Genomic DNA, 57,671 nt, shown 5'->3' on the forward strand with positions numbered 1-57,671 from the left:
GCAGGTCATACAGCGCGTCATACAACGGCCGCAGATAAGGATCGACCTTTTCCTGCAACGAGCCGGGAAGAAATCCCAGCCGCTCTCCGGCCTCCACCGCAGGACGAACAAGAACGATGCGGCTGACTTTTTTCGACATTAGCACAGAGACGGCCATCGCGACCGCAAGGTACGTCTTACCCGTACCGGCGGGCCCCAGGCCAAAGGTCATGTCGCACTGCTCGATGGCCTCGACATACTTCCGCTGATTCGGAGAGCGCGGCTGCACCATCCGTTTCACGCCGGCAGACCGCTGCTTGCTGGAGTCGACCAGCGAACGCAATGTAACCGCCGGATCGGCAATGACCAGCTTCAACATGCCATTCAGTTCGCCGTTCGAAGGGTTAATGCCCGATTTGCGGAGAGAATCAAAATCCAAGAAAATCCGTTCGACCCGATCGATACTGACAGCGTCCCCGGTTATCTGGATGGCGTCAGAGCGAAGGTCAATCGTGACATGAAGACCATCTTCGAGCAGCCTGAGGTTTTCGTCGCGGGTCCCATAAAGGGGCTCAATGCCGGGAGTGATTTCCAGGGATTTTTTCATCAAGAGGAGCGCTGACCTCCGTCAGGGATTGCTTGGTTATTTGATGCTTGAGGGTGGAAGAAGTTGTGACGCTGGGAGAGGCACACAACCCGGTAGGCTGCGCTGGGTGCTAAGACCGGGATGGCTGAAGTTGCCAATCGTGTGTCGAAGATGGGCACAGACTAGAACTGCGACGGGGGTACAGTCAAGTGGCAAATGATGAATTCCCTAAGACCAGGGAAACCGCTAGGTTTCGACGGTAGTGACGAGCTCGGTAAAGAATTCTCTATCGTACTGCGAAGCTTTGCCAGCTCTTTCATATCGGCCAATGCGTAAGTAACAGCTGTTCAGGGTTTAGCGCCCTACAGCTTAAACCCGCTCGGGCCCGATCTTCTGGGCTGGGCTAAGGTCATACGCCATGTCGAGATCCAGGTTGATAGCCACCAGCAGGCGGGCCAGAGAATTCTTGACCATCCTGCCCAAGTTCCGTAGACTTAGAGATTGCAGGGGATGGGTCGGGCTGTGTCTATAGCCAGCCTCCGGCCTGCATCCTAAAATTCCCCGACAGACATCGGGTTAGAGAAAAGAGTTCAGTAATGGCAAATCATGTTTCCTCGTTGAAGCGCGCACGTCAGACCGAAACCAAGACCACGATCAACCGCGCCAACAAGAGCAAGTTGCGTGGCACCCTGCGCACCCTGCGCGAGGCCATCGCCAAGGGCGACGCCAAGACAATCGGCGATGTCTACCGCTCGACCGTTTCTGTGCTCGACAAGAGCGTCCAGAAGGGTGTCCTGCATAAGAATACCGCCAGCCGCTACAAGAGCCGCCTCAACGCTCGCGTCAAGGCAGTTGCGACCGCCAAGGCTGCCTAAACTTCACCGTACGACAAGGGATCTGCACAAAGGCTGGCTTACGGCATTGACCGGAGCCAGCCCTTCTATTTTGTCTCCCTTTCAGCGGTATTCCCCTGATCATTCCCTTTGTCTCCGGGCAACGTGTAGAGCGTAGGCGGCTTACGCGGCTGCTCGGGCGCGGCATCCCCTGAAACTGCGGCATTGGGCGCTGGCTGAGAAGCTACAGGCGCGGGTGCAGCCGAAGAGATGCTGGTGGTCTTCGGAACATTCGCAGAGGTTGCTGGAGCAGCCTTCGACCCGGCGGGTTCATCCGCAGATGAACTCGCAGTCGTGGCCGACGGCGACGTTGGCTCTGCAAAATCAATCGGCTGAATGTTCTCCTCCGGCACCAGCGCCCGCGCCTCTTTCAGTTCAATCTGGTCTTTTTTGCTGAGGGGCGGCAGGTTATAGATAGCGATGGCGCCGTCGCGGATGACCGCCAGACTCATTCCATCCGGTGCCAAAGCGAAGTTCTGCCCTGCGCGTGCAATGGGCGAGCAGTCAACGTGCAGCAGCTGCTTTCCGCTCTCTGTCTGATAGACGACCACGTTCTGCGCCGTGTACGCCTGCTCCGGAATAATCGCCAGATCGACAGTCGCGGCCTCACCCAGAACGCGCCCCAGCGCGAACCGTCCACTCTCAGGAGCGAACGTCATCGACGTTCCCACGTAATCGCCAAACAGGTTCTGCTCCCACATCTGTTCACCGCGCATGTTGAACCCGCCGAGAACCATCGGCGTCTGGCCGCCATGGCAGCCAAACGCGACGAACTCGCTGCTGCTGACAAACCGCGGTGTCGGGTCACAGGTGGAACCAAAAGGCGCAAGTTCTTTCGCTTTGCCGTGAAATGGCCGAAAGTCGAAGGCCCACTCCTGCCGCCCCTCATCGACCACTCCGATGTGGCCTGCCCCGATTGCCGCGACATCGCCAAAGTGGGAGGAATGGGCCACTCCGGCCAAGGTCGCCTGCACCACATCTCCGCGGCCCGGCATCGCCAATCGATAGAAACTGAGCGCCACCGGATCAGGATCGCCCGGCCTCCCGACCGGGTCCGGCGCGGGCTTCGGGGCCGGTCCGAAGAGCGGCGGCCGCGGGGCAGGCACCGGAGGCATACGCTCCGCCGTCTCGACAATCATCAGGTCCGACTCCGGAGACAGCAGCACTGCGCCAATCCTTCGGTCCGTCGTCAGGAAGCCCCGCTGTGCAAACGGCTGTCCCGAAGCCAGGTTCGCCATCGGCGCAAACGTGGTCAGCGTATCGTGGACGCGCAGCAGAAACCGTCCATGCCCGAGCCCCCAAAGATACTGGCCACTATCGTGAAGTCGCCAGTCGGTCCGCGCCAGCACCCGGCCCGAGGGCAGTTCGATCAGTACCGCCTCCACCATTCGGTCCTCGTCGTCCGGAGGATCGTTGGCGATGCGCTGCATCAGCCGGTGCACCCCAAATGTAAAGAGCAGATGCTGATTGTCAACGTAGTTCACCGTCAGCATCGAGCTGCCCGCCAGCAGAAACTGCGTCGACTGCGGCTGAAATCCCAACGAATCCAAAGGAATACGAAGCGATGGTCCAGTCGCCCACGCAGGCATCTGAACTGAAGCCAGCAAAACCAGCAGCATCAGCCGGAGAAGCTGACGGGTTCGTGAGATCGCGTAAGTCCTGACGGGAACCGGCATGGCAGAGTCCGCGTATCTATCCTGTACAGCGCCGCGTAGGTCTACTCTTTCACAGACGCATCCCAGCCGCCAACGTCAGCGCGTTCATGCTGAATTTAGAGGAATGGCTGCTCCCACTGGTGGTACAAAGACTGAAGCGCTCTAAGCATTGAAAGCCCGGAGGAAATTGCATGTTGCATGGATCGAAGACGAACCTCAGCCGTAAGCCGAACCTTAAGGCAGCCTTTGCTGTCATCGCGGCAATCACATGCACCGCCGGATTCGCCCAGCAACCCGCGCCCGCGCCGGCAGCCAGTCCAGCTGCCAAGATCTACGTTCCCATTCCCGGCTTCGATACCACCTCCATCGATGCCAGCGTCAATCCCTGCGATGACTTCTACAAGTTTGCCTGTGGAAAGTTCGCAGCCAACCATCCCATTCCACCAGATCAGGATGGCGTCGATGGCTTCTACGCCCTCTACAACGTCAACACCCAGCGCCTGAGCAACATCCTCACCAAGGCCGCGACTGGCGGAGCGTCGCGCTCGCCCGAGGAGCAGAAGATCGGTGACTACTATAAGGCTTGCATGGATACCGCCGCCATCGACGCCAAGGGACTCGGCCCGGTCCAGCCTCTGCTTGACGAAATCGACGCTATCACCGCCAAGGCACAGCTTCCCGCACTCATCGGCAAACTTCAGCGCATGGGCATCGATGTCTTCTTCGGTTATGGCGAGCAGCAAGACCTCAAAGACGCCACCAAACAGATCGCCGTCATCGCGCAGGATGGCCTCGGCCTCCCTGAAAAGGACTACTACCTCCGCACCGGCGCAAAGGACGAGTCCATCCGTCAGCAGTACGTCGACCACGTCGCCAGGATGTTGACCCTCGCGGGCAGCACGCCGGAACAGGCGCAAAAAGACGCGGCCTCGATCATGGCGTTCGAGACCGCGCTGGCCAAAGGCTCCATGAGCGTAACCGAGATGCGCGACCCCGAGAAGACCTATCATCTTCAACCCATCGCAACCTTCGAGGCCAGCATTCACGGCATCAACTTCGGCGCGTTCGAAGAAGCCATCGACTCTCCGCGGGTCAGCGAGATCAACAACTCCACCCCGCAGTTCTTCCCCGTTCTGCTGCAACAGCTTCATTCCAACGATCTGGAAACGCTTAAGGCGTACATGCGCTATCACCTGCTCACCGCAGTCGCCGGACGGCTCCCCAGCCAATTCGACCAGGAGAACTTCGACTTCTATGGCCGCAAGCTGCGCGGGCAGCCCGAGCAGGCCCCGCGCTGGAAGCGCTGCTCCAGCTCCGTCGATGCCGCCCTTGGCGAGGCTCTCGGCAAGGTCTACGTCCAGCACTACTTCGCCGGCGACAGCAAAGCCCGTACGCTCCAGATGGTTGATGACATCGAGGCCGCCATGTCCAACGACATCGACCAGATCAGCTGGATGTCCCCCGAAACCAAGACTCGTGCCAAGCAGAAGCTGCACCTCGTAGCCAACAAAATCGGCTACCCGGAAAAGTGGCGCGACTACAGCAAGCTCGTGGTCAAACCCGACGACGCCCTTGGCAACTCGCTCCGTGCAAACGGATTTGAAAACGACCGCGAACTCAACAAGATCGGCAAGCCTGTCGATCCGCTGGAGTGGCAGATGACGCCTCCCACCGTCAACGCCTACTACGATCCCAGCATGAACAACATCAACTTCCCCGCCGGTATTCTTCAACCTGCCTTCTACGATTCCAAAGAAGACGACGCCGTCAACTACGGCCACATCGGCGCCGTCATCGGCCACGAGCTGACCCACGGCTTCGACGACCAGGGCCGCAAGTTCGACGGCAAGGGCAATCTCACCGACTGGTGGACACCAGAGGACGCGAAGAACTTCGAGTCCCGCACCGACTGTCTCGACAATGAGTACAGCAGCTTCACCGCCGTCGATGATGTGAAGGTAAACGGCAAGCTGACCCTCGGCGAAAACACGGCCGACAATGGCGGCCTGGTGCTCGCCTACATGGCCTATCTCGAACGCGCGAAGAAGGAGGGCGTCGATCTTCAGGCAAAGAAGGACGGCTACACCTCACCGCAACGCTTCTACATTGCGTACGCACAGAACTGGTGCGAGAACTCACGCCCGGAGAACGTCCGCGCGCAAGTCCTCAGCGACCCCCACTCGCCCGACCACTTCCGTGCTAACGGAGCCATCGTCAACCAGCCCGGCTTCGCTGAAGCCTTCGGCTGCAAAAAAGGCTCGCCCATGGTTCCGGTCAACAGCTGCCGGGTCTGGTAACCGGTCCACTCTCACACGAGTAAGAACCAATTCTCTTTGTACGCGATCCAGACCCGCATGGAGGCTGACTCATGTGTAGTACGGAATCAGCTTCACCGTCGAAGGTTCAGAGCGATTCCCAACGCCTTAACCAGCACCCGCGGCTGCCAATCCAGCGCTATTCCGCTGGATCGTAGTTCAGGTTCTGCCCGAGCCATCGCTCGACCTCTGCCACGCTCATTCCCTTGCGTTCGCTATAGTCGGCGACCTGATCGCGGTCGATCTTGCCGAGCGAGAAATAGCGTGATTCCGGGTGGGCGAAATAGAGCCCGCTCACGCTCGAACCAGGCCACATCGCAAACGACTCCGTAATCAGCATTCCCGTGTTCGCCTGCACGTCGAGCAATTTCCAGATCGTGCCCTTCTCCGTATGGTCTGGACACGCCGGATAACCCGGAGCTGGCCTGATACCGCGATACTTCTCGTGAATGAAGTCCTCATTACTCAGGCCTTCGGTAAGGCCATAGCCCCACTCGTCACGCACCCGCTTGTGCAGGCATTCGGCGAAAGCTTCAGCGAGGCGGTCGCCGACGGCCTCCGCCATGATTGCGTTGTAATCGTCGTTATCGGCCCTGAACTGGTCGCACAGCTCCTTCAGTCCAATCCCGCTGGTCACCGCAAAAGCACCGATGGTATCAGGCAGCCCCGTCTCCTTCGGCGCAACAAAGTCTCCGAGCGATCGGCACGGCTCGCTGCCTTCCCTGTTCGCCTGCTGCCGAAGAAAGTGGAATCTCTCCAGCACCTCCGAGCGTGTATCGTCCGTGTACAGTTCGATATCATCGCCCACCGCACTTGCGGGAAAGAAGCCGTATACGCCACGCGCTGTGATCAGGCTCCCTTCAATCATGTGGTCCAGCATGAGGTTGGCGTCCTTAAATATCTGGCGCGCCTGCTCACCTTGCGCCTCATGCTCAAGAATGCGGGGGTAAACGCCCTTCAACCCCCAGGTGTGGAAGAGCGGCGACCAGTCGATGAACTCGCGGAGCGTTGCCAAAGGAAAGTTGTCCAGCACGCGCACGCCGGTAAACGCAGGCACGGGCAGGTCCTCGGCACGCCACTCGATCGGAGTCCGCCGTGCGCGAGCGGTCTCAAGGGAGACGACCTTCTGCTTCGGCGCGGAGTGGGCCTTACGCAGCGCCTCGTATTCAGCTCGATGCTTCGCCACAAACTCGGGCTTCGATTCGTCGCTGAGAAGGCTAGTCGTCACAGGCACGGCACGGCTGGCATCGAGCACATGCACCACCGGCTCACTATAGTGCGGCGCAATCTTGACTGCCGTGTGTGTCCGGGTCGTGGTCGCCCCGCCGATGAGAAGCGGCAACTTGAATCCCTGACGCTCCATCTCCTTAGCCACATGCACCATCTCGTCGAGCGACGGCGTAATCAGGCCGCTGAGGCCGATCATGTCCGCCTTCTCCGCCCTGGCGCGTTCGAGGATCTTTTCGCACGGGACCATCACTCCCATGTCGATGACCTCGTAGTTATTGCAGGCGAGAACAACACCGACGATGTTCTTGCCAATGTCGTGCACATCGCCTTTTACGGTAGCGAGCACGATCTTTCCCTGCGCCTTGACCTCCTGGCCAGCCGCGACCATCGCCGCCTTCTCCGCCTCCATGAACGGCGTCAAATGGGCCACCGCCTTCTTCATCACCCGCGCGGACTTCACCACCTGAGGCAGGAACATCTTTCCGGCTCCGAACAGATCGCCGACCACGCCCATGCCGTCCATCAGCGGGCCTTCGATTACCAGCAGAGGTCGCCCCAGCTTGACGCGGGCCTCCTCCGCATCGATCTCGATGTATGTGTCTATTCCCTTGACCAATGCATGAGAGAGGCGCTCTTCGACCGTGCCGTTGCGCCACTCCTCCGCCTTCTTTTCGCTCACGGCTGCGCCAATGTGTTTCAGCGTTTCGCCGAAGTCCACCAGACGTTCGGTCGCGTCGGGACGGCGGTTCAGCAGCACGTCTTCGACCAGCACCTTCAACTCGGGCTCGATCTCCTCGTACACCTCGAGCATCCCGGCATTGACGATGCCCATGTCCATGCCCGCCGCAATCGCGTGGTACAAAAAGGCGGAGTGCATGGCCTCGCGGACCTTGTTATTGCCGCGAAAGCTGAACGAGATGTTGGAGACGCCGCCGCTTACCTTCGCGTGCGGCAGATTTGCCTTGATCCAGCGCGTGGCGTTGATGAAGTCGAGCGCGTAGTTGTTGTGCTCCTCCATGCCGGTGGCGACAGTAAGGATGTTCGGATCGAAGATGATGTCTTCGGGCGGAAAACCGACCTCATCGACCAATATCCGGTAGGCACGCTCACAGATGCGAATCTTGTCTTCGTAGGTCGCAGCCTGTCCTTGCTCGTCGAAGGCCATCACAACTGCCGCCGCGCCGTATTTCAGCACCGTGGCCGCGTTCTGACGAAACTTCTCCTCGCCTTCTTTCAGCGAGATCGAATTCACAATGCCTTTGCCCTGCAGGCACTTCAGCCCGGCTTCGATGACCTCCCACTTCGAGGAGTCCACCATGAAGGGCACCTTGGCAACCTCAGGCTCGCTCGCCAGCAATTGCAGGTAGCGTGTCATCGCCGCAACGCCGTCGATCATGCCCTCGTCCATGCAGATGTCGAGGACGTTCGCGCCATTCTCGACTTGCTGCCGGGCCACGCTTACGGCTTCCTCGTATTTGCCAGCCTTAATGAGCTTGGCGAACTTGGGCGAACCGGCCACATTGGTTCGCTCGCCGAGCATGATGTAGACACCTTGCTGCTGCGTAAATGGCTGCGATCCCGATAGACGGAGCGGCTTTATCTCTGCGACTTCGCTCACGCTGCTACCTCGATCTGGCCGAGTCTTCGCGGTGCCTTGCCCTCGAGCGCCCTGGCGATGGCCGCGATGTGCTCGGGCGTGTTGCCGCAGCAGCCGCCAGCGATATTGATCAGCCCTCCTCGCGCGAAGTCTCCCAGATAACGCGCCATGTCATCGGGACCGAGATCGAACCCGGTCTCTGAGAGCGGATTCGGCAGACCGGCGTTCGGGTAGCATGAGATCGCCACGTTCGCCTTCTCCGAAAGCTCCTCCAGAAATGGATACATCAGGTCGGGGCCGAGCGAGCAGTTGAGCCCGACTGACAGAGGCTTCACATGCTTCACCGCGTTCCAGAACGCCTCAGTAGTCTGCGCTGAGATCAGCGTCTCGCCGCCTCGTCCAACCGCTGCCGAGATCATCACCGGCAGTTCCTTCTTATCCTGATCGAAGACCTCGCGAATGGCGACAAGCGCTGCCTTGGCGTTCAGCGAGTCGAAGATGGTCTCGACCAGCAGCAGGTCCGAACCGCCCGCGATAAGCGCGCGCACCTGTTGCGTGTAAGCGGCCTTGACCTGATCGAAGGTGACGACTCGGAAGCCTGCATCGTCGGCATCGGGCGAGTTCGAGAGAGATACGGTCATTGGACCAATCGCTCCCGCGACGAATCGCTGACGTCCGGTTTCGCTTCCTACACGATCGGCCCATTCGCGACATTGCCGCGCCGATTGCTCATTAATCTCCCAGGCGAGATCATTGAGGGAAGCATCTTCGATGATCTTCTGGTAGAACTCGGGATCTTTGCGGCCGCCGTGTTCGCGCGGATCGTCCACGAAGAACTCGCTTTGGGTGATGCTGGTCGCGCCGAAGGTGTTGGTCTCGATGATGTCCGCGCCAGCTTCGAGAAAGCGGCGATGAATGTCGCAGATCATCTTCGGCTGCGTAAGCGAGAAGAGGTCGCCGTTGTTCAGCAGGTCCTTGGCCGAGTTTTCGAAACGTTCCGCGCGGATGTCGGCCTCGGTCATGCCGTAGGTGCGGATCGTCGTGCCCATCGCTCCATCGATGATGGCGATTCGGCTTGCGAGGATCTTTTCAAGAGGATGTTGAGAGGTTGTAATCATTTCTCCCTAAAGGTTTTCACCGTGGCAGTGGCCTGCATCGCTCTTAGTTTTAGCGGGGCTATATTTCATTATAGCGACCGGGGATAGACGCCGTCAGGGGAGGCCCCCTCCCCCCTTAAAGTACCCAAAGTCTTCAAAAGAGATGCTTTAGGGTTGGACTTCGATCCAAAGTATTGATTTTTTAGATACTTTGGTCCGCAAAGTCTTCACTCTTCAGTACTTAGGTCCGATTAAAGGGAATCGCTACACCAGCGGGTTGCCGTGCAGCCATCCTTCGATCTCTTGCTTAATTGTAGCAATCGAGTCAATAGGGGGTGCCTTGAGTCCGGCTGGTAGCCGGTCCTTATTTGTTCTGAAGCTGGAGGGTCATTTTGGTGAGGTCCATGAAGTTCCAGCCCTCGGTCAATTTGCCGTCGCGGCAGTTGATGAAGGAGGAGCCGGAGAAGTTGGCCTTTTTGCCGGTGGCGGGAAAGCCGAGGCCGTCGCCGTTGTGGATCATCGTGCAGGTCCATCGGATGGCGACGCGGTCTCCCTCGGAGAGGAGATCGTCGATGTCGATGTGGATATCTCCGAAGGCCTTGTGGAACTGACGGTGGATGGTTTTGAAGCCTTCCGGGCCGATGAGGACAGATTCGGGTTCGGGAAAACCGTAGGCTTTGCCCTGCGGATGGAAGAGTTCGTCGATGGTCGATTCGCTGCCTTGATTCCAGACTTCTTCAAACCAGCGTCTTGCGAGGGCCTTGTTTTGCTCTGACATAGTGACACCTCATGCGGGAAAGATTAGCACGCGACGCAGGAGGTGGTATTGACGCAGTTGGGCTTCGGCCTTGTCTTGTTTCTTGTCCTGCTTAAGGGCACGGCTTTAGCCGTGCCAGAGCTGTTTCAGGATTCATGGGGCTTTAGCCCCTGAGGTACGGTTCCGGCTTCTTCAACGGCGGAGTAGGCGTCGAGTCGCAGCGCCGAATGAGCGGAGGAAAAACGATACGCCTCGGGCTGTTCGCAGAGACGCGCAGTGACTGGGTTCTGATGAATGTAACGATGGCGGATGCTGTAGTCTTCTGCGTCGCGGATGCGGTGGTCGGTGAAGCCTCGTTGCCAGACGGGGAGTTTGGAGGCGAGGCGGTGGGAGAAGCCTCCCTTGATGAGTCCGACGGCTCGTTCGAGAGTCTCCTGCGGAGTGAGAAGCAGGTGGAGGTGGTCGGGCATAACGACGAAGGCGTGTAGTTTGTAGTGTCCTTCGGCCCGGTAGTGCTGGAGGGTTTCGACGAGAAGTTCGGCGTTGCGTTCGACCTGGAAGAGGCGGCGGCGGTTGTAGGTTCCGCTGGTGACGAAGAAGGTGCCGGGGCGTGATGCTCTGCTGGGAATCGCCATACGGCGATTGTAACGGTGCGTACTTCGGGGGCTCTACAGGCTTCAGAAGAACAAAGGGTTCTGCTTAAGGACACGGCTTCAGCCGTGTCGTAAGGGATCGCTTATAAGGGGCTTTAGCCCCTGAGGGCAATCTTCGCTGAGTCAAAGGCGTTCTTGCCGGAGCGGGATGCTCTGCTGGGAATCGCCATACGGGAATTGTAGCGGGCGTACTTCGGGGGCTTCGTTCGCATGGATACGTCTGACGTTGTCTGGTTTAGGTTTCCAGTTAGAACTGCGGACGCCAGAAGATGGGAGCTGGATGATTCTTTGGCAGGAGATGCACTCTTAGCCGCTTCGGATTCGCCAGCTTGTAGACGAAATCTTTAGGGCCACGCTTTCGGCAATCAGCGATTTCAACGCTGCCGACTATCTTGCCTTTTGGCAGTTCGTCCGCAGATTTATTCATTCCACGCCAATGTTTATTTTCCAAACGAGGCTTGAGAGACGCATACAGGTAGACACGTTCGCGGATGTTTGTTGGGACAGAACGGTACTCGTAACGTTTGGTGCCGCGGAGAATTTGTTCGACAAACGGCTGCTTGATGCTAATTGCTCGGGTTATAGTTGCCATCGAAAAAGCGTACCTCAGGGGCTAAAGCCCCTTGACTGGGGGAGGGTGGTGGCACGGCTGAAGCCGTGCCCTTAAGCAAGGCGGTTTCTGAAGCGGCATGGATAGAGAGTTAGCACTCTGATCGATCAAACTATACAGTGAATGAATATTTACATCCCCCACCCTTCGCAAAAGCGCGAAGGCTGGGGACCCGATGTATGGGCCACCCGCCCAATGTCAGAATTCAAAGAACCTCTCGTTAAGGTCAAAGGCCGCGCCTTTGAAAACATCTCGATGAAATTTGTAAATACCTCCGTAAGTTTGCACTTTTTCGTCAATCCACTGAGAGTGATTCCGACCATAAATACGGCTAGACATAGTTACGATCTGCGCCGCATTAAGTTCTCGAACTAGGTTTTCATCGGCAAATTCGCCGTTTGCCGCATTGTGGGAGATCCTAACAACACGATGATGAGAGATTGGCAGAAACCACTGCGCCATTGGCTTGTTAATACCTTCTCCATAGCTCACTTTTCCAAAGCGATCTTTAGCAATCGACACTATCGGAGTATCCGAGATAACAAAACTCTCAGAGACGTTGGAGCGAATGGTTGACCACTTCAGATCAATCAGTTTTAACGCCAGCGAGCAGGTCGCCCGGTCAATGTCGTTTACATATTGGGATCGAAAGGCACTTTCGGTCGATAATTGTTCAGCGCTTCGCAGGAGAGCAGCTTGTACCTCGGCCAATGCTACCGGTCTACGGGCAATCGCACTGATTTTTGCTGTATATCCGCGAAGCTTCCCAGGATCTGTGGCAATTGAAACGTATTCAGAGAGCATTTCGCCCATCAAATCCTCACCGCCATTGCGTCGTGCGAGTGTTCGATGGAAAATGTGCGACACATAACGAGCAGCAATCTCTCGGATTTCTTTGCTGTCGAAGATGTGAAGATTGGCGTCTATTGCAGGCAAGATTCTATTGAAAGGTACTTCATATTCAATATTGAATCTTTCGTCAATTTCTTGTTCAGTCTCGCCACTGCTTGCTCCAGCGAAGTAGCCACGCTTAACACATTCACCGTCCAAATTCTTTGATGCTCTGGGAGCACGGCCTTTCTCGTACACCCAGAGGGCGCGCCCTATCCTTGAGCTTCTGTCCTTGAAAGTGAAGCGCTCAAGGAGGTGTCGTGTAGGTGCATGATGTGATCGAATACTAGCCCCTCTAGCTAGCTGCAGCCGCTGGTGCTACCGCAGGACATGCAGCGGTAGCAGGAGCCGCTTCTGGTCATGATGGCTCCGCAGGTGGCGCAGGAGGGTGCGTCGCCCATGTCGTACATCGACTTCATGGCGTCGGCTGCGTGGTAGATGCCACGGTCTTCCGTGGTGGGGAAGTCAGACGCAGATCCTCCGGCTTCGCCGAAGGATGACAACGAAGAACTACCGGATGACAAAGAAGAACCGCTGGAGGACGACGAACCGTTGGCGTCGGGGGCGATTCCCTGCTGCGGCGGGGTGGTGGTGTAGAAGTCTTCGGCGGAATTAGACGCAGATCCCTCCGCTGCGCTGCGGGATGACAACAAAGGGTCGGCGCTATAGCCGGTTTGGGCGGAGGCGTTGAGACCGGGGAGGATGACGTTGCCTGGGCTGTTGACGGTGCCTTCGACCGGGATGCTGCCCTCGGTCTGTGGGGCGAGGCCGGCGAAGAGGTCGAACTGATGGCCGCTGAGGAAGCGGATCTGGATCCAGCGGAAGATGTAATCCATGATGGACTTGGCGTAGCCGATTTCGGGATTGCCGGTCCAGCCGCTGGGCTCGAAGCGGGTGTGGGCGAACTTCTCGCAGAGCACCTTGAGCGGCACGCCGTGCTGGAGAGCAAGCGAGATGGCAGTGGCGAAGCTGTCCATGAGGCCGGAGACGGTACTTCCCTCTTTGGCCATGCGGATGAAGATTTCGCCAGGCTGGCCGTTGGGGTAGAGGCCGACGGTGATGTAGCCCTCGTGTCCGGAGAGGCCGAACTTGTGCGTGACCGAGGCGCGCTCGGCGGGCAGACGGTGACGGACGGCGCGGGGTGGAGACTGCGCGTCGACCGAGTCGGAGTTCTGCAGGGCGGCGTCCGTGATGGTCTTGAGCTGGGTTTCGAGTGCCGTGATGCGGGCCTGAGCAGCGGCCTTGGCGGCGATGACGGCCTCCGCAATTTCGACCGAGCCTGCGGCAGCGGGTGATACGGCGGAGGTTTGCTTCTGCGCCTTGCCATCGCTGGCGGAGACGTTGAGCGGCTGCGAACCCTTGGAGTTGTCGCGGTAGATGGCTACGGCCTTGAGGCCCTGACGCCAGGCTTCGAGGTAGGCTTCGGCGATGTCATCGACCGACGCGTCCTGCGGGAGGTTGACGGTTTTGGAGATGGCTCCGGAGAGGAAGGGCTGCGTGGCGGCCATCATTTTGATGTGGCCCATGTAATGGATGCTGCGCGTGCCCTTGGATGGCTTGAAGGAGCAGTCGAAGCAGGCGAGGTGCTCGGGCTTGATGGCGGGAGCGCCTTCGATGGTGCCGGTGGCGTCGATGTAGCTGACGATGGCGTTGACCTCAGCCTCGTTGTAGCCGAGCTTGATGAGCGCCGAGGGGACGGTGTTGTTGACGATCTTGATCATGCCGCCGCCGACGAGCTTCTTGTACTTGACGAGGGCGAGGTCCGGCTCGATGCCGGTGGTGTCGCAGTCCATCATGAAGCCGATGGTGCCGGTGGGGGCGAGGACGGTGACCTGCGAGTTGCGGTAGCCGTGCTTTTCGCCGTGGGCGAGCGCGCCGTCCCAGGCGTGGCGGCTGGCTTCGATGAGCTGGTCGAGCTGGGGGACGAAGAATGGCTCGGCGGACTGCCTGGACTTGCCGATGTTGTTGACTTCGGCGCGGTGCATGCGGATGACGTCGAGGAAGGGCTCGCGGTTGACGTAGAAGCCGGGGCAGGCTCCGCCAGCGATCTCGGCCTGCTGGGTGAGCGGGGTGGCGGCACCGAGGGCGGGGCAGGTTTCGGCGATGCGCGAGGACTGCCAGTAAGCGTCGCCGCAGAGGATGGCGGTGAGGACGGCGGCGAAATCGCGGCCAGCGTCAGAGTCGTAGGGCAGGCCGAAGGCCATCAGGAGCGCGCCGAGGTTCGCATAGCCGAGACCGAGGGGGCGGTAATCGTGCGAGTTCTTCGAGATCTGCTCGGTGGGGTAGCCGGCGGCGTCGACGATGATCTCCATCGCGGTGGTGAGGATGCCGATGGCGTGGCGGTAAGCGGGAATGTCGAACTGGCCGCCGGGGGTGAGGAACTTCAGCAGATTGAAGCTGGCCAGGTTGCAGGCGGAGTCGTCGAGGAACATGTACTCGCTGCAAGGATTGCTCGCGTTGATGCGGGCGGTGTTCTTGCTGGTGTGCCAGCGATTGATCGTGGTGTCGTACTGCATGCCGGGATCGCCGCACTGCCAGGTGGCTTCGGCGATGTTGTGCATGATGTCGCGGGCACGGTATTCCTTGACCGGCTTGTGGTCCTTGACGGTCTTGGTGGTGAAGGTGCCATCGGCTTCGACGGCCTGCATGAACTCGTCATTGACGCGGACGGAGTTGTTGGCGTTCTGGAAGAAGATGCTGCTGTAGGCCTCGGAGTCGGGGCCGCTGCCGTCGTAGCCAGCCTGCACGAGGGTCCAGGCTTTCTTCTCTTCGCTCACTTTGCACTGGATGAAGTCGTTGATGTCAGGATGGTCGACGTTGAGGATGACCATCTTGGCGGCGCGGCGGGTCTTGCCACCGGATTTGATGACACCGGCGAAGGCATCGAAGCCACGCATGAAGCTGAGCGGGCCGCTGGCGGTTCCGCCGCCTGAGAGCGTCTCCATGCTGCCACGAATGCTGCTCAGGTTCGAGCCTGCGCCCGAGCCCCACTTGAAGAGCATGCCCTCGGTCTTAGCCAGGGTGAGGATGCTGTCGAGCGAGTCATTCACCGAGTTGATGAAGCAGGCAGAGCACTGCGGACGGGTGTAGCCGGTGACGGAGAACTCGACCTTGCCGGTGGTGGAGTTCCAGTGCCAGTTCTGGGCGTCGGAGTTGGGCTCTAGGCGGTCGCAGCCTACGTTGAACCAGACCGGCGAGTTGAAGGCCACCTTCTGGTTGAGGAGCAGGTGGGAGAGCTCGGCGAAGAAGGTGTCTGCATCTTCGGATGTGGCGAAGTAGCCGTCGCGGATGCCCCAGTCGCGGATGGATTCGGCGACGCGGGTGATGAGGGCGCGAACACCAGACTCGCGCTCCTGGGTGCCGTTGAGGCCGTGGAGGTATTTGGAGGCCACGATGTTGGTGGCGGTCATCGACCAGTCGGCGGGAACCTCGACGTTCTTCTGCTCGAAGATGATTTTGCCCTTGAAGTCCTGAATGATGGCGTCGCGGAACTCCCAGGTGATCTCGTCGAAGGGCGAGACGCCGGGCTTGGTGAAGTGGCGGCTGAAGGACAATCCCGGAGCCTTGGAGCTGGATTTGGCGGACGCCTGAGACGGAGCAGGGGCGGTGTTCTTGGAGGTCTTGGCGGGCTGGGTGGGGATAGTGGCCATGGGATGTTGCTCCTTCTAATTCGATGATTAAACTTAGCTTCTGGCTCACGGCGCGTACTATCGCGAGCGGGGTGAAAAATGGCCCTGTCGGCACGGGATATGAATCCGGGGCAACCAGCTCCGGCGGCGTCGAAGCAGAGCTAAAACTGGGAACCGGAACCGAATGTTCTGGAGCGGCGCAATGGCAAAAGTACCGCCGTCTGTAGGGTCTGTCAAGTATAAAGCACAACCTGTTGTGTTGTCTGTGCAAATACCCCTGTTTATCGGCCATTCACGAAAACGGGGGTTGGAAATCAGGGATTTGGCTGTGGAAGTCGCCGGAAAGGCACAGCGGATGCGGACATTACGAGGTGATGAATAGGCACTTTTTGAAGGTATGCCGCGCATGGCGGAGGAGCAAGGCGCAGGAGTGGTGCAGGGAATGTGGATAAGGGAGGAAAAGTGGGAAAACAGGGACATTACTGGACGCGCTAAGACCGGGTTGGCAAAGCCTCACCTCTCATCCACGGGAAGTGCCCCCCGTAAGCTCAAAAATTCCTTATAAAACAGAAAAGATGTCTCCGGAAAGCTGAATGAATATGATGGTGGAGAGGATTCAATATGTCCAAGACACAATCGGCGATGGTCGAGTTGGGAACAGTAGCGCCAGCCTTTGAGCTGCCGGATGTGGTGACTGGCAAGGCCGTTGGCCGCGATGACGTGGCCAGAAACGGGCTGCTTGTGATGTTCATCTGTGTCCACTGTCCCTATGTAAAGCATGTGGAATCAGAGTTAGCCCGGATTGGCCGCGACTACGAGGGGAAGATCGGCATAGCCGCCATCTCCTCCAACGATGCGGTCGCCTACCCGCAGGATGGGCCGGAGGAGATGAAGGCCCAGGCTCAGCGCCTCGACTTTCGCTTCCCTTATCTCTTCGATGAAACCCAGGAGGTCGCGCGGTCTTACGACGCTGCCTGCACTCCCGACTTCTTCCTCTTCGATGCCGGGATGAAGCTCGTCTACCGCGGACAACTGGACGATAGCCGACCCCGCCGTGGAGAGTTCGGCAACGACATCCCGGTGACAGGTAAGGATTTGCGCCAGGCAATCGACGCTGTCCTCGCGGGCAAGCGTCCCGACACCAATCAGCGCACCAGCCTGGGCTGCAACATCAAGTGGCGCGAAGCCTAACAAGCGGAAGCTAACAACGAAGAAAAGGGGATCTATGCAGGACGTGCTTGAGCAGTTGAAGGCGGGAATTCGCCGGTTTCAGACCGAAGTTTACCCGGAACAAGCTGAGGTGTACCGCAAAGCGGCGAGCGAGCCGCAGGAGCCGCATACACTATTCATTGCCTGCGCCGACTCCCGGATCGATCCCGAGCTGATCACCCAATCGAAACCGGGTGAAATATTCGTGCTGCGCAACATCGGCAACCTGATTCCGGCCTATGGCGAGATGATGGGCGGAGTCAGCGCCGTCGTCGAGTACGCGGTGAGCCTGCTGAAGGTGAGGCATATCGTCGTCTGTGGCCACGCTGATTGCGGAGCAATGAAGGGTCTGCTCGCGCCGGAGAGTGTTACTTCCCTGCCGGCGGTCTCAAATTGGCTGAAGAACGCCACGGCAGCCAGGAGCGTGGCCGAAGCCCTTGGGGAGAAGCATGAATCAGCGGCGGTATTGATGCGGCGTGTGACGGAGCAGAACGTCCTGTTCCAGATACAGCATCTGCGAACGCACCCCTCGGTCGCCGCGGCCATCGCGCGCGGAGAATTGACCATCTCCGCATGGGTGTACGAGATTGGCACGGGTGAGGTGCGCATCTGGGAAGATGACGAAAAAGGCTTTGTACCGGTCGGTGGAACCGCATAACGCTCGCGCAGCACAGGCCCCGTTCGGTTGAACGGGGCCTGTGTTGCTCTGAGGACGCAGCCGAGAAACTAATTCGCTTTCGTACCGTCCGACCCGTGGATCTTGACGAGCTTGTTGTAAACGCCGATGAGCAGGAACGGCGCTGCCCACTGCCCAACGAAGAGCGCGTTATGAGGTTTCTTCGCTGCTGAAAAGCCAAGCGAAACTGCCATTGAGCCCAGGGCCAGCGCGAGATAAACACTGGATGGAACCTGGGCGGTGAACTTCTCAATCGAGGCGGTGATCTGATCTTCCTGAGCTTCACCTTTTGCTACACGGTAATCGGTCATGACAAAAATCTCCTTGGCGGTTCGCGATCTTTCTATAAGGAGAGATGCGAAAAATGGCCTTCGCGAACACCTGCGCCGCTCAGTCAGGCTGGATTTTCATTCTGTGAAAAGCGAATCGCTCTTTTGGTGATGAGGTGTCAAAGCCACTTCAACTTGCGAAGAATGATCAGAAGCAAGGCAGTGCAGAGGAGCGTGATTCCACCAACATAAAATGCGCCATGGGGAGAGTCCTGAAGCGGCAACCCCTTGAGGTTCATGCCATAGATGCCGGAGATGGCAAGGACAGGAAGAGCGATCGTGCCAAGGACGGTGAGTACCTTCATCACTTCATTGGTGCGGTTGGCAACGCTCGATAGATAGATATCGAGCGTGTTGTTGAGCAGGTCGCGCTGCGTTTCAACAGAGTCGAGCAGGCGGGTCACATGATCATAGATATCGCGGACATAGGGCTGGTGCTCGGCATCGATGATCGAGCCGGGATCGCGCTGAAGGTGCAGCGAGGCATCGCGGGTGTTGACGAGGACGCGGCGAAGATCGATCAGTTCGCGCTTGATGGCGAAGACGCTTTGCAGCACCTCGGGTGAGGGGGAATCGATGACTTTGTCTTCGAGGTTGTCGATGCGGTCGTCGAAGTTGTCGATGGCGGGAAAGTAAAGATCGACGATGGTGTCGAGGATGAGATAAAGGAGCTTACCCGGATTGTCGTCGGACCCATCGCGACGGGCGCGTGCCAGCGCCTCGGCGGTCGAGGGGCATTTCGGGTCTGCGATGGTGATGAAAAAGTCCTTGCCGGCGAAAAGATCGATGGCGGCAAACGCAGGCGCGGAGGGGTTGCCATCGAGATGGACCGGTTTGAAGACCGCGAAGGTATAGTGCGGTGCGGTGTCGACCTTGACGCCTTCATTGTCGCTGCGGCAATCCTCGATATGCAGAGGGTGAAGTTTATATTGCCGGGCCAGCTCGTCGAGGCGGGGATCAGCGGCGGATTCAAGTTCGTACCAGGGCATGCGTGTCCTTATCAGTTCGGTCGAAACGGCTTTGACAACGCCCGGATGACAGACTCTTACCCGCGTGGAACGAGAACCGGCGTCAGATAGCGGAAACCAGGCCTATCCCCTGCCCTGTTCGATGTGCGTGATTTCGCCGTCGCGCATGTGCAGAATACGGTCAGCGATCTGGGCGGCCTCGTTATTGTGCGTAATCATCAGGACCGTCTGCTTGAGATCGCGGCTGGATTTGCGCAGCATGCCGAGAACAGCGTCTGAATTTTTGGTGTCGAGGTTGCCGGTGGGCTCATCGGCGAGAACGATGGCGGGCCGTGTAATCAGCGCCCGCGCGATGGCCACGCGCTGCTGCTCGCCGCCTGAGAGCTCATTGGGCCGATGGTCGAGCCTGCCCTCAATGCCCAGCATGTGAGTGAGTTGGTCGAGCAGCGGCTTGTCGATCTCCTTTTTTGGAGAGCCAAGATTGGCGATGTCGTGCGCGATCTCGATATTGCCGATGGCCGACAGCGTAGGCAGAAGATTAAAGCGCTGGAAGACGAAACCGATCTTGGCGCGCCGCATCTTGGTGCGCTCGGCGTCGTCGAGGGTGGCGAAGTCTACGCCGTCGATGCAGACTGAGCCGCTGGTCGCGTGGGTCAATCCGCCGAGAATATAAAAGAGCGTCGATTTGCCCGAGCCCGAAGGCCCTACGATGGCGACAAATTCGCCAGGCTCGATGGCAAAGCTGACTTTGCGGAGCGCCGCGACTGCGAGTTTTCCGGAGCGATAGGTCTTGCTGAGGTCCTGCGCGAGAATGATGGGTGCCATGTAGTTACTATGAAGTTTATCGTGAGTAGAGGTCTGGGATGAATTTTCGGGAGTTGCTGCTGCTTGTACTGGTGGGTTGGACGGCGGTCGGCGCAGTAGGAATTACCATCTCTCTGCTGCGGCACGAACATGCGAAAGCGGTGCGGCATTCGTTGTGGATCATTGCTGTCTGGGCGCTTTATATGGCTGTTCTGGTGACGGTTTCGCTGGCCAAGCCACAGAAGGTCGTTGCTCTCGGGAAGGACCAGTGCTTCGATGAGATGTGTTTCGCAGTAACAGGGGTACAGGAGTTGCCGGGGTATCTGATTCAGGACGGCAGTCGCCTCATCCGAGTATCGGTACGAATTTCAAACCATGGCAAGAAAAAGACGCAAAGTGAGGGGCTGATTCAGGCGTATCTTGCCGACGCACAGGGGCGCGAGTGGGCTGAATCGACAAGCGTTTCGGGGGTGCGTCTGACGGCCCGGGTGGCCGCAGGAGATTCCGTGATCAGCCAGCCGGTCTTCAAAGTGGCGAAGGACGCCACCGAGCTGAGGCTTATATTTACGCACGGCCACCGGCAACCGGGAGTTCTGGTGATCGGCGATTCGGATAGCTTGCTTCATAAGCGGACCGTGGTCTTGCTGGGGCAATCGTCGATAACCACGAGAGCCCGATAAGGCACTCAAGCCGGAATACAACCGGTCATCAGCAGTGAGTGCAGGGTTACCTCTTCGAGGAAACTGATTTCGAGACGAATGGTGACCACCTGTCCTATATCCGCGGGAGTGGCAAGATTCTTGCGACAGGTGCACAGATCGGTGAGCGCAAGGTGGCCGGCCCGTGTCAGCTCAAGGCCGGAGGATACGATAGAAGCATACAGATCGACGATGGAGCGAAGCTGGATTTCGAGACGAATCTCCATCATGCTGGGCGAAAGCGTCTTGCGGCAGAGTACCCAGCCGCCACAGTCAGCCAGGGCCGAGGTAAGGGTGGGCAGCAGACCATGCCGCTGTTCGTAACTGAAGCCCTGAATATCAAGGAGTTGCATCGTATTATGTGGCCGCCGGGCGGGAAACTTCTGCCGTTAGACTGTTCATCGGAGAGGATCGCTGCAAGCGTGATAGTCGCAACCTACAGACGTCGCACGGTGGTCATATGACGATGGAGAGTTCCTATCGTGCTCGAAAGGGTGACCGGTGGTTACCATTGGTGGCTGAGACGGCAAAGATGGACCGAATCGCAGGGGAAGCCGAATGGTTGTTGGAGTAGGAACGGATTTAATCGAGATCGAACGTCTGCAGCAAAGCCTGGACCGCTTCGGCACGCGATTTATGCAGAAGGTATTTACCGCAGGCGAGATTGCCTACTGCCAGCGCAAGAAACACGCCGCTGAGAGTTTCGCTGGCCGCTTTGCGGCAAAAGAGGCGGCAGCGAAAGCGCTTGGAACCGGAATCAGCCGAGGAATCAGTTGGCAGGAGATCGAGGTGATACGCGAGCCGGGCGAAAGGCCCACTCTACACCTCAGTGGAAGAGCGGCGGAGCGAGCAAAGTCAATGGGAATAAAGCATTTGCATCTGAGCCTGACGCACAGCCGGGAGATCGCCATGGCCGTTGTTATTGCAGAGAATTGAAACCATTGGCTGATTTCATGCATCCATTGAAAGCAAGCGATTTACACAATCAGAACGACGGACGAAGATGTGCGGGGCGGCAGCCCGTCTGATGTATCCTCTCACTTATCGGGTGTCCTGCTGCCTGTGCTGCACCTGTTTGTAAAGATTTGAAGGAGAGTTATGCCCAGCCAGCAGGAGGTTAGATGGTCCCAACTAAAAGTGGGTGTAATTGTTCTGGTTGCGTCGGTGGTATTAGTGACGCTTCTGTTTCTTATGACAAGTGCGTCGGGCTTGGGGCTCTTTTCGCATAAGCTCACCATTACCGTTTATTTTGAGAACTCCGCTGGCCTCAAAGAAGGCGCGGCGGTGAACCTTGAAGGCGTCACCATCGGCACGGTAAAGAGCATCACGGTGGTGAACACTCCCGCCCGTAAACTCACTCCGGTGAAGGTCATCATGAAACTCGACGATAAGTATTCGTCGAATCTGAAGCAAGACTCCAAGGCTTCGCTTACAACAGTGGGCGTGCTGGGCGATACCGTAGTCGACATCAACAGCCAGTTTGCCGTGGGGCCTCCGCTCAAAGACGGCGATGAGTTGAAGACGCTGGAGACGCCGAGCATCACCGATGTCGTCAAGGCCAGCCAGGGAACAATCGAGAGCCTGAATGTGATTTTGTCGAAGATGAACACGATCGTCGACAATCTGCAATCCGGCAAGGGTTCGGTCGGCCAGTTGATCAACAATCCCGATTTGTATAACAAGGCAAATGCAACGGTGAATGAGTTGTTGACGCTGGAAACGAATCTGAACAATGGACGCGGCTCCATCGGCAAGTTGATGACAGACGACACCATGTACAACCGTCTGAACGACGCCGCCGGAAAACTTGAGAACATTGCCAACAGCCTGAACAGTGGCAAAGGTACTGCAGGAATGCTGCTGAAAGATGACTCCCTCTATAAGAATCTGAACTCGACGCTTGTCCATGCGAATTCAATCATGGCCGATGCGGATGCAGGTAAAGGCGGCCTCGGCCTGATGCTGAAGGATCCGAAGTTTCGTCAGGATTTGAGCAATACACTGACTCAGGTGAACACGCTGGTGAGTGGTGTCAATGACGGTAAGGGAACGCTCGGCAAGCTGACGACGGACGATCAGGCTTACACCAATCTGAATAAACTGCTGAACGCGAGCACCGACCTGGTAACGACGATCCGTAAGGACCCGAAGAAGTATCTGACGATTCATATGAGGATCTTTTAGGCACTATCCAGACACAAAAAAATCCAGGCTGCGGCCTGGATTTTTTTATGCGCCCGGTAAAGTTCTCGTGGACACATCGGTTTATGCTGAATTTATAAATATTGCTTCTTCGGCCATTCTTCAGGAGACCCATGACGTTCAAATCTTTCGTAACATTTATGGTGCTGAGCAGCGGTCTGTGCTTAGCCCAGTCCTATACCCCAGCCACCAAAAGCGATGCCGGTCTGGCGCCCACAACCGTGCCGAAGAAGCCGGTCAGCTTCGACCTTTCCGGGATTGATAAGACCGCCGATCCCTGCACTGACTTCTACCAGTACGCCTGCGGCAACTGGAAGAAGGAGAACCCCATTCCAGCCGATCAGACGCGCTGGGGACGGTTCAACGAACTGGCAGAGCGCAACAACTACCTGCTCTATCAGGACCTGAAGGCAGCGGCGGACGCTCCGAAGACCCCACTACAGAAGAAGTATGGCGACTACTTCGCAGCCTGCATGAATGTGGGACTAGCCAATCAGCTCGGCGCGAAGCCGATTGAGCCGGCACTCCAGACCATCGCCGCGTGGAACGATAAGAAGACCCTGGCAACCCTGCTGGGAACGATGGAAGACAAATATTCAGTTGGCTTCTTCTTCGATTTTGGCTCAGAACAGGATCAAAAAGACTCGACCCGACAGATCGGCGCGCTTGACCAGGGCGGACTCGGCCTGCCCGACCGCGACTACTACCTCAATCAGGATGAGCGCTCCAAGACACTTCGCGAACAGTACGTAGCCCATGTGACGAAGATGTTCGAGCTGCTCGGCGACACTCCCCAAAAAGCTGCCACCGAAGCGCAAAACGTAATGACGGTAGAGACGGCGCTGGCCCAGGGCTCGATGCCGCGCGTCGACCGCCGCAACCCGGCAAATATCTACCACGTCATGACCATCGCGCAGTTGCAGAGCATGACACCGGACTTCAACTGGAAGGTCTACTTGGACGCCAAGAAAGAGGGCAGCCTCAAGACCGCCAATATCGTAGCGCCTAACTTCTTCAAGGCTATGCAGGAACAGCTCGACGCCACCAGCATCGACGCGCTGAAGAGCTACATGCGCTGGCACACAGTCCACCGCTTCGCAACCAATCTCAGCGAGCCTTTCGTCGCGGAGAACTTCAACTTCTACGGTGCGACGTTGACCGGACAGAAGGAGATTACGCCGCGATGGAAGCGCTGCACCACTGCCACCGACCACGCCCTGGGCGAGGCCGTTGGGCAGGATTGGGTCGCCCGGAACTTTCCACCCGCTGCCAAGGACAACATGGAGAAGCTCGTCCATGCGCTCGAGGTTTCACTCGGACAGGACATTCAGCATCTCGACTGGATGAGCGACACCACCAAGGCCGAGGCTCAGAAGAAGCTCGAAGCCTTCCGCGACAAAATTGGCTATCCCGAGAAGTGGCGCGACTACTCGACCCTGACCGTCAAGCGGGATGATCCCGTTGGCAACTCGGAGCGCGCCAGCGCCTTTGCTGACCGCCACGACCTGAACAAGATCGGCAAGCCTGTCGACGAAAAAGAGTGGGACATGACGCCGCCGACGGTGAACGCGTACTACAACCCGTCGATGAACGACATCAACTTTCCTGCCGGCATTCTGCAGCCTCCGTTCTACGACTTCAACGCTGATCCGGCGGTCAACTTCGGCGGCATCGGGATCGTCATTGGCCATGAGATGACGCATGGCTTCGACGATCAGGGCAGCCAGTACGACGCGCAGGGCAATGTACGCAAATGGTGGACGCCCGAGGACAAGAAGAAGTTCGATGAGCGCACCGATTGCGAGGTGAAAGAGTATGACAACTTCGAAGTCGCTCCCGGACAAAAGCTGAACGGACGTCTGACTCTGGGCGAAAATACCGCCGACAACGGCGGTCTCCGCATCGCCTACGCCGCGCTGATGAGCACACTGGCACAGGAGAATAAATCGACAAGCGAAAAGATCGATGGCTACACTCCCGAGCAGCGCTACTTCATCTCGTGGGGACAGGTCTGGTGTGAGAACACCCGCGAACAGACGGCACGGATGCGCGCCAAGATCGATCCGCACTCCAGCGGTGAGTGGCGTGTCAATGGAAGCGTGCAGAACTTCGAGCAGTTCGGCAAGGCATTTGGCTGCAAGGTTGGCCAGCCGATGATGCCGGAGAAGAGCTGCCGCGTCTGGTAAATCAACCAGCATCGAAGAGGGCTCAGGCTGCGGCCTGAGCCCTTTTTGCTGCGTAAAACGGAAGAGGGACAGACACCACCGGCTGCGGCCCGAACTCTTCGGCAAGGAATGCGTTGCGGGAAGTGGCGTAAAGTCGCCGCAGCTTCTACAATTGGCGAAGGAATCGTATCCCTACAGAGTTGCTCGCGGCAGAAGGTGGTCGAAATAGATCACTGGCGAGGTTAAGGAAGCGCATGAAGTTGAGCAGGATTGGCCGGATTTCAATGGCCTTGGTAGTGTCCGTAGCGATGGGTCTGGGCATGACGGCGTGCGGTGGAGGCACCGTCGGTTTCATGTGGGTTCTTGGCACGCAGTATAACCAGATCGCCGGTTTCAAGATCGACGACTACACGGGTAATCTGACAAACATCCCGCACGAGCCGTTCACCTCCGGCGGGGCAAATCCTGTCTCGCTCGTCGTGAGTCCGGGCGGTCGTTATCTTTATGTGGTCAACGAAGGTGTTACTCCGACCTCGGGTAATACGTCGGGAACGCAGCAGTGCGGCACCAATGGTAGCGGCGTTGCTGAATTCAGCATCGGCGGCGATGGTGTCCTGACCTTCCAGCAGTGCTTTGCGAGCCAGGGCTCCATGCCGGTCTGGGCACAGATGGACAGCACTGGGGGTTTTCTGTATGTTCTCGACCAGCAGGCGCCTAACGCTGTCTGCGGTGTGAATGCTACGCCCGGTTCCTGCGTGGGCGACATCACCGTATTCTCGGTCGCCAATGACACCGGTCGCCTGACGCTCGTGCCGAACAAGCAGATCAAGAACGCGGATGGAACGCAGCTCACCTACTTCCCGGTCGGCAATACTCCGATCATGATGAAGGCCGCTGGCGGAGGCTGCCTGTTTACGGTGGACTCTGGCGACCAGACTGTCTTCCCTTACTCGATCGGAGCCGGTGGCCAGTTGACACTGCCCAGCAACACGACGATTCAAACCAATGCCGGACGTCTGACATCGATCAACGCGGGCAGCAGCGCGGATGTCTATCTGACAGATGCAGCACCCGACGCCAACAGCCCGGGCGGTTACATTCTGCCTTATACCGTCGGCAGCGGTTGCTCTCTGAACACGGTGACCGGCGGCAAAGTGGCGAATCTGGCACAGACGTCGAATCCCGTCTTCTCGATGTATGCAGCGGGCAGCAGCAGCAATTATCTCTACGTTGCCAACCAGTCGACGACGAACTCAAATGCTCCTGCGTATAGCTCGATCTCGGCATTCAGCATTGACAAGACGACTGGCAAGCTTCAGATGATTGCGAATACGCAGGGAAACAATCCGTATCCCGTCGGCTCCGGACCGGTGTGTATGGTCGAAGATCCATCGAGCCAATACGTTTACACCTCGAACAACGTAGATGGCACGGTTACGGGATTCAGCCTGGACAAGAGTACCGGTCAACTCTCAAATCTGAGGAGAGGCTCGAAGTTCACGGCGACAGGGTTGGCGACTTGCCTCGCGGTAAGCGGAAACGTTAATTAGCTGGCAGCATTCCAGCTAAAGACTCAGGACAGGGTGTCTGTACGAGCCCTGAGTTTTTTGAAACAGCAGAAGCGGGCGGAAACGATCTGCCCCGGAGCCAGGTAAGCATGAAGTTGAATAACATCGGCCGTGGAGCACTGGCCTCGATTTTGTCTCTTGCAGTTGGTCTTGGCGTAACGGCGTGCAGCCGCGACTATACGTTGGCGTACGTCTATGTAACGACCGCAGCGCCTCTTTCCGCCGGATCATCGACCGACGGTGGCGTGAGCGCCTTTGCCGTCGACTATCAATCCGGCGCACTGACACCGTTGGCCGACTCGCCGATTCCGGCAGGCAAGAAGCCGGTGACGCTGGTTGCCGGCCCTGCCAGCGCGAATGGCCAGTTTATCTATGTGGTCAATCATGACGACTCGACCGTGATGGAGTTCTCCATCGGCACGGACGGCAAGCTGTATCTGAAGAACACCTACAACACGACCGGCAGCCTGCCCACGGCAGCGGCCATCGATGCTGCGGGCACCTTCCTGTACGTGACCAATACCTACCAGAACGGGCCGAACAACACCCAGTTGTATACGCCTGCCTCTCCCGGGCCGGGCAGCGTGACGATCTTCCCCATCAACAAGGATGGCAGCCTGGGCACTCCGGCGACTCAGAACGTCGGCAACCTTCCGGTTGCGATTGTGGCCAGCAAGCTCAGCAACTACGTCTATGTGCTGGATCAGGAGAATGCCACGACCAGCCCGCTGGGCGTTATCCTTGGCTACTCTGAAAACAGTTCCAACGGTGCGCTTACGCCGACGGCCGGCGGTACTGTTGTGTTGAACGGTGTTACGGTCGGCAATGGCTATCCTGCGGGCACTACGCCGAGCGCGATTGCAGAGGATCCCTCCGCACGGTTCGTTTACGTCACTGATAAGGCCACCAACCAGCTCTATGGATACCTGACCGGGACTGGTGGCGCGCTTACCACGATGACCAACGGGCCGTTCAGCACAGGGACGTTCCCAGTCAGCGTTACGATTGACCCGCGCGGCAAATACATGTATGTGGCGAACTACAACGACAACACTGTAAGCGCCTATGCGATCGACGTTGCTACGGGAGCCCCGGTAAGCTCTACCGGTTCGGCCACGACAAACGTTGGAACAACCCCGACCTGTATCGCAATCGAACCGGCAAAGGGCCAGTATCTGTACGTCTCGAACTACCTGGACGGAACGATTACGGGCGAATCGCTTAATTCGCATAACGGCGGGTTGACCGCAGTACAGAACACTCCCTTCCCTTCTTCCGGCCTGCCAACCTGCGCAGTGGCCGTGGCGAACGGATCGTACGGTCATCCTAATCAGATCATCAACCCCTAAGACAGTGCTGTTGCTTTACAAAAAGCCCCGCGATTGCGGGGCTTTTTGTTGCCCTATGGCGATTGAACTTATCTTGTGATGGCTTGATTAGCTGCGGAAAGATCCGTACGCGAATAGAACTGTCCACCGGGGCTGAAGCCCCTTTTCCAGCAGGGCACCTGAGGCAGGGCTGAAACCGTGCCCTTAAGCGAGCCGGGCCTTTTCCAGCTGATTCATTCGCTGCGCTGGCTTGCAGGGTGGGGAGGATGGCGGTTTCGGGGTGGGCTGACGGTGTTGGAACGCATGTCCCGGAGGTGGGGGAGGGGGCACCCGGCTTTGTTTGTGGTGCTTCGGCCGGGGTGCTGGTGGGTTCGGCGGCTTCGCTGACCTCGGCGACGGGGGCGAGGACGCCGAAGCGCGGGTCGGCGATGACCTCTTCGATGGGCTGGTCTTCGTGTTGGGCATCGCCCGCTTTGGGCAGGTTGAGGCTGGCGATCTGCAGGCCGTAGAGCAGCAACCCGGCGGTTTTGGCGTGCAGGCTGCCGCTGGCGATGCGTTGCAGGACCTCGGCGATGGCGGCAAGGACGCTGCTGCGGTCTTCGAGCGGGGGAAGTTCAAAATCGAGGTGGTTGCGGCGTTCGCGGAGGAGCGTGGCGCCGCCGCGGGTGGTGTGGTGGTAGTAGCAGAAATCTTCTCCGCGCAGGGCTGGGCTGCCGCAGCGGTGCCCGTCAAGGAAGATATGGCGGCACTTGTAACGCTTTGCTGTGGCGATGGTTGTGTCGGTGGTAGTTGCGACGATCTGAGCTGACATGGTGGTATCCCCCCTGTACTTAAGTCCTAAAGTATTCAAAAGAAATGGCCTACCTGCGGACTTCGTGGTAGACCCGTTAAATGCGAAAGCCCGGCTTCGAGGCCGGGCTACTGATTTGCTGCATTGAGTTTAATTGTAGTGGATCAGGTATAACTCTTTTGCAATTTTATGTTATTGATGATGCAGGAGTTATGCGATTTAGGACTTGACAAGGTTTTCCACAGGAGGGATTTCGATCCCGAGCTTGGGGGGGCTCGTTGGGAAAAAAAGCAACGACAATTGCAAACGCAGATCCTCTGCCTTTGGCGAAGGATGACAATCTGAAATAAGGGCAGCTACCACAACCTTAAATAGGTCATAGCAAGCATAAGGGCGAAATCAAGTCCTCAAGTCCTTTGATTGTCAGGATGCGGGCTGAGGGGCTCGGGGCTTGGTCGAAAAACGGTTGAGGATGGCGCGGCGGGCTGGGTTTTCGACGAAGCGGAAGGCGGCGAGCGAGAATAGGATCACGAAGGCGTAGGAGAACCAAGGGTCGAGCGCAGAGAGATGCAGGTGCGCCGAGAGGTGGTATTTGCGGATGAGGATCAGCACGTTGAAGTGGAGCAGGTAGAGGCAATAGCTGCTCTCGCCGACGATCAGCAGAGGGCGGCACGCGAATGCGGCGGATATGGGGTTCGATCCGCTGAGGCCGATGACGAGCGCGGCGAAGAGAGGGATGAGCAGGCCGCCATGCATCATCAGGTAAGGAAGGTCCGAGACGAATCCGTAGAAGACCACGAGAAGGGCCGCGACGCTGGCGGTGGCGATGGCAAAGCGCTGTCGGTCGGTGAGAGAGAGGACATGTTGAAGTTTGCCCAGGACGACGCCGACGAGGAAAGTGCAGGTGTAGGGCAGCGGAGTGTATTTGAGGAAGCGCACCAGGTAGGTGGAGGTATAGCGCGTGACCGGACCGGCGAGGTGGTCGGGGTTGAGGTAGAGATAGAGGCTGTGGGGGACCATCCCGATGGCCCAGATGGCGAGCAGAAGGGCGATGAGGCGGCCTGCGGTTTTGGGCCAGGGGATGCGGATCAGCCAGGGGAAGGCGGCGTAGAGCATGACCTCGCAGGAGAGTGTCCAGGCAACGGTGTTCCAGAAGGTGGCGAGGTTGGGACTCCAGCCCTGGAGGAGGAAGGGGGTAAGGACAATTCCCTTCCAGAACTCGGCGTGGCTGCGGGCAGTCCACTCGTCATCGAGCATCTTCAGGGAGACGATGAGGGCGAGCAGGTAGATGGGGTAGAGACGGGCGAAGCGAGCGACCCAGAAGTTTCGCTTGTTCAGGGTGGCGGCGCGGTCGGCATAGTTGTAAGTGAGGATATAGCCGGAGATGAGGAAGAAGACGCCGACGAAGATGTAGCCGTTGTCGACGAAGGGATAGAGCAGGCCGAGGTGGGGAGGGGTGAAGTGGAAGAGCACGATGCTGAGGGCAAGCAGGGTGCGGATGCCGGTCAAGGCGGGCAGGGGTGGCTTGCGGATAGTTCTGAGTGGCGTCTGGGTGGGCGCGACAACGTCAGTGAAAGCGGTTGGCAAGGTACAGATTTCCTGTTTCGTTATTGTAGATGCTCGATTGGTGCGTTGGGCAGGGATGAGGACAGCAGAAAATGAGGCAGTTTCCGGCATTTTCAGCCGGATTATCTCTGCGAACGCTTGCTCAGGCGGTGACTAGCGAGCCCAGCTTTTCGCCGCCGACGACGCGGACGATGTTTCCCGGCTTCTTCATGCTGAACACCATCATGGGCATATTGTTGTCTTTGCAGAGAGAAACAGCGGTGGTGTCCATGACGCGGAGGTTGAGGCGGAGGATGTCGTTGTAGGTGATCTGCTCGAACTTGGTGGCTTCGGGGTTGGTTTTGGGGTCGGCGGTGTAGATGCCGTCGACGGAGGTGGCCTTGAGCAGGATGTCGGCCTTGATCTCCATGGCGCGGAGGCTGGCGGCGGTGTCGGTGGAGAAAAAGGGGTTGCCGGTGCCGGCGGCGAAGATGACGATGCGGCCCTTTTCGAGGTGGCGCATAGCGCGGCGACGGATGTAGGGCTCGGCGACCTGGTGCATCTCGATGGCGGACATGACGCGGCAGGTGAGGCCGCGCTTTTCGATGGCGTCCTGCATCGCGATGGAGTTAATGACGGTGGAGAGCATGCCCATGTGATCGGCGGCTACGCGGTCCATGTCGATGGCCTGCTGGGCTACGCCGCGGAAGAAGTTGCCTCCGCCGACGACGATGCCGATCTGGCAGCCGAGAGCGTGAACGGCTGCGATCTCTTCGGCTACTTTGTGGATGAAGATGGCGTCGATGCCGAAGCCGCTGCCCGCGGCAAGGGCTTCTCCGGAGAGCTTGAGGAGGACTCGCTTGTACATGTCAGGTTCAAGTATCGCATGGCGGAGGGGTTGGGCTTTCGGCTTGACTTTGCGATCAGTAGCCGATGGTGAAACGCTGGCGCTCGTGCTGAGGCTTTTCGAGTTCGTCCACGAGCGCGATGGCGTAGTCCTCCATGGAGATTTTACTGTTGCCCTGCGCGTCAGTGATGAGCTGGTCTTTGCCGAGGCGGAATTTGCCGGTGCGCTGGCCGGGTTCGAAGAAGGCTGCAGGACTGAAGGAGGTCCAGTTGATATCGGACTTTTTGATGAGGGCGAGGGCGTCGCTGTGGGACTTGGCGATGGCTTGCCACGCGGCGGGGAGATGGCCGCTGTCGAGCAGGGTGACGCCGGGAGCGACTTCGAGGCTGGCTGCTCCGCCGACATAGAGGAAGCGCGGGGCTTTGCCGGAGGTGCCGACTTGCTTGATTGCTTCGATGAAGTATTGAGTAACGGGAAGGATCTGGTCGGTGTTGTCCGCCGGAGGGGCGTACGCGCTGACGACGGCGTCGGCTCCCTTGATGTTAGCGGCGATGGCGGCGACGGAGTCTGCGTCTCCCTGCTTGATGGTGAGGTTGGGCTGAGGGGAGAGCTTTGCGGGGTCGCGGGTGATCGCGGTGACTTGGTGTCCGCGGCTGAGGAGTTCGGTGAGGATGCGGCTGCCAGAGTGGCCGGTGGCTCCGAAGAGGACGATGTGCATGTGGTTTCTCCCGTTAGGGATGAGATGTTGGATTTAGAGGAAAGAACCTGTTTTTTCGGGAGATTGGCACGAAAAAGCCCGGACTGGTGTCCGGGCTTTCTTTGCTGCTTTGGAGTTGAGGCTTAGGCCTGTGCTTCTTCGGTGGTGGCCTGGGCGGTGGTGGCTACGGTCCAGTTGGGATCGCCTACCTTGAAGCGGGCGAAGCGGCGGACGCTGATGTTTTCGCCGAGCTTGGCTACCTTGCCGGCGATGAGCTGCGCGATGGTCTGGGTCTGCTCCTTGATGAAGGGCTGGTCGAGCAGGCAGACCTCCTCGTAGAACTTGCTCATCTTGCCTTCGAGCATCTTCTCGACGATGTTCGCGGGCTTGCCGGACGCGGCGGCCTGGGCGCGGTAGACGTCCTTCTCGCGGGCGATGTCTTCGTCGGTGACGTCCTCGCGGCGAACATAGCGGGGATCGGTCGCGGCGATGTGCATGGCGACGTCGCGGAGCAGCTCCTGGAAATCAGTGGTGCGGGCGACGAAGTCGGACTCGCAGTTGAGTTCCACCAGAACGCCGATCTTGCCGCCAGCGTGAATGTAGGTTCCGACCGCGCCCTCATTGGTGGAGCGGGAGGCCTTCTTGGCGGCCGAAGCCATGCCGCGCTTGCGCAGGACGACGAAGGCGGCATCCATATCGCCCTTGGCTTCCTGGAGGGCCTTGAGGCAGTCGCCCATCGGGGCGCCGGACTTTTCGCGGAGTTCTTTGACGAGTTTTGCGTCGATCTTTACTGCGGTTTCCGTAGACATTCAGGTTTCCTTAAGTGCGGTTTCTGCGAAAAGGGGCGCAGGCTTCAGCCCGCGCCCCCAATCAAGGTAATAAAACGCTGTTACAAGCTGACGAATGCGCGCTCGTAACGCAAGGGGTTGCTTAGGCGCCGGTCTCGGCAGCAATGGACTCGGGCTCGTCGATGGTTGCCGCTGAGGGTGCCTTGCGGATGCCACCACCGAGGACAGCTTCGAGATCGACATTCTCGTCCTCGTCGACCGGGTCGGCGATGAGGGAAGACTGCGACTCGAGAACTTCGCCCTCTTCGCCTACGTGCTCAGGCGAAACTTCGGCCTGCTGAACGTCGGCGACTTCGGTGGCGAAGGCACGCTCGGAGACCATCTGGACGCCTTCATAGGCCGAGTCTGCGATCTTCGTGGTGAAGAGGCGGATGGCGCGGAGGGCGTCGTCGTTGCCGGGGATGACGTAATCAACAACCGTGGGGTCGCAGTTGGTGTCGACGACGGCGACGACCGGGATGCCGAGCTTGCGGGCTTCGGCGACGGCGATGGCTTCGTTGTTGGAGTCAACGACGAAGATGGCGTCGGGAAGGCGCTTCATGCTCTTGATACCGGAGAGGTTGGTCGAGAGGTGCTTGCGCTCGCGCTCGAGCTTGATGACTTCCTTCTTGGTGAGCAGCTCGTAGCGGCCGTCGGTGGACATGTCGTCCAGTTCCTGGAGGCGCTTGACCGACTTCTGCACGGTGACCCAGTTGGTGAGCAGACCGCCCAGCCAGCGGCTGTTGATGTAAGGCATGCCTGCGCGGGTGGCCTCTTCGGCGATGGCGTCCTGCGCCTGGCGCTTGGTGCCGACGAAGAGGACGAGCTTGCCGGTGGCGGTGAGGTCGGTGACGAACTTGGACGCTTCCTTGAACATCTTCAGCGTCTTCTGCAGGTCGATGATGTAAATGCCGTTGCGCTCGCCGAAGATGTATTCCTTCATCTTGGGGTTCCAGCGCTTGGTCTGATGTCCGAAGTGAACACCAGCTTCGAGCAGTTCCTTCATAGTGATACTGGCCATAGAGGCTCCTTGGTTTAGACAGCCGGACCGAATTGCTCCGGTGCCTGGATTGATCCCGCGTACGGGAGATTTGACTCCTGACCTTCCGGTGAACCGGAAGGGTGCTGCTGACGGCGATACATTTTCGCCGGTTGCTTCTTTGATCCGGACCACGAGAGCATCGAGGTCGAATCGAAAACTGTACCTCGGCGGCTAAAGCCGCGCCGCCGAGGTGAGATAGCGGCACGGCTGAAGCCGTGCCCTTAACACTTCAAGAACAAAAGCAACTGCAACTGCAAAACACTTTGCTGAAAGGCTCTTTTTATCGCTTCGAGAACTGGAAGCGAGCGCGTGCGCCCTTCTGTCCGTACTTCTTGCGCTCTTTACCACGCGAATCGCGGGTAACGAGGCCTTCTGCCTTGAGCGCCTTACGCAGCTCAGGGTTGAAGACCATGAGGGCGCGGGCGATGCCGAGCTTGACAGCGTCGGCCTGTCCCATGACGCCGCCACCCTTGACGGTGGTGATGACGTCGAAGGTCTCACCGATGTCGGCGATACCGAGCGAGCGGCGAGCTGCGGCGCGCTGCTGGGCGGTGACGAAGTAGACGTCAACATCCTTCTTGTTGACGGTGAAGTTGCCGCTGCCGGGACGCAGGAAGACGCGCGCAATCGAAGATTTGCGACGGCCGGTTCCGTAGTATTGGATCAGATCTGCCATGGTGCTCCTTGAACTTGCCTCAGGGGCGAAAGCCCCGAAATCTTTGTGTTTCGTGCGGCGCGGCTAAAAGCCGTGCCCTTTCAAAACAAAACCAACCCGTCTAAAGACTAGGCCTTGGGGGCGTTGGAGGCGTGAAACTCCATCGCTACAGGCTGCTGGGCGAGATGCGGATGCTGGCTGCCCTTGTAGACCTTGAGCTTGGTGGCCATCTGCCGGCCCATCTTGGACTTGGGAAGCATGCCCTTGATCGACTGCTCGACGATTGCCTCGGGACGGCGGGCTAGCAGCTTGACGAAGGACTCTTCACGCAGACCGCCGGGGAAGCCGGTGTAGCGGCGATAGAGCTTGGTGTTCGACTTGAGGCCCGTGAGGACGATCTTTTCGGCATTGATGACGATGACGTGATCGCCCATATCAATATATGGGGTGTACAGCGGATTGAGCTTGCCTGCGAGGATGCTTGCGGCTTGCGTGGAAAGACGGCCGAGGGTCTTGCCGCTGGCGTCGATGACAAACCACTTGCGCTTGATGTCTTTGCCGCTGGGGATGGTAGTGGACATTGCTCTATTTACTCCCTGGTTCTGCCGTCTTCAGTGTTCGGCGTGGTGCATGAAGAAAGGTGGATCGAATGTGTTTCTCACAACAGATAAAACTGGTTACAGCACGAAAGACCCGGGACGACGAGAGAGCATCCTCGAACGCAAAAGGGATCATTCCGCGTGGGACAGCGCACAAAGCCTTGAAAGATCAAGCCTGGGAAGTGGGTGCTTATAGAGCGGCCTTATTGATTGGCTACCCCAAATGAGTCCACCACGTATCTCTTTCGACCGGCTTACCTATGGAGATAGACCTACATAGACGCACGGACGCGAGACTGCGCGAGATTCAAGATTAGCCTAATGGCCGGGGATTCGTCAATGGAAATGCTTAGCTGGCTGGCGCGGCTGGGGTGGCAAGGTCGAGGACGTAGATGGAGCCGTCGTCATAGAGATGGCGGCGGGTGCGGGCCAGTTCGCTGTATTGGCGGTGGCTATCGAGGGTGATCTCGTCTTCACTGCGAATCCACTGGGTGATGCTTTTGTCTTGCATGACGGAGATGAGGTGGGACTGCTCGGCGTCGTCCTCGCTATAGGAATGAGCCAGATAGCGGATATTGTGCGAGAGAAGATAGCGGGCCAGAGCCTCTCCGTCAGAGCGGCCGGGCCAACCTGGGGGGAGGCTGGCGGCTCCGGGAAAGTCGGCGATATCGAGGTGGTGAGTGCGGTAGTCGAGCAGGAAGGTGTCGTCGACGGTGACAATGGCGGCAGCGTCGGTGGGGATGGCGCTCTCCATGGCGGCGTACTGCAAATGCAGGGCGACGGGCGCAATGGAATAGCTGGAGAAGGTGGCGTGCAGGTTTTCTGCGGTCCGGCGATATTCGTGCGTCCACGAGTTCATCCCGATATAGAAGGCGGTGGCAACGGCGAGCACGGCAGAGCAGGCTTGCAGGAGACGCCATTTTTGCGCCTGGGGAAGATGGTTGACGCGGCGGCTGAAGACTACGAAGAGAAGAAGAATTGACGGGACGATCGCGGGATAGTTGTAGCGGCGGACGGAGTCTCCGCCGGTAGCGATGCCGACGAATATCGAGGCTACCAGCGTGGCTGCGGTGAGGGCCACGATGGCGCGGGTCTGTTCGTCGTCTTCTCCCCAGAACCATTCAAGAAGAAGAATGACGAGCAGCGGGAGATTAAACGGCAGGACCTTGTGGAGAATGATCTTCGGGTTGAAGCCGGATGGCGGCGGATAGAGACCGTAGCTGCTGTAGTGGAAGCCCTTGCCGAGTAAAGGATAGAAATAAGTCCCTGAGGTGGCGTGCTGGGCGATCATCCAGGGAGCGAGGACGAGCAGGCAGCCTGCGGCTCCGATGAGGAGGGTGCGCAGGCCTGCGGCGAGACCACGGCGGCTGAGGACAAGGATGGCGATGCAGAGGACGAAGAGCACTCCGTGGGGGAGATAGGTGGATTTGGTGGAGGCGATGGCAGCGGTGGTCATGCCCAACAAGAGCGCTTGCAGGTTCGGGTGGTCCGCGAGCGAACTTCGATTGGACGCGAGGTAGACCAGACCGAAGAAGAGCGCGCTGGGAAGAAGGACGAAGGTCAGATTGAACTGAAGTTGCGGGGTGATGAGGACGAAGACGGCAAGAGCTGCCTGCTGGAGCGGAGTGAGATCGAACTCGTCGGCCAGGCCGAAGGCGACTACGGCGAGCAGGAGAAGGCCGAGGGCGCGGTCGGCCATCTGCACGTCTTCGAGGGGGAGTTCGGTGAGGACCAGGGTTTGCAGAAAGTAGTTGCCGCCGACGCTGGCCATGATGCGGCGCTCGCTGAAGGGGTCGGGGGCGTACTCGTGCAACTGAAGCATCTTTTCAGGGGCGGCGAGATAGAAGTTGTAGTCGTCCTCCTGCTGGTAGTACGCGGTATGAACGGTAGCCGCTAGACGGAGGGCGAAGACAATCGCGAAGAACAAGAGCAGCAGCTTGAGCTTCAGATGGGTGTTTGCATGTGAGTAGGATTCGCGCTTTGCTGTCGGCTTGTCGGCGAGACGAAGCAGGAGAAGTGCAAGGATTCCGATAATGCTGAACCCGACGAGCACGGGGACCGTGATGGCGTGCAGCAGGTTGAGGATTCCTCCGAGGAGAATGACCACGCTGAAGCCGGAGACGGCTGCAAGGGCGATTGCGGGGCGGCGCACACCGAAGAGTCGCAGAAGAAGGCCGCCGTAGCCGGAGATGGCGGCGAAGAGACCGACGCACCAGAGGATCGCTACAGCAAACTGAAGCAAGATAGTGGTATTCATTTGAAGGCTACCTGTCTGTTTCAGAAGCGTTGGGGACAATCGATGCGTAGAGGCAGAAGACCGCTGCGATGAGAATAAAAGGCTACTGAGTCCCTTAGTCTGCGTCAAGGATTGGCGATAATAGAGCAGGTAGAGGTGGGGCATCTATTGTGATGCACTAGAATGCAGGAAATCTTAGAAATAAATCTCCTCTAAGTGCAAGAGCCTTTGCTCACCAAAAGACGGCGGTCTGACTAAATGGACGCAAAATAGACACCTAGGACATGTATGCAACTTCGACGAATTACAACAAGTGGAAACTGGATACCAGAGATCGACGGTCTGCGCTTTATTGCAATCGTGGCGACGCTGCTTGTGCATATGTTCGGCGAAGTTTATACACGAAGCGGTCACGATTTTATCTCCCAATATCATTACGACTTTTTCAAGTTAGTTGATCGCGGAGACCGCGGCGTTTCGCTTTTCTTTGTGATTAGCGGATTCATCCTGGCGCAGCCTTTTCTTCGCCAGCATCTTGAGCATGCCAAGGCTGTGTCGATTAAGGGTTACTTCAAACGGAGGTTAACCCGGCTTGAACCTCCCTACATCCTGTCGCTCCTGCTCTACCTATTCGCAGTCAGCCTTTTCAAGCATCAATTTCTCTCTCTGTTGCCACACTTCTTCGCCCAGGTTTTTTATTTACATAATTTTATTTTCAACTACGGCTCTCTCAACTTCGTTACCTGGAGTCTTGAAGTAGAAGTCCAGTTTTATATTGTCGCTCCGCTGCTCGGATATCTCTACGCTATCTCCAGACCTGTACTTCGTCGCGGCATCATGATTTGCCTCATCGTGGCCAGCATTCTCATCCAAGTGCATGGTGGACAGTCACTGATTGCGTGGAATTTTCCGGGACAGCTTCAATTCTTCCTCGTAGGTTTCCTCATTGCGGATGTTCGAGCGACCCAGACGAAATCATGGCAAAGCCGACGGTGGGACTTAGCAAGTCTGCTGGTTTGGCCGGCCATCTTTGGACTTGAGAAGTCGAACTTCTTCGCTTTTCTTTTCCCAGTATTGATCTTTATCGCGTATCTCGCAGCATTCAACGGTCCGGTCTCGCGCGGTATTTTCCAGACGAAATGGATCGCGCTGACCGGCGGCATGTGCTACTCGTTCTATCTCATGCATATGCTGGTAATTGACTGCGTCTTCAAGTTCACGAAGAAAATTATTATTCCATCGAGTCTCATGCTCAGTTTTTCAAGTCAAGTTTTCCTGCTTGGCATCTGCATCTATATTTTTTGCACGTTCTACTTCGTTCTAATTGAGAGACCATGTATGGATCCAAAGTGGCCTGGCAAGCTTATGGCCAGGATTCGCAACCGCCGTCACTCACCAAGCGACATGATTGCAGGAGATTGAAGTGCCTATTGGCTAGAGGTTTCCGGCTCGCCTTTGCAGGCGCGATCGATCATCCAATCGAGGCTGCCTGAGCAGCCCGATCTTCCTTCCGACTACCACTATTGCCTAGGGTTGCGTGAATAGCGAGGCGAGTGGAAACGTGGAGGAGCCGGCGATCGCTTTACACGTCTCGGCAGCAGTGGCCTCAGGCAAAAGCAGGTAATGGGTGTCGGGGGTTCGCACGTTGCCGAAATCATAGTGAGTGCAGACCTGCCAGCTTTCGATCGGCATGAAATTGGAGATCGTCTTCAGTTGGCTGACATTCCCGAAGATAAAGTCAGGACGAGTGGCGACGCAGGCTGCCAATCGTTCATCTTTATTCAAGCGGGCCGCAGCCCTTCCATTGACCAGGCCGGCCATGTCACAGATGTTTGCCTTCGAAAAGTAGCCGATATAGCCGACGTCCGAGGCAATTCCCTGCTTGCCCTGAAGGACGTCAAGGTGCTGGCCCTGGAACTCTTTCATGGTTCTCACCCTCGTGGACAGGACGCGATACATGACTTTGCACTCGATCGGCAGCATGAGAAGAAGAACGACAAAGAAACCGTAGATAAGAGGGTAGGACTGGTTGACCGGTGGACGATCTGAATCAATCGAACCCAGTTCAAGAAGATTCCAGAGCGTGGAGAAAAAGTAAGCCCACACAAGGTATCTGGCCCCCTGAATCTCCTGACCGCGCAACGCAGACAGTGCAAGGACAGCGGGAAAGACGATATTCGCGAAGAGCGTGGGGATGGAGAGGGTCCCCGCGCGGAACAACAGAATGAGCGTAAGCAGCCACAACAGCAGGAGGCCTACACCAAAGGTGAGCGCTCCTCCAAGGACCGTTGCTGCGGTCGAAAAGGCTTGCCATGTGGGGATTCCGCTGGACTTGGCGAGGGCGGTATCTGGCAGAAGAGCGTGCATCCTCCAGACGATAAACGCCAACGCGAGAAGACTGCCCAACAGTACATGGCTGGAGTGAAGTATGGCGCTCCACCACCGCGACGAAGGTTTACTGCCGCTGAATATCTGCTTCCAGGCAAGGATCAAAAAGACGATACCGCATAGGAAGGAAAGTTCGGTGCGGAGGAGCACCATGAAGAATGCCAATACAGTGAACGAAAGATATTGGAGCGCTGTAGGGGCTTTACAGCGAGTTTGTCGAAAGGCAAATACGCAGAGGAGCGCCACGAAACAGAGCGCAAAACCGGTCTCCATACCATCGTCGAGCCATCGGACGGCGGAGGGCATCACAAGGATGCAAAGCAAAGCGACACTTAGAAGGCGGGCTCGAGCGGACTCACGAGGGATGAACTTCAAGAGGATGAAGGCAGTGCCCAGAAAAAGCAACAGATGCATGAAACTGGAGACGCCACGAGGAAGATTGGGCGACGTAATGAAACCGCGAAGAAATGCAAGCAGGTGCACGTAGAGAAGACTGGAGGCTCCATAACTCGGGTGAACACCATCGTAGGTGATCAAGTGAGTGCGGAAGAGGTTGTCGGCGTAACGCAGGTGAATGAGAGCGTCATCCTGAATAGCCGCCCAGGACAAAACAATCCAGCCAACGAGCCAAAGTCCCAGAAGCGGTAGAACAAATTTGTAAACCCTATTGTTCAAGCAACCACCCCCGTTTGAAATAAGTCCAGGAATCCAAAGTGCTTACAGTAAGACTTCTATTCATAGGAGAGAGCATCGATGGGATCTTTGCGCGCGGCTTTGATAGCAGGATAAAAGGCCCCGAGCATGGCACCCGAAAAGGCGATGAGGACTGCTGTAAAGACCCATTGGGGGGTGACGGCGAAGGCCAAAGTCGGGAATTTATAACGGAAGGCCGTACGCATTAGAAAGGTGACTGCGACTCCGAGGATGATCCCGGAGATGGCAAGCAGCGCGGTCTCGCGGAGGACTACCGTGATGATGTAAAGGCGGGAAGCGCCGAGCGACTTGAGGATGCCGATCTCGCGGGTCCGCTCCATGACTGCGGTGTACATGGACTGAAAGATGACGAGAAAACCGATAAGCACCGCGATGCCGATGACAACGCGAAGGCCGATATTGAAGCCGGGAAGCTTTTCGGGGGAGAGATTGGCGAGCAGCTCCTGTAGGGTCTCGATGTTGTACTCCTGCATGCCCGGTGTGGAGAGAACCTCGCTGCGGACAGCATCCTGAAACTGCGGGGGATTCTCGGTGCGGAGATAAAACATGCTGGCTTTGCCGGGAGTTCCACCAATCTCATTCATGGTCGTGATGGGGATGAACTTGCGTCCACCCTTTCCGTGCTGAACGATGCCCGAGATGTGAAAAGGATGGTGCAGCACGTCCATCGTGTCGCCGACCTTGAGGCCCTTAGCGGCTTCAAGATCGTCGATGATAATGTCGTCGGGATGCTGAAAGGGGGTTCCGGAGACGAAGACGAAGGGACGAAGAGCGTTATAGCTGGCGTAGTCGATGCCGTAGATGTTTTCGAGGGTCTTGCCGGCAGTTAACTGAATGTTGACTGGAGCAGCGACCTCGACGTGAGGAAGGCGACGGAGAACATCGGTTACCTGGATGGAAGCGGCGGCGCCGGACATACCGATCAGGTTGGTGGCTGCTCCGGGATGCACAATCATGTCCATGCCGATGCCGCTCTGACTGATCCGCTGGCCGTTAAGCTGACCGAGCATAATGGCGGCAATGGAGAGAATCATGATGACTTCCATGGCAATGGCGAAGGCGCTGATGATCGAGCGCAGCGGGCGATGGACGAGATTACCGACAACCAGTTTATTCATACAATTAACAGTGTATGGGAGCAGGAGCGCGAAGTATCTTTATTGACCGGGGTTTTGTGGCGAGCGAACCGGAGGCAGGCGGCGGGGAATACTCCGGACACCGTTTAGGACCTTATTCGGGAAGAACCCGCAGATTAAACTTCATGACGGATGGAGTGATGGAAGCACTGGTCGGATTGCATACATGAACATTTACGGTTCCATTGGGGTATACATATGTTGACCCCCAATCCAGCGATGACCAGCCAGCGGACAATGAGCCTGCAGGGGATACCACAGCTATCGTGGATGTCGTTGCTTTTTTCACTTGCACCTTCATATCCTGACATCCCTGAGCAGGAATAAGGGAACCCCCAATGTCGGCGGTGATGGCATCGGACCGCGCTGGAAGATCAGAGACGTAAGCCAACTGCTCCAGCTTTCCGTTGAAGCCGACAAAGTGCGCACTTGCCCTGTCGTACCGGAGATCGCCTGTGGTCGTTTTCGATCCGTTGTGGTCAGTTCCGAAATTCACGCCTGCTTTTGCCTGAATTGGGTAATTCGAAAGTATGTGAGAATCTTTAGCATTTCCGGCGCCACAGCAAATTTCAAAAACAGGTATGGATTCACCTGCAACCCACCACGACCATGTCGAGCTATCGGGGTCATACTGAACATTCGGGCCGTTATTGGGAGTCAGCACCAGACCAATCGCCGCATCCTTCCCTTTGCAGCCGGATAACTTGCACGGCAACTCAATTACAGCTTTTTCCGGTGCATAGCGTGCAGCCATCCATGAACTCCAGAGGCCACTGTTATAGAGAAACGACTTCGGAGGTCTAAAACTTCCGCCATGTCCTGCATATTCCCATTCAGGCGTTGCATTGTTGATGCTGTACCCAACACGGTCGTCATTCATCACTCCGGAAACGGAATAGCCAAATACCGGATCGTTATCAATAACATCCGGGAAGTAGACTGTTTGGAAATTGAACCCTTCCGAGACTCGTTGCTGCATCCATTCCGCTTCCTCGAGCGAAAGCCCTAGGGCGAATGGAACAGTATTCGGGCTAAGCTCAAAATGATTATCCGTAGTGTCCTTGGATGAACCTTGCACACTGTATACTTCCGCGCCATAGTAAATGTTTGCTTTATTGTTATTCGTTTGCAGATTAGCAGTTTCTCTCTCGGCAACAGAATTAGAGCCCAATTGATTCCATTTGAGCTTCGTCCATCTTCCCGGCCCCGTTGTTTCCGCACCAATGACGGTAAACACCCCATCGAAGGACGGATCAGAGGCCTTAGCAATTTTTACCGTAAGCCCAATTGGATCGAAATCCAACGGGGCATTGTTCGGAAGATCGAGGGTTACCTGATTCGACGCTCGGACAAGCGATGCTGGCGTCAACGACAAATTGAGGAATGAGGTCGCCATCGCATTTTGCAGCGACGCTCCACTGAATACCCATAGGGTCGAACCATCCAAAGAGCCCATAACCGGAAATATTCTACGCAAAGGCTTTGGAACTTTAGCCCTGTAAGTGTCAATATCCATCGAAAAAACACGTCCGCACCACCCCCCTTGCGTAAGAACAGAATTGGAGGGATGAGCATATTTCAAAGTAGCAATCAAATGTCGAGAATTTGTGATTGATTTAATATCAATCCATTCGAACGTAGAGTAGGCACTGTGCTTCTCATCTGCCAGACAAGCGAGCCCGGTTGAGAAGCGAGACGTGTCTTTCACAGATAAGTCGTACCTGCTAGCTGCATTAAAGGTCGTCGGCTCAACGCTGGAGGTTAGTACAGTTGAATGGCTAATCGGAAATGTCTGCCGATCAGGAGTGATTCTTGTGAACTCCGAGGAGAAATCACTATTAATCATTTGAAGAGCGCTGCCAGTTTGGGCATCCGTGATCGACGATACGGGAAAAGAAAGAGCGTCAACCGGATCCGTATCATAGAGAATCCGTCCATTACCCTGTGTCCCTGGGGCGTTCGTTGGATCGACACCTATAGCTCGCGATCCTGGAACACAACTAACCGCGCAATTGCCCTCGTAGACATTAGCATCTTGCAGTGCATAAGTATCGTGGAGATGTGTACCCTCGTCGAAAGCATTTCGGTAACCACCGTTGCTTTGGGAACGCAAAGTTTCTGCTAGGGTATCTCCAATCCCGTGCGTGTAATTTATCACCTGCTGTGTTATATGTTGGCCCTGTTCATAATTGTACTGAAAGACGCCGAGAGCAGTTGCTGTAGTCTTGCCAAGCATTGCATCGTTGCTACCGTCCCCAAGGTTTTCCTGAAGTATAGATCGTGTGAGGTATCCGGCTGGCCTAGACGGAGATGGAACGCCTTGTTTCGTACGAATGTCCGTAGTATATTCTCCCAAAAATTCCGCTCCGAAAGGATTTTGTAAGTAGGGGTCATTGAATATATGACCGCTTCTCCCGGCACGGTAATCGAATATCTGGGTTCCTGGTGGATTCCTTGTCCCTAGGCCGATGTAACTTGAATCTAAGTTCCCAGAGAAATAGCCTGGAAATTCGGAAAGAGTGTAGTTTGTGTCGACGATGACCCTGCAGCCAACTCCAGCACAGGCGAAATTGATTGCATTGGCGATTCCATCATTTTTGTTAGGAGCACTTAGATGTTGGAAACTTTCCACCGTCTGACTTAATCCGATTTCAAGACCTCCTTGAAGAAGAATCGAGAGAATAGATATGAGCATATAAAAACGCATTGCCACCCTCCGTTGATCTTGAAGGCTCATCAGGTATCGATCAGAAAACTACGCTTTCGTCACGAGAGCTGCTCGGCTGTTCTTTTTCATTCCAAACATGACTCCGGCCCAAGGTATCACTTGGGTTGCAACCCAATATACAACCAAGAGCCTCGGGGTCCAATAAGTGACGACAGCCAAGAGCGCGAAGATACCTTCTTCCGTAGACCCTTGACCGCCACTGCAAAGGTACATATAGATCATCGGCCAAGGAGAATCTTGGACACTTCCTGCGGCGTTAAGAACAAGAAACAGCACCAGAAAAACACAAGGTATCGCAACTGCTATGCCGGGCCAACCATAGCGGTGATAAGCATCGGCCCAGTCACTAAACGATATTCCGGTAGTCACGTCGCTTTCAGGAATTATCCCAGCAAATCTTCCTTCTTGATTTGGCGAAGCAACCAGCTCGCATTGTCCAGGAAGAAGAAACGAGAATAACTGACATTTTACAGTGTGAAATACCGGAAGAGACTCCCTTCCGTTCTGATCAGTAGCAGCAATGAGTAGATCGTCGGGTGATAACAGAGAGTAACGCTCCAAGATATAGGGCAAATGACGTTCACCGTAATAGTTGCCGCTGTTGTCCCTTTTTTCCTCCTCTAGTTTGTTTTGATTGTAAACTTCAACCATCTGGAGAAAATAGGTCGGATTAGCAAACCATGTTGTCAATGTCTGTTGAAGCGTTCCTCTATTTACATCCGATCTACCTACTTGGGCTATTGGCATGCCGATGGTTTGGATGAAGCCGATCGTTAATGCCAAAACAATAAAATGTACCGCCTTGAATCGAAATTTCAATATCAGCGCTGGCAATAGCCATACAAAGACGGGTGTCATCAACCCGACTTTTGAGAAACTTGCAACTCCGAGAACGAAGGAATAAAGAAGGATTAGAAAGTTCAATAAATCCAGACTCTTTTTCCCATTTGTCCTCTTGATGTTTGAATATATGCCGAGCATTGCACCGAGGATCAGTAAGACCCCGGAAAGGTGTTGGGCCGCCGTAAGAAGAATAGTTGTTGTTGTTTTTTGGTCCTCGGACAAACCAGGATAATAAATCTCTATGAGGACCGTAACAACAACGTTAGTGACGAACGCACCGTAAGCAACGAGTTTGAGATCTACAGTGCTTCTTGCGAGATACCTCGAAACGAATTTGCCTAACGGGAATTTCGTCGAGATATAGGCAGCCGCAAGAACCCCAACCATACCGAGCGTATCTACTGTCAGCAATTTATAGGGAACCAACAGGTTGCTCTGTACTGGTTGCCAGAACAAAATTTTCCCTAGGACAGGAACTCCGATTTCTTGCATGGCAATCACTGCGACGAGGAACCCTGACGCTGTGTACGCACCCCCGAGAAGGTTGTAAGAAAATACAGCGCAAACTAGGAAGATAACTATCAGGCTTACCATTTCCACGTCGCCGCCCTGCGCCAGGAGCAGCGTCATCAAGGATAAAACTCCGATAATGATCGGGTTGCGGGGAATCCTCGATAAATTTGGGAGGCGGAAAGCCACAAATATCCTCCTTATCGCTCTTAAAATTTGCAACGGGGAATAGGAAATATGATCTTATTCGTTATAACAGGCACGCGCAACGACGTTGGAGTCAAAGGGTTACCAGTTGGTGGAACCGCTTTGACTTGGTACGGATACAGGTCTATTCTTCCAGCAACCGGGATGATGTCGCAAACAAGTGCATGTTCCGGTAAAGCTGACGGCTGAGCGGAGCGAATGGAAAGATTCTGCGACGAGCTGCGATGGGCGCGGGAGCAGCGAAAGATCTCGATTGAAGCGATCTGCGAGGAGACGAAGGTCTCGCCGCGGCATCTGCGTGCGCTCGAGGCGGGAGAGTACGGTGACCTGCCCGGCGGAGTCTTTCGCAAAGGCATCGTGCGCAGCTATATCGCGGCGCTGGGGCTCGAAGAGGCCTGGTGGCTGAACCGTTTCGAGGCAAGTTTACGGGAGAGCGGCGCCCAGGAGACCGAGGTTGAGGACTGGTCCGAGTTCGCCGAGAATGTGCGCCGAAACAGGGTCGGCGATGATTCTGGGACGAAGCTACGATGGATGGGCGTAGCGATGATGGCGGCTTCTCTGCTGGCTGTGGCGTGGTGTGTGTGGAAGTTCGTCCTGCGTGGGCGACTGCTCTAGCTGCTTCCAAGTAATCCAGCAATCAGGTCTACCCGGGCGAGAAGAAGCAGGGTCTTCCGCCTTCGGCGAAAGAAGTGACAATATTTGAATGAGACTACGACATGTACACGTCTTTCTGTTCGATGCAGGATATTGCCATTGAATCAGCGATGGGTGCGGGCCAATGCGGGGCTTTGCCGCCGCACGTAAACGACGGGTAAAATAAGAGGATTGCAAACTGATCAGGCTAAGTGTCTGTTCTGGCACCTAAAAGGAGTTATTTTGGCGACACGCGATAAGTTTCTGTTTACCAGTGAGTCTGTGACCGAAGGGCATCCCGACAAGATTGCCGACCAGATCTCCGATGCCATCCTCGATGCCTGCCTGGAGCAGGATCCATACAGCCGCGTAGCTTGCGAAACGCTGACCTGCACCGGCCTGGTGGTGGTTGCCGGTGAGATCACGACGAAGGCCTATGTGGACTTTCAGGGCATCGTTCGTGGAACCGTCGCGGCGATCGGATATGACAATGCGCTTTATGGGTTCGATTCGAATACCTGTTCGGTGATCTCGACGATCAACAAGCAGTCGGGCGATATCGCCATGGGTGTCGATACGGGCGGAGCGGGTGATCAGGGCATGATGTTCGGTTATGCGACGAACGAGACCCCCGAGTTGATGCCGGCGCCGATCTCGCTGGCACACAAGCTGGCGCAGAAGCTGAGTGAAGTTCGCAAGTCCGGGCTCATGGCTTATCTTCGGCCCGATGGCAAGAGCCAGGTAACGGTCGAGTATGACTCGAACAACAAGCCCGTGCGTGTGGATGCGGTCGTTATTTCGACACAGCACGCGGAAAACGTCGGCAACGACGAGCTGCGCGCGGATATCCTGAAGCACGTGATTCAGGCCGTTATTCCGGCGGAGTTGCTGGATCAGGACACGAAGTACCACATCAATCCGACTGGCCGGTTCGTGGTCGGTGGACCGATGGGCGATACCGGTTTGACGGGCCGCAAGATCATCGTCGACACCTATGGCGGCATGGGCCGGCATGGCGGCGGAGCTTTCAGCGGCAAGGATGCGACGAAGGTTGACCGTTCGGCGGCCTACATGGCGCGGTATGTGGCAAAGAATATTGTTGCCGCTGAGTTGGCCGATCGTTGCGAGGTGCAGCTTGCCTACGCGATTGGCGTTCCCGAACCGGTTAGCGTACTGGTTGAGACGTTTGGCACGGGCAAGGTGGATGAGGCCCAACTCGAAGCGCTGGTGCGGAAGAACTTCTCACTGACTCCGAAGGGGATCATCGAGAGCCTGAATCTGCGGCGGCCAATCTATAAGGCGACCGCAGCTTATGGGCACTTCGGACGCAAGGGCGAGGGCTTTACCTGGGAGGCAACCGACAAGGCTGCCACTCTGAAGGAGCAGGCGAGCCAGGTGCTGGCTGCCAAGTAAATCTTTTATATTGATGGGAGAAGAGGCGGGCCTGAGGGCTTGCCTCTTCTTTTTTGGCCATCCGAGTTTGAATGAACGAAACGGAGTGTGGCGCGGGGTGGCAGTGGAGGAAGATACTGGAATGACGATGGCTAAAGGAAATTCCAGAGTGAGTGCGGTTCCGAGTTTGTTTGCGGGCAGACAGTGGCAGCAGGTGCTGGAGCGGGATGCCAGCGCGGACGGGCAGTTTTTCTATGCGGTGAAGTCGACGAAGATTTACTGCAAGCCTAGTTGCCCGAGCCGCAGGCCTACGCGGAAGCAGGTTGCCTTCTTCCCTACCCAGGCTGCAGCCGAGGCTGCTGGATACAGGCCTTGCATGCGGTGTGAGCCGGAGCGGACGGCTCCAAAAGATGATCCCCAGGCGGGGGCCATCGTTGCGGTTACTGAGTATCTGAAGGAACATGCGGAGGAGCGGACCAAGCTTGCAGACGTAGCGAAGGCCACGGGTGTGGGGCGGCTGACGATTCTGCGCGGGTTCAAGCGTGTGCTGGGGGTCAGTCCGGGGCAGTATGCGAAGGAGCAGCGGCTGGCGAAGTTCAAGGACAAGGTTCGGCAGCCGAAGACGCGGATTACGGACGCGATCTATGAGGCCGGGTTTGGGTCGAGCAGCAGGCTATATGAGAAGAGCGAGGCTTCCCTGGGGATGACTCCCCGGGTGATGCGCGCGGGTGGAGCGGGGCTGGTCATCCGGTACTGTACTGCGGCGAGTCCGCTGGGGCGGATGCTGGTGGCGGCGACCGATGTGGGCGTCTGCTCGATCGCGTTTGGCAAGGACGATGTCGAGCTGGTGGCGGAGCTGCGGGAGAGATTTAACAAGGCGCAACTGGTGCAGGCCAAGGGGAATACAGGGTGGTTGGCTGATGGCGTGGCGTTTGTGCTGAGCCAGATGGGAGAGCATCCGCTGGCGGCTACATTTCCTCTGGATGTGAGGGCAACGGCGTTTCAGCAACGAGTATGGAAGGCGCTACAGGCAATTCCACGTGGCGAGACGCGGAGCTATGGGAGCATCGCAAAGGATCTTGGCCGGCCTACGGCGGCGCGAGCAGTCGGGATGGCGATTGGATCGAATCCAGTGGCGGTAGTGGTGCCTTGTCATCGGGCGATAAAGAGCGATGGGAGCCTGTCGGGGTATCGCTGGGGCGTGGAGCGGAAGAAAAAATTGCTGGATGCAGAAGCGATTAGACACCCTCACTAGAAAATCTAGAAGGTCATCTCTTCTATAAGTGGCGGCTTTTGATCGTAGTCGCTGAACCTGATCCACGCAGGACGAACGACGAAGTAGGCGATGCCGGGCCAGCTAATGTGTGTACGGCATTCTGGCCAGACTGCAAAGTACGTGTCCTGATAGCGCTTGAGATCTAAGCCTGTTGGCAGACTGGCAATGCCTTCGAACTGCACGGTTTGCTCTGCGCCCCATCCGACGACGAAGGAGCAGCGCGGGCGCTCGATGAGGTTTGGGTATTTTCTGGACGATGCTACGGTATCGAAGATGATCTCAAGATTTGGAGTAGTGGCGATGCCTACGAGCGCGGACTGCGGAGTGCCTGTGCTGGATGTGCTTGAGACGACACCGTAGCGATATTTCGACATAGCCGAATAGAGCGATGTACGGTCCATTGTTTGCCTCCGCTTTCAGGGAAATGGGGCCAGGACTGGTATTCTAGATAGGTTTGCGGATGAAATTCGAATCGAGATGAGGTAACGATGGCGACAGCAATTGTTGATAAGACAGGTGTGGCTTCCGAGTACAAGGTAGCCGACATTTCACTGGCAGAGTTTGGGCGTAAAGAGATCGATATCGCCGAGCAGGAGATGCCGGGCTTGATGTCGATTCGCAACAAGTACGCCGCAAGCAAGCCGCTGGCAGGCGTTCGCGTGACCGGATCGCTGCATATGACCATCCAGACGGCTGTGCTGATTGAGACGATGGTGGCTCTCGGCGCGGATGTTCGTTGGGCGAGCTGCAATATCTTCTCGACGCAGGACCATGCGGCGGCGGCGATTGCTGCGGCAGGCGTTCCGGTGTTTGCGTGGAAGGGCGAGAGCCTCGAAGAATACTGGTGGTGTACCGATCAGGCGCTGCGGCATAAGGGTGGACTGGGCCCGCAGATCGTGATCGACGACGGCGGCGATGTGACCCTGCTGATCCACAAGGGCGTGGAGTTGGAGAAGGGCGATGGCTGGGTCAATACTCCTTCCGGAAATCAGGAAGAGGGTGTCATCAAGGACCTGCTGAAGAAGATCCATGCCGAGGATGCGACCTACTTCCAGAAGTTGGCGAAGGAGTGGCGCGGCGTTGCCGAAGAGACGACGACCGGTGTTCACCGGCTGTACAAGATGATGGAGCAGGGCAAGCTGCTGGTGCCTGCCATCAACGTGAATGATTCTGTCACCAAGAGCAAGTTCGACAACCTCTATGGTTGCCGCGAGTCGCTGGTGGATGGCATCAAGCGCGCGACCGACGTGATGGTTGCGGGCAAGACGGCCGTGATATGCGGCTATGGCGATGTGGGCAAAGGCTCTGCTGCTTCGCTGCGTGGGCTGGGCGCACGCGTGATTGTGACGGAGATCGATCCGATCAATGCGCTGCAGGCGGCGATGGAAGGCTATGAGGTCACGACGCTTGAAGAGACGCTGGGTCGCGGCGACATCTATGTGACCTGCACGGGCAATCTCGACATCATCACCTTCGAGCATATGCAGCAGATGAAGGACCAGGCGATTGTCTGCAACATCGGCCACTTCGACAACGAGATCCAGATGGACCAGTTGAACAGCGCGAAGGGCGTGACCAAGCTGAACATCAAGCCTCAGGTGGACAAGTACACGTTCCCCGACGGCAACAGCATCTTTGTACTGGCTGAGGGACGGCTAGTGAACCTGGGCTGCGCGACGGGTCATCCGAGCTTTGTGATGAGCAACAGCTTCTCGAACCAGACGCTGGCTGCGCTCGATCTTTGGAAGAATAAGGACACGTACAAGCCGGGCGTCTACATTCTGCCGAAGAAGCTGGACGAGGAAGTGGCGCGTCTGCATCTGGAAAAGATTGGCGTGAAGCTGACGACGCTTTCGCCGAAGCAGGCGGAGTATCTTGGGGTTTCTCCGGATGGTCCTTACAAGGCGGAGCAGTACCGGTACTAAAAATAAGCCACTGTTGTACTGGGATTGGAAGACCTCACAAACAAAAGGCCGCAGAGAGATGACTCTGCGGCCTTTTTGTTTGTGGGCTGAATGCTAGCTGGCGCTGGGGGTCGCAAGAGAAATGGTTGGGCTATTTCTTGGGTTTGCTGGCGATGATCTGATCCTTGATCTTGTTGTAGGTCGCCGGCGGAAGAATGCCTCGGCTTGTGAGCTGGTTTTTGGCGGTATAGGGACGACCGTCGATGATGCGCTTGGCGTAGGCATCGCCGATGCCCGGAAAGGCTTTCAGCTGGTCCGGAGTGGCGGTGTTGATGTCGAGTTTGTCTCCGGTGGTGGCGGTGCTGGTGGACGCGGACTTCGCCGTGGCCTTGGAGGACTTTTGGGCAGTTGCCATTACCGGAGCAGACAAGAGGAGCGCCAGAGCGAGTGTGATGGGGGAGCGTAGGAATTTCAGCATGCGGGTGAATCCTCCTGAGATGAATGCGTGCGATGCAAGGGTAGATGAGACGGCCTGGTTGGTCAAAGGAAATGCTGTGGTGTGGTCGGATACGGGATGCTGTGAAGACAAATTCATGCGGTATCTGAAAGACTGGTAGGGCAACCCCCGGGGGATGAATGAAGACTTTGACTGCCTCTTTTGCGGGCGCACTGCTGGCGCTTGGATGGATAGGCCATGGTGTCGCGCAGATACGTCACAACGATGCCAGAGCTACGGCCACGCCGATCAAACATGTAGTTGTGATCTTTGGCGAAAACATTTCGTTCGATCATTATTTTGGAACCTATCCCCTGGCATTGAATCCAGCAGGCGAGCCGGCGTTTCATGCGAAGCCAGATACGCCGACGGTGAATGGGTTGACGGAGACGCTGCTGGAGCATAATCCGAACTTCTTCAATACAAAAGTGAACGGAAAGGATGCGACCCAGCCATTTCGACTGTCGCGCGCGCAAGCGGCCACGGCAGACGAGAACCATGACTATACCGCCGAACAACGTGCCTTCCATTCCGGGTTGATGGATTCGTTTCCGAGGTACACAGGCATTCTGGGGTCGCCGAAGGTGAGGGAGCGGTTAGGCAGCGAAGGCGTCGCTGGAGGGGAGCAGTATGCCCACCAGACGAAGGGCCTGGTGATGGGCTACTTCGACGGCAATACGGTGACAGCAATGTGGAACTATGCGCAACGCTATGCCCTGAATGACAACTCGTTCAACACTGTCTTCGGACCCTCGACGCCGGGAGCGATCAGCCTGATTTCAGGCCAGACGAATGGCATCACCGATAAGGTGAATGCCGGGAATACAGTCATTGAAGGCGGCGACGGGACCTTTACGATGATCGGCGATGGCGATCCGCTTGGGGATATCTGCTCGACGACGTCGGGGGCATTGCTGCAGTTTAGCGGGAACAACATTGGACAGATGCTCTCGAAAAAAGGAGTGACGTGGGGATGGTTTGAGGGCGGCTTCGATCTGACGAAGACGAATCCCAATGGAACGACGGGATGCCAGCGCAGTACGTACTCGCAGGTGGTGAAGGTGACGGACCATGACTATAGCCCTCACCATCAGCCCTTTCAGTACTACAAGGAGACGGCAAATCTGAAGCATGTGCGGCCTGTATCGGTGCAGATGATTGGGCATGATGGCGATGCGGCGAATCATCAGTACGACACCGACGATTTCTTCGATGCGGTGAAGGCGGGAAACTTTCCGGCGGTGAGTTTTTTGAAGGCTCCCGCTTATCAGGATGGACATGCGGGCTACTCCGATCCGCTGGATGAGCAGGCGTTTGTGGTGAAGGTCATCAACTTTCTGGAGCAACAGCCGGAGTGGAAGAGTACAGCCGTGATTCTGGCGTATGACGACTCGGATGGCTGGTATGACCATCAGATGGGGCCGATTGTGAATCAGTCGACGACACGGGCCGATGCGCTGACCGGGCCGGGAGAGTGCGGCGATGGCGCAACTGCGTTGCCGGGGCCACGTACGGCTCATGCTCAGGGACGATGCGGGTATGGACCGCGGCTGCCTCTGCTGGTCGTGTCTCCTTATGCGAAGAAGAACTACGTAGACCATACTTTGACGGACCAGACTTCGGTGCTTCGCTTTATTGAAGACAACTGGCTGGGTGGCGAGCGCGTGGGCGGTGGTTCGTTCGATGCCATTGCCGGGCCGATAACAGGGATGTTTGATTTCAAGCATCCTGATGCGCGGCAATATATTTTGAACGACTCTACGGGAGTTGTGGTGAAGCAGTGACGATTACTCGCAGGAAGTTTCTGGAGCACGCCGGCGTTTTTGCAAGCGGCCTGCTGCTGACCGAGCCAGTCTCCGCGATGGCTCACAGAGACACTGCAATGAGCAACGCGGTGCTGGGACCAGGGGAGTTGACGCCGTTTGTGGATGCGCTTCCGTTGCAGCCGATTGCGAAGAGCATGGGGACGCGGGTGAACCCGGAGCATCCGAGCGAGCAGATTCCTTATTACAAGATCGCCATGCGCGAGATGCATGTGAAGGTGCATCGCGATCTGCCTGCAACGCGGGTGTGGGGCTTTAATGACAGCTCGCCGGGGCCTGTATTTGAAACTCGCAGCGGAGAACCGCTTTTGGTGGAGTGGGCCAATGAGCTTCCGCTGAAGCATTTTTTGCCGATTGACTACACGCTTCCTGGAGCGGAGAAGAGCGTCCCCGAGGTGCGGAGCGTGGTTCATCTGCATGGCGGCAGAACGCCTCCTGATAGCGATGGCTATCCCGAGGACTGGTATGTTCCGGGGAAGTCCGCGGTCAACTTTTATCCGAACCAGCAGGACGCGGCGACACTGTTTTATCACGATCATGCGATGGGGATTAATCGACTGAACGTCTATGCGGGTTTGCAGGGGATGTTCTTGATTCGTGATGCGGTGGAGGACGCTCTGAATCTTCCGAGCGGCAAGTATGAGGTGCCGCTGGTAATCTACGACCGCTTTCTGCGCAAGGATGGGCAGCTTGAATATCCAGTGTCGGCCATACCGGGCAAGCCCTGGGTGCCGGAGGTGTTTGGCAATGTGGTGCTGGTGAATGGCAAGGCGATGCCTTATCTGGAAGTGGAGCCGCGAAAGTATCGGCTGCGAATTTTGAATGGATCGAATGCGCGGTTTTATCGGCTGTCATTTGACAATGGGCATGAGTTTCATATGATTGGATCCGATCAAGGCCTGCTGGAGAGTCCTTTGACTTTGCGGCGATTGCAGCTTGCTCCCGCAGAGCGGGCCGATGTGGTGGTGGACTTCAGCAAATGTGCAGGCAAGCGGATGCAGCTTGTGAGTGACTCGCTGCAGGTGATGCAGTTTCGTGTGGCTGCTCAAGGCGGGGCTGATACGAGTGCGCTGCCGATGAAGTTGCGTGCGGTCGAACGTATCAAAGAGACAACCGCAGTGAAGACGCGGCTGCTGACGCTGGATGAGCATCTGAATCTCGCCGATCAGTCGATGGACATGATGCTGAACAATACTCCGTGGCATATGCCGGTGACGGAGAAGCCTGTAATTGATACGACCGAGATCTGGGAGTTCGTAAATCTGACGGAGGATACGCATCCAATTCACCTTCATCTGGTGCGATTTCAGATTCTCGACCGGCAGAGAATTGATACGAATGCATTTTTCGATAACAGAACCGTGTCGTTCATGGGGAGCGTTGAACCGGCGAAAGGATCAGAGGCCGGATGGAAGGACACGGTGCGTGCCGATCCGGGGACGCTGACGCGAATTATCGTGCCGTTCAAGGGATATGCAGGGCGCTACGTGTGGCATTGCCATCTGCTGGAGCACGAGGACAACGAGATGATGCGGCCTTATGAAATTCTGGCTGCGGAGCCGCAGAAAGCAGGCAAATGATTGACAAGCGACGGCATCGCAGCTACCTTTAAACGTAATGAGCGTTCGTCTCCAGCATCACGGCCATCACCATCATCATGCGCAAAGCGTGTTGGCGGCTGTGTCCGGTGTGGCGAAGTAACGAACGCATACTAAGGATTGGAAAGGCCCGCTAACGCGCATATCGCGAGCGGGCCTTTTTTGCTGCCCGTTTGCCCAATGGCATGTTGGATGGCCGAAGAGAGACTAAGGAGAAAGACGATGGAAGCGGTAAAGATTGATTTTGCGAAGATGGATGGCCTGGTTCCGGGCATCGTGCAGGATGCGAAGACGGGCGAGATGCTGATGCTCGGCTTTTTGAACGAAGTGAGCTATGCGAAGACGCTGGAGACAGGTTTTGTGACCTTCTGGAGCCGGACGCGGAGCAAGCTTTGGATGAAGGGCGAGACCAGCGGCAATCGGCTGAAGGTGATCTCGGCCGCAACGGATTGCGACAACGATGCTCTGCTCTTCAAGGTAGAGGTCGAGGGCGATGGGCTGGTGTGCCACGAGGGCACGGTGAGTTGCTTTACCAAAAATATTGAAACGGAGAAAGCGTAATGTCTGGTGCGAAGAAGCTGAAGCTGGGGATTCCCAAGGGCAGTCTGCAGGATGCGACGATTGCGTTGTTTGAGCGAGCAGGTTGGAGAATCTTCGCGAATGGGCGGAGCTACTTCCCTTCTATCGACGATGCCGAGATTGAGTGCATGCTGGTGCGTGCTCAGGAGATGGCGCGCTATGTCGAGCATGGTGCGCTGGATGCTGGACTGACGGGCAACGATTGGGTTCTGGAGAATGAGACGGATGTGGAATACGTCACCAGCCTGACCTACAGCAAGCAGAGCCGGCAGAAGGTAAAGTGGGTGCTCGCAGTTCCCGAAGACTCGCCTTTTCAGAAGCCTGAGGATTTGGCGGGCAAGATTATTGCTACCGAACTGGTTGAGTTTACGAAGCGATACTTTGCAAGCAAAAACATTCCCGTGAAGGTGGAGTTTAGCTGGGGCGCGACTGAGGTGAAGCCACCTACGCTGGCCGATGCGATTGTCGAAGTCACAGAAACAGGTAGCTCACTGCGGGCCAACCGGCTGCGGATTATCGAGACGCTGATGGAGAGCGAGACGCAGTTGATCGCGAACAAAACCGCATACAAGGATGCCTGGAAGCGGGAGAAGATCGGCAACATTTCGCTGATGCTGAATGCTGCGATTGCGGCTCAAGGTCGTGTGGGGTTGATGCTGAATGCTCGCAAGGAAGCGCTGGATGCAGTGATTGGCGTGCTCCCGGCGTTGAATTCGCCGACGATCTCACAGCTTAGCGATGAAGGATGGATTGCGCTGAATACGATTCTGGATGAGGCTGAGGTTCGGGATGTGATTCCGAAGCTGAAGGCCGCTGGCGCTACTGGGATTGTGGAGTATCCGTTGAGCAAGGTTGTACTGTAACGATGGCTTTTCACGCCTGGCTCTTGTTGAGAGCCGGGCGCTGGTATTCGGAGTTCATGGATGAAGCTGGTACGAACATTTGGGCGGAGTAAGGCGGCGGCCGCCGCTCTGGTGGAGACACTGGAGCAGCGTGGAGCAGCAAACACGGCGAAGGTGGAACCGGTGGTGCGGCGGATTCTTGCGGATGTTCGCAAGGGTGGCGATACCGGACTGCGAAAGTATGCTGCCAAGTTTGATGGATTGGCGAAGGGGCAAGCCCTGCTGGTCTCTCGTGAGGAGATGCATGTCGCCTGGGACGATACTGCTCCAGAGTTGCAGGCGGCGATGATGGTGGCGCGTGGCAATATCCTTGCATTCGCCGAGGCGCAGAAGCCGAAGGAGTGGACGATTGCTCCGGCAGAGGGCGTGAAGACAGGGCAGATTGTTCGGCCGCTGGGAAGTGTGGGTTGCTATGTGCCGGGAGGACGATACCCGCTGCCTTCGACGCTGCTGATGACAGTAACTCCGGCGCAGGTGGCGGGAGTGGAGCGAATTGTAGTGTGCTCACCCAAGCCGGCGCGGGAGACGATGGCTGCTGCATGGCTTGCCGGAGTGACTGAGTTTTATCGCGTGGGTGGCGCGCAGGCGATTGCGGCAATGGCCTTTGGGACAGAGACGATTGGCCGCGTCGATAAGATTGTAGGACCGGGAAATCTATTTGTAACTGCGGCAAAGACAATTGTTTCGACGGAGTGCGGAATTGATATGCCCGCGGGGCCGACTGAGATTGTGGTTACAAGCGAGACTGGAGATGCAGCGGGGATTGCAGCGGACCTGGTGGCGCAGGCGGAACATGATCCTGAAGCGTTGGCTATTTTGATTACGAGCAGTGAAGCGCTGGCAAAGGATGTTGCCGCCGCGGTGAAGTTGCAGTCGGCAAAAAATGCGATTGCGAAGCAGTCGCTGGCAGCGCAAGGCTGCATATTTGTAACTGAATCGGTTGCAGAGGCGCGGGAGCTGACAAACCGCTTAGCTCCGGAACATCTGACTGTCGATGCAGCAGCGGATTTGAAATGGGTTCGCAATGCAGGGAGTGTCTTCGTGGGTGCCTATGCTCCGCAGTCAATGGGAGACTATGTCTCAGGGCCGAATCACGTGTTGCCCACTGGCCGCGTGGGGCGGCTGCGCGGAGGCTTGAGCGTGATGGATTTTGTAAAGGTGATTACCGTGCAGGAGTACACGCGCAAAGGGCTGCGGAAGATTGGCCCTCATGCGATTGCGCTGGCTGAGGCCGAGGGACTGGTCGGCCATGCGGAGAGTGTTCGAGTGAGGATGCGATGAGCGTTGTTACGGAAGTGAAGCCTCGCAAGGCAGTGTTGGGCATGCCGGAGTATCACCCACCGCTGGCGGGACGGGATGCGCTGCGACTGGACTTCAACGAGAACACCTTTGCGCCTTCGCCTAAGGTAATCGAGCGTCTGCGCGAGGTCACGGCAGAAGGATTGACGAAGTACCCCGAGCGCGA

Annotated in this window: 49 protein-coding genes (2 of these 49 only partly in view); 21 read left to right on the top strand and 28 right to left on the bottom strand. The window is 57.0% G+C overall.

Annotated features, from left to right (window positions below; all coding sequences use genetic code 11):
* A protein-coding gene (locus P4G45_RS13400; RefSeq protein WP_348266983.1) for a PhoH family protein crosses the window boundary here: on the bottom strand, positions 1 to 589 show its 5' portion. 455 nt of this gene lie to the left of the window's left edge; only the first 589 of its 1,044 coding nucleotides appear in the window; it begins with the start codon at positions 587 to 589; its stop codon lies beyond the left edge, outside the window.
* Positions 590 to 1,161: 572 nt separating this feature from the next.
* Between P4G45_RS13400 and rpsT the strand changes: the two genes are divergently transcribed.
* Entirely contained in the window at positions 1,162 to 1,440 is a 279-nt protein-coding gene (rpsT, locus tag P4G45_RS13405; RefSeq protein WP_348266984.1) for a 30S ribosomal protein S20, read from the top strand.
* Positions 1,441 to 1,505: 65 nt separating this feature from the next.
* Here the strand turns inward: rpsT and P4G45_RS13410 are convergent, their stop codons facing one another.
* A complete protein-coding gene (locus P4G45_RS13410; RefSeq protein WP_348266985.1) occupies positions 1,506 to 3,134 on the bottom strand; it encodes a hypothetical protein in 1,629 nt (542 codons plus the stop codon).
* A gap of 170 nt (positions 3,135 to 3,304) precedes the next feature.
* On the opposite strand from P4G45_RS13410, the gene P4G45_RS13415 reads away from it, so the two are divergent.
* Positions 3,305 to 5,410, top strand: coding sequence for a M13 family metallopeptidase (locus P4G45_RS13415; protein WP_348266986.1), 2,106 nt, complete (start codon positions 3,305 to 3,307; stop codon positions 5,408 to 5,410).
* A gap of 157 nt (positions 5,411 to 5,567) precedes the next feature.
* Here P4G45_RS13415 and metH read toward each other — a convergent pair whose 3' ends face one another.
* The 7 genes from metH to P4G45_RS13450 form a co-directional block, all read right to left on the bottom strand.
* Positions 5,568 to 8,276: a methionine synthase gene (gene metH, locus P4G45_RS13420; protein ID WP_348266987.1), complete on the bottom strand. Its 2,709-nt coding sequence runs from the start codon at positions 8,274 to 8,276 to the stop codon at positions 5,568 to 5,570.
* On the bottom strand, positions 8,273 to 9,373 hold the full coding sequence (locus tag P4G45_RS13425; RefSeq protein WP_348266988.1) for a homocysteine S-methyltransferase family protein: 1,101 nt from the start codon (positions 9,371 to 9,373) through the stop codon (positions 8,273 to 8,275). Before P4G45_RS13425 ends, metH begins: the two co-directional genes overlap by 4 nt.
* Positions 9,374 to 9,716: 343 nt before the next feature.
* Complete coding sequence (locus tag P4G45_RS13430) at positions 9,717 to 10,130, bottom strand: ester cyclase (protein WP_348266989.1); 414 nt, start codon at positions 10,128 to 10,130, stop codon at positions 9,717 to 9,719.
* Between the two features lie 125 nt (positions 10,131 to 10,255).
* Positions 10,256 to 10,744 carry a transposase gene (locus tag P4G45_RS13435; RefSeq protein WP_348266990.1) on the bottom strand — a complete coding sequence of 163 codons (489 nt, stop codon included), beginning with the start codon at positions 10,742 to 10,744 and terminating at the stop codon, positions 10,256 to 10,258.
* Between the two features lie 265 nt (positions 10,745 to 11,009).
* Positions 11,010 to 11,354 (bottom strand): ASCH domain-containing protein, encoded by a 345-nt coding sequence (locus P4G45_RS13440; RefSeq protein ID WP_348266991.1) that lies wholly within the window; start codon positions 11,352 to 11,354, stop codon positions 11,010 to 11,012.
* Between the two features lie 216 nt (positions 11,355 to 11,570).
* Entirely contained in the window at positions 11,571 to 12,572 is a 1,002-nt protein-coding gene (locus P4G45_RS13445) for a DUF4238 domain-containing protein (RefSeq protein ID WP_348269261.1), read from the bottom strand.
* Positions 12,563 to 15,913, bottom strand: a complete 3,351-nt coding sequence (locus P4G45_RS13450; RefSeq protein ID WP_348266992.1) for a vitamin B12-dependent ribonucleotide reductase — start codon at positions 15,911 to 15,913, stop codon at positions 12,563 to 12,565. Before P4G45_RS13450 ends, P4G45_RS13445 begins: the two co-directional genes overlap by 10 nt.
* A 600-nt stretch (positions 15,914 to 16,513) precedes the next feature.
* Between P4G45_RS13450 and P4G45_RS13455 the strand changes: the two genes are divergently transcribed.
* Together P4G45_RS13455 and P4G45_RS13460 are read left to right on the top strand one after the other, a co-directional pair.
* On the top strand, positions 16,514 to 17,083 hold the full coding sequence (locus P4G45_RS13455; RefSeq protein ID WP_348266993.1) for a thioredoxin family protein: 570 nt from the start codon (positions 16,514 to 16,516) through the stop codon (positions 17,081 to 17,083).
* A gap of 34 nt (positions 17,084 to 17,117) precedes the next feature.
* Entirely contained in the window at positions 17,118 to 17,759 is a 642-nt protein-coding gene (locus P4G45_RS13460; protein ID WP_348266994.1) for a carbonic anhydrase, read from the top strand.
* Positions 17,760 to 17,827: 68 nt separating this feature from the next.
* On the opposite strand, the gene P4G45_RS13465 is transcribed toward P4G45_RS13460, so the two are convergent.
* From P4G45_RS13465 to P4G45_RS13475, 3 genes are all read right to left on the bottom strand, one after another.
* A complete protein-coding gene (locus P4G45_RS13465; protein WP_348266995.1) occupies positions 17,828 to 18,088 on the bottom strand; it encodes a hypothetical protein in 261 nt (86 codons plus the stop codon).
* A 137-nt stretch (positions 18,089 to 18,225) separates the two neighbouring features.
* Positions 18,226 to 19,095: a magnesium transporter CorA family protein gene (locus P4G45_RS13470; RefSeq protein ID WP_348266996.1), complete on the bottom strand. Its 870-nt coding sequence runs from the start codon at positions 19,093 to 19,095 to the stop codon at positions 18,226 to 18,228.
* A gap of 102 nt (positions 19,096 to 19,197) precedes the next feature.
* Entirely contained in the window at positions 19,198 to 19,899 is a 702-nt protein-coding gene (locus P4G45_RS13475) for an ABC transporter ATP-binding protein (RefSeq protein WP_348266997.1), read from the bottom strand.
* Positions 19,900 to 19,937: 38 nt separating this feature from the next.
* Between P4G45_RS13475 and P4G45_RS13480 the strand changes: the two genes are divergently transcribed.
* Positions 19,938 to 20,558, top strand: a complete 621-nt coding sequence (locus tag P4G45_RS13480) for a DUF4352 domain-containing protein (protein WP_348266998.1) — start codon at positions 19,938 to 19,940, stop codon at positions 20,556 to 20,558.
* Between the two features lie 5 nt (positions 20,559 to 20,563).
* Here the strand turns inward: P4G45_RS13480 and P4G45_RS13485 are convergent, their stop codons facing one another.
* Positions 20,564 to 20,929, bottom strand: a complete 366-nt coding sequence (locus P4G45_RS13485) for a hypothetical protein (protein WP_348266999.1) — start codon at positions 20,927 to 20,929, stop codon at positions 20,564 to 20,566.
* Positions 20,930 to 21,134: 205 nt separating this feature from the next.
* Here P4G45_RS13485 and P4G45_RS13490 point away from each other — a divergent pair, with 205 nt between their 5' ends.
* The 5 genes from P4G45_RS13490 (at position 21,135) to P4G45_RS13510 (ending at position 27,860) form a co-directional block, all read left to right on the top strand.
* Positions 21,135 to 21,512 (top strand): holo-ACP synthase, encoded by a 378-nt coding sequence (locus P4G45_RS13490; protein WP_348267000.1) that lies wholly within the window; start codon positions 21,135 to 21,137, stop codon positions 21,510 to 21,512.
* A gap of 162 nt (positions 21,513 to 21,674) precedes the next feature.
* Positions 21,675 to 22,760, top strand: a complete 1,086-nt coding sequence (locus P4G45_RS13495; protein ID WP_348267001.1) for an MlaD family protein — start codon at positions 21,675 to 21,677, stop codon at positions 22,758 to 22,760.
* 131 nt (positions 22,761 to 22,891) lie between these two features.
* Positions 22,892 to 24,964, top strand: a complete 2,073-nt coding sequence (locus tag P4G45_RS13500; protein WP_348267002.1) for a M13 family metallopeptidase — start codon at positions 22,892 to 22,894, stop codon at positions 24,962 to 24,964.
* Positions 24,965 to 25,227: 263 nt separating this feature from the next.
* On the top strand, positions 25,228 to 26,493 hold the full coding sequence (locus P4G45_RS13505; protein ID WP_348267003.1) for a beta-propeller fold lactonase family protein: 1,266 nt from the start codon (positions 25,228 to 25,230) through the stop codon (positions 26,491 to 26,493).
* 107 nt (positions 26,494 to 26,600) lie between these two features.
* Complete coding sequence (locus P4G45_RS13510; protein ID WP_348267004.1) at positions 26,601 to 27,860, top strand: beta-propeller fold lactonase family protein; 1,260 nt, start codon at positions 26,601 to 26,603, stop codon at positions 27,858 to 27,860.
* Here the strand turns inward: P4G45_RS13510 and P4G45_RS13515 are convergent.
* From P4G45_RS13515 to P4G45_RS13555, 9 genes are all read right to left on the bottom strand, one after another.
* Positions 27,850 to 28,650, bottom strand: a complete 801-nt coding sequence (locus P4G45_RS13515; protein WP_348267005.1) for a hypothetical protein — start codon at positions 28,648 to 28,650, stop codon at positions 27,850 to 27,852. The two genes, P4G45_RS13510 and P4G45_RS13515, sit on opposite strands and share 11 nt — an antisense overlap.
* A 402-nt stretch (positions 28,651 to 29,052) precedes the next feature.
* Entirely contained in the window at positions 29,053 to 30,216 is a 1,164-nt protein-coding gene (locus P4G45_RS13520; protein ID WP_348267006.1) for an acyltransferase, read from the bottom strand.
* A gap of 121 nt (positions 30,217 to 30,337) precedes the next feature.
* Entirely contained in the window at positions 30,338 to 31,042 is a 705-nt protein-coding gene (pyrH, locus tag P4G45_RS13525; RefSeq protein WP_348267007.1) for a UMP kinase, read from the bottom strand.
* Between the two features lie 55 nt (positions 31,043 to 31,097).
* Positions 31,098 to 31,739, bottom strand: coding sequence for an NAD(P)-dependent oxidoreductase (locus tag P4G45_RS13530; protein ID WP_348267008.1), 642 nt, complete (start codon positions 31,737 to 31,739; stop codon positions 31,098 to 31,100).
* 122 nt (positions 31,740 to 31,861) lie between these two features.
* A complete protein-coding gene (gene tsf / locus P4G45_RS13535) occupies positions 31,862 to 32,527 on the bottom strand; it encodes a translation elongation factor Ts (protein WP_348267009.1) in 666 nt (221 codons plus the stop codon).
* Between the two features lie 121 nt (positions 32,528 to 32,648).
* Complete coding sequence (gene rpsB / locus P4G45_RS13540) at positions 32,649 to 33,566, bottom strand: 30S ribosomal protein S2 (protein WP_348267010.1); 918 nt, start codon at positions 33,564 to 33,566, stop codon at positions 32,649 to 32,651.
* A gap of 301 nt (positions 33,567 to 33,867) precedes the next feature.
* Positions 33,868 to 34,263: a 30S ribosomal protein S9 gene (rpsI, locus tag P4G45_RS13545; protein ID WP_158910131.1), complete on the bottom strand. Its 396-nt coding sequence runs from the start codon at positions 34,261 to 34,263 to the stop codon at positions 33,868 to 33,870.
* Between the two features lie 107 nt (positions 34,264 to 34,370).
* Positions 34,371 to 34,823, bottom strand: a complete 453-nt coding sequence (rplM, locus tag P4G45_RS13550) for a 50S ribosomal protein L13 (protein WP_348267011.1) — start codon at positions 34,821 to 34,823, stop codon at positions 34,371 to 34,373.
* Between the two features lie 367 nt (positions 34,824 to 35,190).
* Positions 35,191 to 37,098 carry a hypothetical protein gene (locus tag P4G45_RS13555; protein WP_348267012.1) on the bottom strand — a complete coding sequence of 636 codons (1,908 nt, stop codon included), beginning with the start codon at positions 37,096 to 37,098 and terminating at the stop codon, positions 35,191 to 35,193.
* A gap of 267 nt (positions 37,099 to 37,365) precedes the next feature.
* On the opposite strand from P4G45_RS13555, the gene P4G45_RS13560 reads away from it, so the two are divergent.
* Positions 37,366 to 38,499: an acyltransferase gene (locus tag P4G45_RS13560; RefSeq protein ID WP_348267013.1), complete on the top strand. Its 1,134-nt coding sequence runs from the start codon at positions 37,366 to 37,368 to the stop codon at positions 38,497 to 38,499.
* A gap of 105 nt (positions 38,500 to 38,604) precedes the next feature.
* Here P4G45_RS13560 and P4G45_RS13565 read toward each other — a convergent pair whose 3' ends face one another.
* The 4 genes from P4G45_RS13565 to P4G45_RS13580 form a co-directional block, all read right to left on the bottom strand.
* On the bottom strand, positions 38,605 to 40,140 hold the full coding sequence (locus P4G45_RS13565) for a hypothetical protein (protein ID WP_348267014.1): 1,536 nt from the start codon (positions 40,138 to 40,140) through the stop codon (positions 38,605 to 38,607).
* A gap of 56 nt (positions 40,141 to 40,196) precedes the next feature.
* Entirely contained in the window at positions 40,197 to 41,297 is a 1,101-nt protein-coding gene (locus P4G45_RS13570; RefSeq protein WP_348267015.1) for an FtsX-like permease family protein, read from the bottom strand.
* Between the two features lie 112 nt (positions 41,298 to 41,409).
* Positions 41,410 to 44,022, bottom strand: coding sequence for a hypothetical protein (locus P4G45_RS13575; protein WP_348267016.1), 2,613 nt, complete (start codon positions 44,020 to 44,022; stop codon positions 41,410 to 41,412).
* A gap of 48 nt (positions 44,023 to 44,070) precedes the next feature.
* Positions 44,071 to 45,585, bottom strand: coding sequence for a hypothetical protein (locus P4G45_RS13580; RefSeq protein WP_348267017.1), 1,515 nt, complete (start codon positions 45,583 to 45,585; stop codon positions 44,071 to 44,073).
* 216 nt (positions 45,586 to 45,801) lie between these two features.
* Between P4G45_RS13580 and P4G45_RS13585 the strand changes: the two genes are divergently transcribed.
* The 3 genes from P4G45_RS13585 to P4G45_RS13595 all read left to right on the top strand — a co-directional run bounded on the left by P4G45_RS13585 (position 45,802) and on the right by P4G45_RS13595 (position 48,883).
* The gene (locus P4G45_RS13585) at positions 45,802 to 46,218 is read left to right on the top strand and encodes a helix-turn-helix domain-containing protein (RefSeq protein ID WP_348267018.1); all 417 of its coding nucleotides are present in this window, start codon (positions 45,802 to 45,804) and stop codon (positions 46,216 to 46,218) included.
* A gap of 261 nt (positions 46,219 to 46,479) precedes the next feature.
* Positions 46,480 to 47,649, top strand: a complete 1,170-nt coding sequence (gene metK / locus P4G45_RS13590) for a methionine adenosyltransferase (RefSeq protein WP_348267019.1) — start codon at positions 46,480 to 46,482, stop codon at positions 47,647 to 47,649.
* A gap of 121 nt (positions 47,650 to 47,770) precedes the next feature.
* On the top strand, positions 47,771 to 48,883 hold the full coding sequence (locus P4G45_RS13595; protein ID WP_348267020.1) for a methylated-DNA--[protein]-cysteine S-methyltransferase: 1,113 nt from the start codon (positions 47,771 to 47,773) through the stop codon (positions 48,881 to 48,883).
* Between the two features lie 5 nt (positions 48,884 to 48,888).
* Here the strand turns inward: P4G45_RS13595 and P4G45_RS13600 are convergent, their stop codons facing one another.
* The gene (locus P4G45_RS13600; RefSeq protein ID WP_348267021.1) at positions 48,889 to 49,305 is read right to left on the bottom strand and encodes a pyridoxamine 5'-phosphate oxidase family protein; all 417 of its coding nucleotides are present in this window, start codon (positions 49,303 to 49,305) and stop codon (positions 48,889 to 48,891) included.
* Between the two features lie 87 nt (positions 49,306 to 49,392).
* On the opposite strand from P4G45_RS13600, the gene ahcY reads away from it, so the two are divergent.
* The gene (gene ahcY / locus P4G45_RS13605; protein ID WP_348267022.1) at positions 49,393 to 50,829 is read left to right on the top strand and encodes an adenosylhomocysteinase; all 1,437 of its coding nucleotides are present in this window, start codon (positions 49,393 to 49,395) and stop codon (positions 50,827 to 50,829) included.
* Between the two features lie 130 nt (positions 50,830 to 50,959).
* On the opposite strand, the gene P4G45_RS13610 is transcribed toward ahcY, so the two are convergent.
* Positions 50,960 to 51,286, bottom strand: a complete 327-nt coding sequence (locus P4G45_RS13610; RefSeq protein WP_348267023.1) for a helix-hairpin-helix domain-containing protein — start codon at positions 51,284 to 51,286, stop codon at positions 50,960 to 50,962.
* A 158-nt stretch (positions 51,287 to 51,444) separates the two neighbouring features.
* Between P4G45_RS13610 and P4G45_RS13615 the strand changes: the two genes are divergently transcribed.
* The 6 genes from P4G45_RS13615 to hisC form a co-directional block, all read left to right on the top strand.
* A complete protein-coding gene (locus P4G45_RS13615) occupies positions 51,445 to 53,088 on the top strand; it encodes an alkaline phosphatase family protein (protein ID WP_348267024.1) in 1,644 nt (547 codons plus the stop codon).
* Positions 53,085 to 54,707, top strand: coding sequence for a multicopper oxidase (locus P4G45_RS13620; protein WP_348267025.1), 1,623 nt, complete (start codon positions 53,085 to 53,087; stop codon positions 54,705 to 54,707). The genes P4G45_RS13615 and P4G45_RS13620 overlap by 4 nt, the downstream gene beginning before the upstream one ends.
* Before the next feature lie 240 nt (positions 54,708 to 54,947).
* On the top strand, positions 54,948 to 55,286 hold the full coding sequence (gene hisI / locus P4G45_RS13625; protein WP_158910147.1) for a phosphoribosyl-AMP cyclohydrolase: 339 nt from the start codon (positions 54,948 to 54,950) through the stop codon (positions 55,284 to 55,286).
* On the top strand, positions 55,286 to 56,167 hold the full coding sequence (gene hisG, locus P4G45_RS13630; RefSeq protein WP_348267026.1) for an ATP phosphoribosyltransferase: 882 nt from the start codon (positions 55,286 to 55,288) through the stop codon (positions 56,165 to 56,167). The genes hisI and hisG overlap by 1 nt, the downstream gene beginning before the upstream one ends.
* A 60-nt stretch (positions 56,168 to 56,227) precedes the next feature.
* Positions 56,228 to 57,487, top strand: a complete 1,260-nt coding sequence (hisD, locus tag P4G45_RS13635; RefSeq protein ID WP_348267027.1) for a histidinol dehydrogenase — start codon at positions 56,228 to 56,230, stop codon at positions 57,485 to 57,487.
* On the top strand, positions 57,484 to 57,671 hold the start of the coding sequence (gene hisC / locus P4G45_RS13640; protein ID WP_348267028.1) for a histidinol-phosphate transaminase. The gene runs 943 nt beyond the window's last position; 188 of the gene's 1,131 nt are visible here — the first part of the coding sequence; the start codon lies at positions 57,484 to 57,486; the stop codon falls past the right edge of the window. The genes hisD and hisC overlap by 4 nt, the downstream gene beginning before the upstream one ends.

It is taken from the genome of Edaphobacter paludis, from assembly GCF_039993895.1.
Taxonomy (GTDB): Bacteria; Acidobacteriota; Terriglobia; order Terriglobales; family Acidobacteriaceae; genus Edaphobacter; species Edaphobacter paludis.

Coding starts and splice junctions, on each gene's coding strand:
- P4G45_RS13505 (WP_348267003.1), top strand. CDS start 25,228: ATGGCCTTGGTAGTGTCCGTAGCGATGGGTCTGGGCATGACGGCGTGC.
- P4G45_RS13600 (WP_348267021.1), bottom strand. CDS start 49,305: ATGGACCGTACATCGCTCTATTCGGCTATGTCGAAATATCGCTACGGT.
- P4G45_RS13595 (WP_348267020.1), top strand. CDS start 47,771: ATGACGATGGCTAAAGGAAATTCCAGAGTGAGTGCGGTTCCGAGTTTG.
- hisD (WP_348267027.1), top strand. CDS start 56,228: ATGAAGCTGGTACGAACATTTGGGCGGAGTAAGGCGGCGGCCGCCGCT.
- P4G45_RS13615 (WP_348267024.1), top strand. CDS start 51,445: ATGAAGACTTTGACTGCCTCTTTTGCGGGCGCACTGCTGGCGCTTGGA.
- P4G45_RS13495 (WP_348267001.1), top strand. CDS start 21,675: ATGCCCAGCCAGCAGGAGGTTAGATGGTCCCAACTAAAAGTGGGTGTA.
- P4G45_RS13570 (WP_348267015.1), bottom strand. CDS start 41,297: ATGAATAAACTGGTTGTCGGTAATCTCGTCCATCGCCCGCTGCGCTCG.
- tsf (WP_348267009.1), bottom strand. CDS start 32,527: ATGTCTACGGAAACCGCAGTAAAGATCGACGCAAAACTCGTCAAAGAA.
- P4G45_RS13415 (WP_348266986.1), top strand. CDS start 3,305: ATGTTGCATGGATCGAAGACGAACCTCAGCCGTAAGCCGAACCTTAAG.
- pyrH (WP_348267007.1), bottom strand. CDS start 31,042: ATGTACAAGCGAGTCCTCCTCAAGCTCTCCGGAGAAGCCCTTGCCGCG.
- P4G45_RS13490 (WP_348267000.1), top strand. CDS start 21,135: ATGGTTGTTGGAGTAGGAACGGATTTAATCGAGATCGAACGTCTGCAG.
- rplM (WP_348267011.1), bottom strand. CDS start 34,823: ATGTCCACTACCATCCCCAGCGGCAAAGACATCAAGCGCAAGTGGTTT.
- P4G45_RS13530 (WP_348267008.1), bottom strand. CDS start 31,739: ATGCACATCGTCCTCTTCGGAGCCACCGGCCACTCTGGCAGCCGCATC.
- P4G45_RS13435 (WP_348266990.1), bottom strand. CDS start 10,744: ATGGCGATTCCCAGCAGAGCATCACGCCCCGGCACCTTCTTCGTCACC.
- P4G45_RS13575 (WP_348267016.1), bottom strand. CDS start 44,022: ATGCGTTTTTATATGCTCATATCTATTCTCTCGATTCTTCTTCAAGGA.
- P4G45_RS13430 (WP_348266989.1), bottom strand. CDS start 10,130: ATGTCAGAGCAAAACAAGGCCCTCGCAAGACGCTGGTTTGAAGAAGTC.
- P4G45_RS13500 (WP_348267002.1), top strand. CDS start 22,892: ATGACGTTCAAATCTTTCGTAACATTTATGGTGCTGAGCAGCGGTCTG.
- P4G45_RS13425 (WP_348266988.1), bottom strand. CDS start 9,373: ATGATTACAACCTCTCAACATCCTCTTGAAAAGATCCTCGCAAGCCGA.
- P4G45_RS13555 (WP_348267012.1), bottom strand. CDS start 37,098: ATGAATACCACTATCTTGCTTCAGTTTGCTGTAGCGATCCTCTGGTGC.
- P4G45_RS13480 (WP_348266998.1), top strand. CDS start 19,938: ATGAATTTTCGGGAGTTGCTGCTGCTTGTACTGGTGGGTTGGACGGCG.
- P4G45_RS13585 (WP_348267018.1), top strand. CDS start 45,802: ATGGAAAGATTCTGCGACGAGCTGCGATGGGCGCGGGAGCAGCGAAAG.
- hisI (WP_158910147.1), top strand. CDS start 54,948: ATGGAAGCGGTAAAGATTGATTTTGCGAAGATGGATGGCCTGGTTCCG.
- rpsI (WP_158910131.1), bottom strand. CDS start 34,263: ATGGCAGATCTGATCCAATACTACGGAACCGGCCGTCGCAAATCTTCG.
- P4G45_RS13515 (WP_348267005.1), bottom strand. CDS start 28,650: ATGTCAGCTCAGATCGTCGCAACTACCACCGACACAACCATCGCCACA.
- P4G45_RS13560 (WP_348267013.1), top strand. CDS start 37,366: ATGCAACTTCGACGAATTACAACAAGTGGAAACTGGATACCAGAGATC.
- P4G45_RS13610 (WP_348267023.1), bottom strand. CDS start 51,286: ATGCTGAAATTCCTACGCTCCCCCATCACACTCGCTCTGGCGCTCCTC.
- P4G45_RS13455 (WP_348266993.1), top strand. CDS start 16,514: ATGTCCAAGACACAATCGGCGATGGTCGAGTTGGGAACAGTAGCGCCA.
- P4G45_RS13485 (WP_348266999.1), bottom strand. CDS start 20,929: ATGCAACTCCTTGATATTCAGGGCTTCAGTTACGAACAGCGGCATGGT.
- P4G45_RS13475 (WP_348266997.1), bottom strand. CDS start 19,899: ATGGCACCCATCATTCTCGCGCAGGACCTCAGCAAGACCTATCGCTCC.
- P4G45_RS13440 (WP_348266991.1), bottom strand. CDS start 11,354: ATGGCAACTATAACCCGAGCAATTAGCATCAAGCAGCCGTTTGTCGAA.
- P4G45_RS13450 (WP_348266992.1), bottom strand. CDS start 15,913: ATGGCCACTATCCCCACCCAGCCCGCCAAGACCTCCAAGAACACCGCC.
- P4G45_RS13510 (WP_348267004.1), top strand. CDS start 26,601: ATGAAGTTGAATAACATCGGCCGTGGAGCACTGGCCTCGATTTTGTCT.
- rpsB (WP_348267010.1), bottom strand. CDS start 33,566: ATGGCCAGTATCACTATGAAGGAACTGCTCGAAGCTGGTGTTCACTTC.
- hisG (WP_348267026.1), top strand. CDS start 55,286: ATGTCTGGTGCGAAGAAGCTGAAGCTGGGGATTCCCAAGGGCAGTCTG.
- P4G45_RS13410 (WP_348266985.1), bottom strand. CDS start 3,134: ATGCCGGTTCCCGTCAGGACTTACGCGATCTCACGAACCCGTCAGCTT.
- rpsT (WP_348266984.1), top strand. CDS start 1,162: ATGGCAAATCATGTTTCCTCGTTGAAGCGCGCACGTCAGACCGAAACC.
- ahcY (WP_348267022.1), top strand. CDS start 49,393: ATGGCGACAGCAATTGTTGATAAGACAGGTGTGGCTTCCGAGTACAAG.
- P4G45_RS13465 (WP_348266995.1), bottom strand. CDS start 18,088: ATGACCGATTACCGTGTAGCAAAAGGTGAAGCTCAGGAAGATCAGATC.
- P4G45_RS13460 (WP_348266994.1), top strand. CDS start 17,118: ATGCAGGACGTGCTTGAGCAGTTGAAGGCGGGAATTCGCCGGTTTCAG.
- P4G45_RS13470 (WP_348266996.1), bottom strand. CDS start 19,095: ATGCCCTGGTACGAACTTGAATCCGCCGCTGATCCCCGCCTCGACGAG.